Annotated in this window: 51 protein-coding genes and 1 pseudogene (1 of these 52 running past the window's edge); 11 read left to right on the forward strand and 41 right to left on the reverse strand. The window is 67.1% G+C overall.

Going from position 1 to position 57,671, the window contains the following annotated elements; all coding sequences use genetic code 11:
• The 3 genes from A5724_RS30110 to A5724_RS30120 all read right to left on the reverse strand — a co-directional run.
• Window positions 1-1,781, reverse strand: a 1,781-nt coding sequence (locus tag A5724_RS30110) for a DUF2207 domain-containing protein (RefSeq protein ID WP_067811040.1), incomplete at its 3' end; no start/stop codon positions are given.
• 37 nt (window positions 1,782-1,818) lie between these two features.
• On the reverse strand, window positions 1,819-3,765 hold the full coding sequence (locus A5724_RS30115; RefSeq protein ID WP_232005026.1) for a primosomal protein N': 1,947 nt from the start codon (window positions 3,763-3,765) through the stop codon (window positions 1,819-1,821).
• Between the two features lie 50 nt (window positions 3,766-3,815).
• Window positions 3,816-4,547, reverse strand: a complete 732-nt coding sequence (locus A5724_RS30120) for a lysoplasmalogenase (RefSeq protein WP_067811347.1) — start codon at window positions 4,545-4,547, stop codon at window positions 3,816-3,818.
• On the opposite strand from A5724_RS30120, the gene A5724_RS30125 reads away from it, so the two are divergent.
• Entirely contained in the window at window positions 4,510-5,457 is a 948-nt protein-coding gene (locus tag A5724_RS30125; RefSeq protein ID WP_067811046.1) for an alpha/beta hydrolase, read from the forward strand. The two genes, A5724_RS30120 and A5724_RS30125, sit on opposite strands and share 38 nt — an antisense overlap.
• On the opposite strand, the gene A5724_RS30130 is transcribed toward A5724_RS30125, so the two are convergent.
• Complete coding sequence (locus A5724_RS30130; protein ID WP_067811049.1) at window positions 5,452-6,420, reverse strand: GlxA family transcriptional regulator; 969 nt, start codon at window positions 6,418-6,420, stop codon at window positions 5,452-5,454. The genes A5724_RS30125 and A5724_RS30130 overlap by 6 nt on opposite strands.
• An 84-nt stretch (window positions 6,421-6,504) precedes the next feature.
• Here A5724_RS30130 and A5724_RS30135 point away from each other — a divergent pair, with 84 nt between their 5' ends.
• Together A5724_RS30135 and A5724_RS30140 are read left to right on the forward strand one after the other, a co-directional pair.
• Complete coding sequence (locus A5724_RS30135; RefSeq protein WP_067811052.1) at window positions 6,505-7,146, forward strand: HD domain-containing protein; 642 nt, start codon at window positions 6,505-6,507, stop codon at window positions 7,144-7,146.
• 38 nt (window positions 7,147-7,184) lie between these two features.
• Complete coding sequence (locus tag A5724_RS30140; protein ID WP_067811055.1) at window positions 7,185-8,669, forward strand: NAD(P)/FAD-dependent oxidoreductase; 1,485 nt, start codon at window positions 7,185-7,187, stop codon at window positions 8,667-8,669.
• Here the strand turns inward: A5724_RS30140 and metK are convergent.
• The 5 genes from metK to mihF form a co-directional block, all read right to left on the reverse strand.
• The gene (gene metK / locus A5724_RS30145; RefSeq protein ID WP_067811059.1) at window positions 8,666-9,874 is read right to left on the reverse strand and encodes a methionine adenosyltransferase; all 1,209 of its coding nucleotides are present in this window, start codon (window positions 9,872-9,874) and stop codon (window positions 8,666-8,668) included. The two genes, A5724_RS30140 and metK, sit on opposite strands and share 4 nt — an antisense overlap.
• A gap of 124 nt (window positions 9,875-9,998) precedes the next feature.
• Entirely contained in the window at window positions 9,999-11,252 is a 1,254-nt protein-coding gene (gene coaBC / locus A5724_RS30150; RefSeq protein WP_067811062.1) for a bifunctional phosphopantothenoylcysteine decarboxylase/phosphopantothenate--cysteine ligase CoaBC, read from the reverse strand.
• A gap of 13 nt (window positions 11,253-11,265) precedes the next feature.
• Window positions 11,266-11,583: a DNA-directed RNA polymerase subunit omega gene (rpoZ, locus tag A5724_RS30155; RefSeq protein WP_067811352.1), complete on the reverse strand. Its 318-nt coding sequence runs from the start codon at window positions 11,581-11,583 to the stop codon at window positions 11,266-11,268.
• A gap of 65 nt (window positions 11,584-11,648) precedes the next feature.
• Window positions 11,649-12,206 carry a guanylate kinase gene (gene gmk, locus A5724_RS30160; RefSeq protein WP_067811064.1) on the reverse strand — a complete coding sequence of 186 codons (558 nt, stop codon included), beginning with the start codon at window positions 12,204-12,206 and terminating at the stop codon, window positions 11,649-11,651.
• Window positions 12,207-12,266: 60 nt separating this feature from the next.
• The gene (mihF, locus tag A5724_RS30165) at window positions 12,267-12,590 is read right to left on the reverse strand and encodes an integration host factor, actinobacterial type (protein WP_067811067.1); all 324 of its coding nucleotides are present in this window, start codon (window positions 12,588-12,590) and stop codon (window positions 12,267-12,269) included.
• Between the two features lie 564 nt (window positions 12,591-13,154).
• On the opposite strand from mihF, the gene A5724_RS30170 reads away from it, so the two are divergent.
• The gene (locus tag A5724_RS30170) at window positions 13,155-13,400 is read left to right on the forward strand and encodes a DUF4345 family protein (RefSeq protein ID WP_082965354.1); all 246 of its coding nucleotides are present in this window, start codon (window positions 13,155-13,157) and stop codon (window positions 13,398-13,400) included.
• 21 nt (window positions 13,401-13,421) lie between these two features.
• On the opposite strand, the gene pyrF is transcribed toward A5724_RS30170, so the two are convergent.
• From pyrF to A5724_RS30210, 8 genes are all read right to left on the reverse strand, one after another.
• Window positions 13,422-14,240, reverse strand: a complete 819-nt coding sequence (pyrF, locus tag A5724_RS30175; RefSeq protein WP_067811073.1) for an orotidine-5'-phosphate decarboxylase — start codon at window positions 14,238-14,240, stop codon at window positions 13,422-13,424.
• On the reverse strand, window positions 14,237-17,575 hold the full coding sequence (gene carB / locus A5724_RS30180; RefSeq protein WP_067811076.1) for a carbamoyl-phosphate synthase large subunit: 3,339 nt from the start codon (window positions 17,573-17,575) through the stop codon (window positions 14,237-14,239). The genes pyrF and carB overlap by 4 nt, the downstream gene beginning before the upstream one ends.
• A gap of 85 nt (window positions 17,576-17,660) precedes the next feature.
• Window positions 17,661-18,785, reverse strand: a complete 1,125-nt coding sequence (carA, locus tag A5724_RS30185) for a glutamine-hydrolyzing carbamoyl-phosphate synthase small subunit (protein WP_067811080.1) — start codon at window positions 18,783-18,785, stop codon at window positions 17,661-17,663.
• A complete protein-coding gene (locus tag A5724_RS30190; protein WP_067811085.1) occupies window positions 18,782-19,282 on the reverse strand; it encodes a transporter in 501 nt (166 codons plus the stop codon). Before A5724_RS30190 ends, carA begins: the two co-directional genes overlap by 4 nt.
• Before the next feature lie 31 nt (window positions 19,283-19,313).
• Window positions 19,314-20,606: a dihydroorotase gene (locus A5724_RS30195; RefSeq protein WP_067811088.1), complete on the reverse strand. Its 1,293-nt coding sequence runs from the start codon at window positions 20,604-20,606 to the stop codon at window positions 19,314-19,316.
• Window positions 20,603-21,556, reverse strand: coding sequence for an aspartate carbamoyltransferase catalytic subunit (locus A5724_RS30200; protein WP_067811091.1), 954 nt, complete (start codon window positions 21,554-21,556; stop codon window positions 20,603-20,605). The genes A5724_RS30195 and A5724_RS30200 overlap by 4 nt, the downstream gene beginning before the upstream one ends.
• Window positions 21,553-22,137: a bifunctional pyr operon transcriptional regulator/uracil phosphoribosyltransferase PyrR gene (pyrR, locus tag A5724_RS30205; protein ID WP_067811096.1), complete on the reverse strand. Its 585-nt coding sequence runs from the start codon at window positions 22,135-22,137 to the stop codon at window positions 21,553-21,555. Before pyrR ends, A5724_RS30200 begins: the two co-directional genes overlap by 4 nt.
• Before the next feature lie 92 nt (window positions 22,138-22,229).
• On the reverse strand, window positions 22,230-26,558 hold the full coding sequence (locus A5724_RS30210; protein WP_156752518.1) for an Ig-like domain-containing protein: 4,329 nt from the start codon (window positions 26,556-26,558) through the stop codon (window positions 22,230-22,232).
• A gap of 216 nt (window positions 26,559-26,774) precedes the next feature.
• Between A5724_RS30210 and A5724_RS30215 the strand changes: the two genes are divergently transcribed.
• A complete protein-coding gene (locus A5724_RS30215; RefSeq protein ID WP_067811356.1) occupies window positions 26,775-27,980 on the forward strand; it encodes a serine hydrolase in 1,206 nt (401 codons plus the stop codon).
• Entirely contained in the window at window positions 27,981-29,183 is a 1,203-nt protein-coding gene (locus A5724_RS30220; RefSeq protein WP_067811104.1) for an FAD-dependent monooxygenase, read from the forward strand. It abuts the gene before it with no gap.
• On the opposite strand, the gene A5724_RS33440 is transcribed toward A5724_RS30220, so the two are convergent.
• The 3 genes from A5724_RS33440 to A5724_RS30230 all read right to left on the reverse strand — a co-directional run bounded on the left by A5724_RS33440 (window position 29,152) and on the right by A5724_RS30230 (window position 34,968).
• Window positions 29,152-29,379, reverse strand: a complete 228-nt coding sequence (locus A5724_RS33440) for a hypothetical protein (protein WP_082965355.1) — start codon at window positions 29,377-29,379, stop codon at window positions 29,152-29,154. The two genes, A5724_RS30220 and A5724_RS33440, sit on opposite strands and share 32 nt — an antisense overlap.
• Window positions 29,380-29,462: 83 nt before the next feature.
• The gene (locus tag A5724_RS30225; RefSeq protein WP_082965356.1) at window positions 29,463-32,048 is read right to left on the reverse strand and encodes an AAA family ATPase; all 2,586 of its coding nucleotides are present in this window, start codon (window positions 32,046-32,048) and stop codon (window positions 29,463-29,465) included.
• Between the two features lie 79 nt (window positions 32,049-32,127).
• Entirely contained in the window at window positions 32,128-34,968 is a 2,841-nt protein-coding gene (locus A5724_RS30230; RefSeq protein ID WP_067811109.1) for a LuxR family transcriptional regulator, read from the reverse strand.
• A 138-nt stretch (window positions 34,969-35,106) separates the two neighbouring features.
• Here A5724_RS30230 and A5724_RS30235 point away from each other — a divergent pair, with 138 nt between their 5' ends.
• From A5724_RS30235 to A5724_RS30245, 3 genes are read left to right on the forward strand one after another with little or no spacing between them, the layout of a single operon-like run.
• A complete protein-coding gene (locus A5724_RS30235; protein WP_067811112.1) occupies window positions 35,107-36,087 on the forward strand; it encodes an ABC transporter substrate-binding protein in 981 nt (326 codons plus the stop codon).
• The gene (locus A5724_RS30240; protein WP_082965359.1) at window positions 36,084-36,857 is read left to right on the forward strand and encodes an ABC transporter ATP-binding protein; all 774 of its coding nucleotides are present in this window, start codon (window positions 36,084-36,086) and stop codon (window positions 36,855-36,857) included. Before A5724_RS30235 ends, A5724_RS30240 begins: the two co-directional genes overlap by 4 nt.
• On the forward strand, window positions 36,850-38,379 hold the full coding sequence (locus A5724_RS30245) for an ABC transporter permease (protein ID WP_082965357.1): 1,530 nt from the start codon (window positions 36,850-36,852) through the stop codon (window positions 38,377-38,379). Before A5724_RS30240 ends, A5724_RS30245 begins: the two co-directional genes overlap by 8 nt.
• Here A5724_RS30245 and A5724_RS30250 read toward each other — a convergent pair.
• The 10 genes from A5724_RS30250 to A5724_RS30295 form a co-directional block, all read right to left on the reverse strand.
• On the reverse strand, window positions 38,301-41,060 hold the full coding sequence (locus A5724_RS30250; protein ID WP_197518843.1) for a fumarate reductase/succinate dehydrogenase flavoprotein subunit: 2,760 nt from the start codon (window positions 41,058-41,060) through the stop codon (window positions 38,301-38,303). The two genes, A5724_RS30245 and A5724_RS30250, sit on opposite strands and share 79 nt — an antisense overlap.
• Window positions 41,057-41,803 carry an ABC transporter ATP-binding protein gene (locus tag A5724_RS30255; protein WP_067811120.1) on the reverse strand — a complete coding sequence of 249 codons (747 nt, stop codon included), beginning with the start codon at window positions 41,801-41,803 and terminating at the stop codon, window positions 41,057-41,059. Before A5724_RS30255 ends, A5724_RS30250 begins: the two co-directional genes overlap by 4 nt.
• Complete coding sequence (locus A5724_RS30260) at window positions 41,800-42,687, reverse strand: ABC transporter permease (RefSeq protein WP_067811123.1); 888 nt, start codon at window positions 42,685-42,687, stop codon at window positions 41,800-41,802. The genes A5724_RS30255 and A5724_RS30260 overlap by 4 nt, the downstream gene beginning before the upstream one ends.
• Entirely contained in the window at window positions 42,684-44,114 is a 1,431-nt protein-coding gene (locus A5724_RS30265) for an ABC transporter substrate-binding protein (RefSeq protein WP_067811126.1), read from the reverse strand. Before A5724_RS30265 ends, A5724_RS30260 begins: the two co-directional genes overlap by 4 nt.
• Window positions 44,115-44,124: 10 nt before the next feature.
• Window positions 44,125-44,352, reverse strand: coding sequence for a ferredoxin family protein (locus A5724_RS30270; protein ID WP_067811131.1), 228 nt, complete (start codon window positions 44,350-44,352; stop codon window positions 44,125-44,127).
• Window positions 44,349-45,098, reverse strand: coding sequence for a GntR family transcriptional regulator (locus A5724_RS30275; RefSeq protein WP_369830685.1), 750 nt, complete (start codon window positions 45,096-45,098; stop codon window positions 44,349-44,351). Before A5724_RS30275 ends, A5724_RS30270 begins: the two co-directional genes overlap by 4 nt.
• A gap of 252 nt (window positions 45,099-45,350) precedes the next feature.
• Window positions 45,351-45,893 carry a hypothetical protein gene (locus A5724_RS30280; RefSeq protein ID WP_067811139.1) on the reverse strand — a complete coding sequence of 181 codons (543 nt, stop codon included), beginning with the start codon at window positions 45,891-45,893 and terminating at the stop codon, window positions 45,351-45,353.
• Complete coding sequence (gene nusB, locus A5724_RS30285) at window positions 45,893-46,453, reverse strand: transcription antitermination factor NusB (RefSeq protein WP_156752519.1); 561 nt, start codon at window positions 46,451-46,453, stop codon at window positions 45,893-45,895. Before nusB ends, A5724_RS30280 begins: the two co-directional genes overlap by 1 nt.
• A gap of 20 nt (window positions 46,454-46,473) precedes the next feature.
• Window positions 46,474-47,037, reverse strand: coding sequence for an elongation factor P (gene efp, locus A5724_RS30290; protein ID WP_067811143.1), 564 nt, complete (start codon window positions 47,035-47,037; stop codon window positions 46,474-46,476).
• A gap of 16 nt (window positions 47,038-47,053) precedes the next feature.
• Window positions 47,054-48,148 carry a Xaa-Pro peptidase family protein gene (locus A5724_RS30295; RefSeq protein WP_067811148.1) on the reverse strand — a complete coding sequence of 365 codons (1,095 nt, stop codon included), beginning with the start codon at window positions 48,146-48,148 and terminating at the stop codon, window positions 47,054-47,056.
• 69 nt (window positions 48,149-48,217) lie between these two features.
• Here A5724_RS30295 and A5724_RS30300 point away from each other — a divergent pair, with 69 nt between their 5' ends.
• The gene (locus A5724_RS30300; RefSeq protein WP_067811151.1) at window positions 48,218-48,775 is read left to right on the forward strand and encodes a B-4DMT family transporter; all 558 of its coding nucleotides are present in this window, start codon (window positions 48,218-48,220) and stop codon (window positions 48,773-48,775) included.
• Here A5724_RS30300 and aroQ read toward each other — a convergent pair.
• From aroQ to A5724_RS30340, 8 genes and pseudogenes are all read right to left on the reverse strand, one after another.
• Window positions 48,772-49,209 carry a type II 3-dehydroquinate dehydratase gene (aroQ, locus tag A5724_RS30305; RefSeq protein ID WP_067811154.1) on the reverse strand — a complete coding sequence of 146 codons (438 nt, stop codon included), beginning with the start codon at window positions 49,207-49,209 and terminating at the stop codon, window positions 48,772-48,774. The genes A5724_RS30300 and aroQ overlap by 4 nt on opposite strands.
• Window positions 49,206-50,282, reverse strand: a complete 1,077-nt coding sequence (aroB, locus tag A5724_RS30310; protein ID WP_067811157.1) for a 3-dehydroquinate synthase — start codon at window positions 50,280-50,282, stop codon at window positions 49,206-49,208. Before aroB ends, aroQ begins: the two co-directional genes overlap by 4 nt.
• A 136-nt stretch (window positions 50,283-50,418) precedes the next feature.
• Window positions 50,419-50,925: pseudogene (locus tag A5724_RS30315) on the reverse strand (shikimate kinase); the annotation flags it as partial.
• A complete protein-coding gene (gene aroC / locus A5724_RS30320) occupies window positions 50,925-52,133 on the reverse strand; it encodes a chorismate synthase (RefSeq protein WP_067811375.1) in 1,209 nt (402 codons plus the stop codon). The gene aroC and the pseudogene A5724_RS30315, both read right to left, overlap by 1 nt.
• Window positions 52,134-52,170: 37 nt before the next feature.
• The gene (locus A5724_RS30325) at window positions 52,171-52,773 is read right to left on the reverse strand and encodes a TetR/AcrR family transcriptional regulator (protein ID WP_067811379.1); all 603 of its coding nucleotides are present in this window, start codon (window positions 52,771-52,773) and stop codon (window positions 52,171-52,173) included.
• A gap of 14 nt (window positions 52,774-52,787) precedes the next feature.
• Window positions 52,788-53,279 carry a DUF3237 domain-containing protein gene (locus A5724_RS30330; RefSeq protein WP_067811164.1) on the reverse strand — a complete coding sequence of 164 codons (492 nt, stop codon included), beginning with the start codon at window positions 53,277-53,279 and terminating at the stop codon, window positions 52,788-52,790.
• A complete protein-coding gene (locus tag A5724_RS30335) occupies window positions 53,276-53,653 on the reverse strand; it encodes a nuclear transport factor 2 family protein (RefSeq protein WP_067811168.1) in 378 nt (125 codons plus the stop codon). Before A5724_RS30335 ends, A5724_RS30330 begins: the two co-directional genes overlap by 4 nt.
• Before the next feature lie 329 nt (window positions 53,654-53,982).
• Window positions 53,983-54,414 (reverse strand): A24 family peptidase, encoded by a 432-nt coding sequence (locus A5724_RS30340; RefSeq protein WP_067811172.1) that lies wholly within the window; start codon window positions 54,412-54,414, stop codon window positions 53,983-53,985.
• A gap of 23 nt (window positions 54,415-54,437) precedes the next feature.
• Between A5724_RS30340 and A5724_RS30345 the strand changes: the two genes are divergently transcribed.
• Window positions 54,438-55,325: a DMT family transporter gene (locus tag A5724_RS30345; RefSeq protein WP_067811175.1), complete on the forward strand. Its 888-nt coding sequence runs from the start codon at window positions 54,438-54,440 to the stop codon at window positions 55,323-55,325.
• Here the strand turns inward: A5724_RS30345 and A5724_RS30350 are convergent.
• The 3 genes in view from A5724_RS30350 to mltG are tightly spaced (at most 10 nt apart) and all read right to left on the reverse strand, a layout consistent with a single transcriptional unit that may run on beyond the window.
• Window positions 55,315-56,091, reverse strand: a complete 777-nt coding sequence (locus A5724_RS30350; RefSeq protein ID WP_067811180.1) for an LLM class flavin-dependent oxidoreductase — start codon at window positions 56,089-56,091, stop codon at window positions 55,315-55,317. The genes A5724_RS30345 and A5724_RS30350 overlap by 11 nt on opposite strands.
• A 10-nt stretch (window positions 56,092-56,101) precedes the next feature.
• Complete coding sequence (locus A5724_RS30355; RefSeq protein ID WP_067811194.1) at window positions 56,102-56,899, reverse strand: shikimate dehydrogenase; 798 nt, start codon at window positions 56,897-56,899, stop codon at window positions 56,102-56,104.
• On the reverse strand, window positions 56,877-57,671 hold the 3' portion of the coding sequence (gene mltG, locus A5724_RS30360) for an endolytic transglycosylase MltG (protein ID WP_067811199.1). The gene runs 453 nt beyond the window's last position; 795 of the gene's 1,248 nt are visible here — the last part of the coding sequence; the start codon falls outside the window, past its right edge; it ends in the stop codon at window positions 56,877-56,879. The genes A5724_RS30355 and mltG overlap by 23 nt, the downstream gene beginning before the upstream one ends.

The raw sequence follows: 57,671 nt of genomic DNA on the forward strand, positions 1-57,671 counted from the left end.
CCGCCACCACCGCCGCCGCTGCTACTGCTGCTGCTTCCGCCGCCCGTTGATGACGACGACTGCGACGCGGTGTACGCGCCGATCGACGACGACAACGCCGACTCGAAACTGTCGAAACTCGCACCGCCGGAACCACCACCCATGAAGCCGGTCGAGGTGCTCGACGACGAGTTGTACCAATCCGGTTGCGGTGCAGGCGCTCCCATCGTCGTTTCGTACTTCTTGGCCCACAGCGCCGCCACGCCCGCTGCCACGGCGAACGGCACGTACGCGGTGTACAAGTCCTTGCGGGCGCCGAAGTCGAATCGTGTCTCGGCGGAGTCGGTGGCCAGCATCCGGTGGAATCCGCCTGCCCGCGACCACAATTCGCGGCCAGCCTCTGTGCGCCGGGTGCCGACGCCGTCCGCCCAAGCCCCGAGCGACAGCAGGAAGAACCCGGCGAACGGCAGCGCCCACATGGTGGTCGGGAAGCCCCAGCGGAAAAATCCGCAGGTCATCAGCAGGAAAGCGACCGCGTTGGCGGTGCGCACCCACATCTCCTTCTGGCGCTTGACCATCAGCCCCTCGTCGAAGGCCCACTTCTTGACGCCGGCGGCCATGTCGGTTTTGGCCTTGCTGAGCCGCTGACCCGATTTGACGGTGTGCCTGGCCTCGAATTCGCCGCCCTTGTTCATCACCCGTAGCGCGGAACCGACCGCGACGCTGACCGGATCGACATCGGCCCAAGCACTGCGCTCGGCGAGACTTCGGATGTTCCACTGCTTCTCGTTGACCTGCTTCAGTTCGATCAACCCGCGCTCGGCGAGGTAGAACAGTGTCGCGGTGAGTCCGTTCCTGGGGACGGACTCGGTGCGGATGTATTCGGTCTGCACCGGTCCCAGCCCCGGCGGCGGCGCGTACTGCAGCGGGAACCCAGGCGACGGTTCGACCGTGGTGCGGTACCACAGCACCGCGCCAAGGCCGAAAAACGCTGTCAGGCCGAGCATCCAAACGACTCCGCTGACCGACTGGCCCAAGATGCGGTCCCAGGTGTACGACCACGGCAGGCTGATTCGCGGCGGTGTCGGCACGTCGACACCTGCACGCAGGGTGACCGGTGTGCGGGGTTTGAGGTAGCTCGCGGTCACCTTGACGGTGTCACCTTCGACGCTGAGGTCACACTTGCGGCCGACGCCGTAGCCCACCGAGCATTGGGCGTGGTCCACATCGCCGGGCAACGTCACGGTGACGTCGACGTTGCGGATCTCGTTGTTCCACGACGGCGCGATGACATTCCAGAAGAACACCGACGGCGACGTCGACGGTGCATCGACGCTCGTGGCGAACGTCTTGTCGGCGCCGGTCGTTCCGGGATCGAGCACACCGGGGATGCGGTAGCGGATCTCGAATACGTGGGTGCCGTAGCTGAGGTAGTTGTCGGGATCGCCGATCTTGGCGACCAGGAAGCGTTCGGCGTCCTCCCAGAGCATTTGGTACGAGGCCGGTTCGCCGTCGACCAGGATCGAGGTGATCTCCGGCGTCTGCCGGACCCGCGGACTGTTCGGATTCGCGATGTCCCAGTACCGGAAGATGCCGTGGCGGCCGCTGGGGAATTCGGCGGTGATCGTCTCCACGGCGTCGAGTTCGCCGTCACGATTGACGACGAAGTCGGCGCGGTAGTTGCTGAACACCACCGGATCGGAGACGTGGGATGCGTCGGAGCCGCCGTTGAACACCAGTGGCCAGAGGAGTCCAAAGGTGATGAGTGCCAACGGGATCAGCCACTTGAACAGCCGTCCCATGGCCACCTCCTCGTCGGCGCGAGTCGCCGCGTCGGAACTACCCTATGTGCAACGGGTCGATTTGCACACGCGTTGGCTGCTGGTCGTGTCGCGCGCTGAGCACCCCGGTTGCCCGTCGCAGCGCGGCCGCGAGTGTCAGCCCGCCGTCGCGGGGAACCCGTACCAGCATCCGGCTCACCGGGCTTTCGGCGGTGACACCTGGCGGTCTGCGCGCGCCCGCAGGCAGGTCCACAGGCCCGAGCAGTTGCGCGCCCTCGGGCAGGTCCGCAGCGTCGATGAGGGCGTGAACGGCCGCCGGGGTGCCGTCGACCGCGGCGATGTGCACGGCTGGCGGCAGGCCGACCTCGGCGCGCGCGTCGAGTTCGGCGTCGGCGTGCCCCACCGGATCCCACCGAATCAGCGACTGCACGGTCGGGATGGCCGACTCGGCCACCACCGCGACGGTGCCGCCGTCGCCGCGCGGGCGGACCAGCGCCGCCGCGGCCATCCAGCGCCGCAGCGTGTCCTCGGCGGCCCGCAGATCCTGACGCCCCAGCAGCGCCCACGCGTCCAGCAGCAGCGCCGCCCCGTAACCGCCCGCGGCCACCGGTTCGGCGCCTGGTGTCGCGACGACCACCGCAGGCCCTTCGGCGACCGTCGCCACCATCGCGTCACCGCCCGAGGTGATCACCGGCGTGCCCGCGAACGCCCTGCCGAGTTCCTCCGCGGTGCGCCTGGCGCCGATGACCACCGCGCGGACAGCGTCGGATCCGCAGCGGGCGCAACGCAACACCCGGTCCGCGCGGCCACACCAGCGGCACACCGCGCCCGCGGTGTCACGGTCGGGCAGCGACAGCGGACCGGTGCAATGCCTGCAGCGCGCCACGGTGCGGCAGCGCGCACACGCCAGTGCAGGCACATAGCCGCGCCGCGGCACCTGGACAAGCACCGGATGCCCGGCCTGCAGCGCGGCGCGGGCCGCGCGTAGCGCCAGCGACGGCACCCGGGCGGTACGCGCCGCGGGATCGCGCTCCTGCTCGTGGCCGCTGTCATCGAGCGCCACCACGCGCGGTGAACGCGCACGCACGACGGCGCGCGGCGCCACCAGATCGTGCGCCCACCGGCTGCGCACCAGCGCATGGGATTCGGCGGTGCGGGCATAGCCGCCGATCAACGCCGCGCACCGCAGTTGATGGGCGCGCAACATCGCCACCTCACGCGCGTGTGGATAGGGCGCGCGCGGTTCGGACAGGGTGTCGTCGCCGTCGTCCCACACCATCACCAGGCCCAGGTCGGCAACGGGTGCGAACACGGCGCTGCGGGTCCCGATCACCATGCGCGCCCCGCCACGCAGCACCGACAGCCACCGGCGGTAGCGCTGGGCCGGTCCGAGACCGGCAGACAGCGCGGCCACCCGCTCCTCGTCGATCAGCCGAATCACGCTGGCGGACAACGCATCCACGTCACGTTGGTCCGGCACCACGGCCAGCACGCCGCGGCCGGAACTCACCGCCACCGCCGCCGCTTCGGCAAGCCGGTCGGTCCACTTCTCCCCCGGTAACGCCTGCCACACCGCGCGCGCGGCGCGGCCGTCACCGAGAGCGCCGAGGAACTGTTCGCCGCGCCCGTATTCGGACCATGCAGCGGTGTCGACCGGTTTGACCGCCAGCGGCGCGAGTTCGGGTGCCGACTGCTTCTCGACGTTCGCGTGCCGCGGCGGCACCGCGAGGCGCAACACGTCGGCGCGGGTACCCGCGTATCGCGCCGCGACCGCGTCGACGAGCCGGCGCACCTCCGGCGTCAGCACCCGCTCAGCCGATACGACACGATCCAGCCAACCCAACTTGCCGACATGGTCTGTGTCAGAGCGTCTTTCGAGAACGAACGCGTCAACGAGTCTGCCGTGGAAGCGGACCCGGACACGCACCCCTGGCTGCGCATCATCGGACTGCTCGGCCGACACCAGGTAGTCGAATTCGCGGTCCAGATGCGGCACCGTCAACATGGGCAGCACACGGGCGATGGGCTCGTGCTCGGCCGGGTGTCGGGCGGTGGTCACTTGCGGCCGAAGAAGAAGCCGGCCGTGATGAGCACGATCGACGCGGCATATGCCCACCAGATCGGCACGGCGAGTGCCTCGGAACCCAGGACGAACTTGCCGATGCCGATCATGCCGTCGGACACCGCGAAGCACACCGCGCCCAGCGCGGTCCACGACGTCGGCAACCGGGCCAGCAGCGCCGCGCACACCATCGCGCCGAGTACGGCGATGTACACCGTGACGGGAACAGCCATCCCCTCGGCGAGCAGTCGGGGCCAGAACCACACCAGCAGCACGACGCAGGCCACCACCATGACTGCCGCGGCGACCAGCCGCGGCCCAGAGCGTGCGACCAGCGGGATCAGGGCCGCGAGGAAGCACAGGTGGGCGATCAGGAACGCGGCAAGGCCGAGCACGAATGACGGCGTCCACCACGGCATCGCCAGCAGGAAGTCCCCCGCCGCCGAGAACAGCAGCGCCGCGACCAGCCAGCGTCGCTCACGCCGGATCGGGTGGGTCAGCGCCGCGGCCGCGAGCAGGACCGCCGTCAGGGCCTTGACCGCGGGCTGAAGCAGGAACTGGCCGGTGAGTTCGGCGCCGTGCGGCAGCCGCAGGGCCGTGCCGATCAGGAAAACGCCGTAACAGGCGCCCACGATCACGGCGGCCACCCAAAGAATCCGCGTCCGCGGACGTGCGTACGGTGTCCCCGTGTCCGTTGCTGAAGAGAAGCCCGCGGTCGACGCCATCCTGCTGAAGGTACTAAAGGCCGTTCCGTTTCAGTTGACAACCGACGGCGGCGTCGAGGCCGCCAGGCAGCGGTTCCGCGACCTGCCGCGCCGCCCGGTGCATCGGGAGGTGCACACCGAGGACCGCACCATCGAGGGGCCGGCGGGGTCCATCCGGATTCGGATCTACCGGCCGCCGACAACGCAGGAGACGCTGCCAGTGATCGTCTTCCTGCACGGCGGTGGATGGTGCGTCGGCGACCTCGACACTTACGACGGGGATGCGCGCAACCACGCGGTCGGCGCCGACGCGGTGGTGGTGTCGGTGGAGTACCGGCTCGCCCCGGAACACCCCTACCCGGCCGCCGTCGAAGATGCTTGGGCCGCAACGCAATGGGTGGCGGCGAACGCGGATCAACTGGACGCCGATCCCGACCGGATGGCGGTGGCGGGCGATTCGGCGGGCGGTAACCTCGCCGCGGTGGTCGCGCTTCTCGCGCGCGACGCGGGCGGCCCGCCGATTCGTTTTCAGCTGCTGTGGTACCCGGCCACCACGTGGGACACCTCGCTGCCGTCGTTGACCGAGAATGCGGACGCTCCGCTGCTCGACCGGGCGTCGGTCGGCTCGTTCGGGCGTTGGTACGTAGGCGATCTGGACCTCTCCGAGATGCCGGCGACGCTGGCTCCCGGCCGGGCCGATGACCTGGCGGGACTGCCGCCCGCCTACATCGCGGTCGCAGGGCATGACCCGCTGCGCGACGACGGCGCCCGCTACGCCGAACTGCTCACCGCGGCCGGGGTGCCGGTGGAACTGCACAACGCCGAGACCTTGATCCACGGATATCTCGGCTATGCGGGCGTCGTGCCCGCCGCCACGGCTGCCGCAGAGCGCGGACTGGCGGCGTTACGCAAGGCGTTACACGCGTCATGACGCGATCGCGCCGGTGGATTTGAACCTGTCACGGTAGGCCTTCGGTGAGATGCCGAGCTGGCTGACGAACACCCGACGCAGCGTCTCGGCGCTGCCGAAGCCCGACAGCCGGGCAGAATCGGTGACCGAACGACCGGCGTCGAGCGCCGAACGCGCAGCATCGATCCGGATCATCTCCACGTAACGGGCCGGCGTGGTGCCGAGTTCGCTCTGAAACAACCGGGTCAGCTGGCGGGTGCTCAAAGATGCTTGCGCGGCAAGGGTTTTCACGGTGTGATTGGCGCCGGGGTCGGCGGCGATCGCCTCAGTGACCGCCCGCAACTGCGACCGCTCCGGCGGCCGGGATTCGACGAGCACGGAGAACTGCGACTGCCCGCCGGCCCGTTTCAGGTACACCACCAACGATCGGGCCACCTCGCGGACGAGGTCGGCGCCGTGGTCGTCTTCGACCAGTGCCAGCGCCAGGTCGATGCCCGCCGACACCCCAGCGGAGGTGTAGATGTCGCCGTCGCGCACGAAGATCGCGTCCGGTTCCACAGTGATTTTCGGGTACGCCCGCGACAGCAGGCCGGTCTGCCGCCAGTGGGTGGTCGCGCGCCGCCCCTCGAGCAGGCCCGCCTGCGCCAGGATGAACGACCCCGTGCAGATGGACGCCATCCGCCTGGTGCGCGGGCACAACGCCTTCACCGCGGCCACGAGTTGCGGGTCGATGGGTCGGCCGACCAGATCGTCGCCGCCCGAAACCACTACGGTGTCGGCCTTTTCGACCGCGGCAATCGACGTCGACACGGCCAACCGGGTGCCGACGGAGGTAACCGCGTCACTGCCGTCGACAGAGGCCATCACCACCTCATAGGAGGCGCCGAACAGGTTCGCCTCCGCGAACACCTCCGCGGGCCCTGCCACGTCGAGCAGTTTCATGCCGTCGAACACCACGAACACGACGAGTCGATCAGTTGGCATGCCCCCACCCTATGTCGCTTTCTGTGGGAAAAATGGCTCAGCGGACACTGCCGGGGTGGGGCGGCGCGGACCAACACTGATGCCATGACAACACAGACAATCGCGGGCATCGCGATACCAGACACCCAACTCGTACGAGACACCACCGAATACATCCGGGACACCGAGAACGACCTGCTGTACAACCACTCGCGGCGGGTGTTCCTGTTCGGCGCGCTGCAAGGCAGGCGCCGTGGCCTCGACCCCGACCTCGAGCTGCTCTATGTCGGCGCGATGTTCCACGACATCGGCCTGACGGAGGGCTACCGCGACTCCATGGGGCGGTTCGAGGTCGACGGCGCCAACGCCGCGGAGAAGTTCCTGCGCGACCACGGGTATGACGACGCGACGGTGCGCAAGGTGTGGCTGTCCATCGCGCTGCACACGACGCCAGGCATCCCGGAGTTCCTCGACCCGGAGATCGCGCTGGTCACCGCGGGCGTCGAAACCGACGTTCTGGGCATCGGCCGCGACGATCTGTCGCAGGAAGAACGCGACGCCGTGACGGCCGCGCACCCCCGACCGGATTTCAAACGCCGCATCCTGGAGGCCTTCAACCAGGGCATGAAGCACCGGCCGGGCTCGACGTTCGGCACCGTCAACGACGACGTGCTGGCGCATTTCGACCCGAGTTTCGTCCGCGACGACTTCGTCAACATCATCCTGACGAACGGCTGGCCGGAGTAAGACCGGGAAAGCGCGCGCCACGGGTTTACATTCGATGTATGCCCTCTTCGCCCCAGTACGACACCGTCATCGTCGGTGCCGGGTTCTCCGGCATCGGCACCGCCATCAAGCTGGATAGAGCCGGCCTCGGCGACTACCTGATCGTCGAGGCAGGTGACGGGCCTGGCGGCACCTGGTACTGGAACACGTATCCCGGTATCGGCGTTGACATTCCGTCGTTCGCGTATCAGTTCTCGTTCGAGAAGAGCGCGGACTGGACGCGGACGTACGCGCCGGGGCGGGAATTGAAGGCCTATGCCGAGCACTGCGTCGACAAGTACGGCCTGCGTCCGAAGATCCGGTTCAACACCAAGGTGACCGGTGCCGCGTTCGACGACGACGCCAGCGTGTGGCGCGTCGAACTCGACACCGGCGAGACGGTCACGGCGCGCTTCATGGTCAACGCGTGCGGGGTGCTCATCACACCGAATCTTCCCGACATCGACGGCGTCGACTCGTTCGCCGGTGTCACGATGCACACCGCGCGCTGGGACCATGAGCAGGATTTGACCGGTAAGCGCGTCGCGATCATCGGCACCGGGGCCTCGGCGGTACAGGTCATTCCCGAGATCGCGCCAATTGTCGAGCGGCTCTATGTCTTTCAGCGCACACCGATTTGGTGCTTCCCCAAAGCCGACGTACCGCTGTCGCCGACGATCCGGCGGCTGATGCGACTGCCGGGTGGCCACGCGGTGCAGCGGCTGCTCAGCCAGGCCTACGTCGAACTGACCTTTACGTTGCCTGCCCAGTACTTCACCCTCAACCCGATGGCGAAGAACATGACGCAGGCCGGCAAGTCGTATCTGCGCAAACAGGTCAAGGACCCGGAGGTGCGCGACAAGCTCACCCCCCGCTACGCCGTCGGTTGCAAGCGGCCCGGGTTCCACAACACCTATCTGTCGACCTACAACCGCGACAACGTCGAGTTGGTCACCGAGCCGATCGACAAGATCACCGGTTCGGGCGTGGCGACCACGGACGGCGAGACCCGCGACGTGGACGTGCTGATCCTCGCGACCGGGTTCAAGACGATGGACACCGACGAGATGCCCACGTATCCGGTCACCGGTTCAGGCGGGCTGTCGTGGAGCCGCCACTGGGCCGAGCACCGCCTGCAGGCCTACGAGGGCGTCAGCGTGCCCGGCTTCCCGAACTTCTTCACGGTCTTCGGACCGTACGGCTATGTCGGTAACTCCTACTTCGCGCTGATCGAGACGCAGACACACCACATCGTCCGCTGCCTGAAGCAGGCTCGACGCAGGCGCGCCACCCGCGTCGAGGTGAAGCAGGAGGCCAACGACCGCTACTTCGCCGAGATGATGCGCAAGCGGCACCGGCAGATCTTCTGGCAGGACAGCTGCCAGAACGCCAACAGCTACTACTTCGACAAGAACGGCGACGTGCCGCTGCGGCCGGCCAGCACGATCGAGACGTACGTCCGCAGCCGCCGCTTCCCGCTCGACGACTACGCGTTCACGTCCTAGACGGAAGCTTTGAGCTCCTCGACCTTGTTGAGCTGCTCCCACGGCAGGTCGACGTCGGTGCGGCCGAAGTGGCCGTAGGCGGCGGTCTGCGCGTAGATCGGACGCAGTAGGTCCAGGTCGCGGACGATCGCGCCGGGACGCAGGTCGAACACCGACGTGATGGCCTTCTCGATGCGGGCCGGGTCGACGGTCTCGCTGCCGAAGGTCTCGACGAACAAGCCAACCGGCGCGGCCTTGCCGATCGCGTAAGCGACCTGCACCTCGACCCGCTCGGCCAGGCCCGCTGCGACGACGTTCTTTGCCACCCAGCGCATCGCGTAGGCGGCGGAACGGTCCACCTTTGACGGATCCTTGCCGGAGAACGCACCGCCGCCGTGGCGGGCCCAGCCGCCGTAGGTGTCGACGATGATCTTGCGGCCGGTCAGGCCCGCGTCGCCCATGGGACCGCCGAGCACGAACTTGCCGGTCGGGTTGACCAGCAGCCGGAAGTCGGAGGTGTCCATGGTGTCGTGGTTCAGGTCGGCTAGCACGGTGTTGACGACCTTCTCCCGGATGTCCGGGGTCAGGGTGGCGTCCAGGTCGATGCCCGCGGCGTGCTGCGTCGACAGCACAACGGTGTCCAGGCGCACCGGCGTGGTGCCGTCGTACTGCACGGTGACCTGGGTCTTGCCGTCGGGGCGCAGGTAATCCAGCACGCCGCTCTTACGCACTTCGGTCAGCCGCCGCGACAGCCGGTGTGCCAGCGCGATGGGCAGCGGCATCAACTCGGGGGTGTCCTTGATCGCGTAGCCGAACATCAGGCCTTGATCGCCGGCGCCCTGGGCGTCCAGCGGGTCACCCGCGCCCTCGACGCGGGTCTCGTGGGCGGTGTCGACACCCTGCGCGATATCCGGCGACTGCTTGCCGATGCCAATGTTCACACCGCACGTCTCGCCGTCGAAACCCTTCTCCGACGAGTCGTAGCCGATCTCGAGGATGCGCGCGCGCACGGTATTGGTGATGTCGGCGAACGCCTCTTTCGCCTGGGTGGTCACCTCGCCGACGACATGGACCTGGCCGGTGGTGACAAGGGTCTCCACGGCGACGCGGGACTTCGGGTCGTCCGCGAGCAACGCGTCCAGCACCGAGTCGCTGATGGCGTCACAGATCTTGTCGGGGTGGCCCTCGGTTACCGACTCACTGGTAAACAGCCGAGCATCGCTCACGGTTCGAACCCTTTCCGAAACTTAGTCAATCGAATTATATGCCTGCCTCGGTGCAGCCAAGCGTGCGCCTCCTGCTCGCGCAACCCTTGGCCGCAGCCTGATGCTGCGCCGGCTTGTCCCGCCGCTACCCGCCGTTGTTGTGTAGGAAGGCCACGATCGCGTCCACAATACGGCTGGCCATCAGAGTTTTCGAACCGTGCTCCAGTGCCGATTCGGTTCCGTCCGCCGCGAGCAGCCAGCCGTCGTTGTTGTCGACTTCGAACGCCCGATTCTCACCGACGGCATTTACCACGAGCAAATCGCAGCCCTTGCGTTTCAATTTCGAGCGGGCGTGGAAGAGCACATCGCCGTTCGCGTCGCCCGTTTCAGCAGCGAACCCCACGATGGCCCGCATGTTGGGTAGCTGGCCGTCCGCGCGAGCCCGCACGGCACCGGCGAGCACGTCATCGGTGCGGGTCAGTTCAATGACCGGCGCCGGCGTATTGGGATCGGCGGACTTCTTGATCTTGCTGGTCTGCACGTTGGTGGGCCGGAAGTCGGCCACCGCAGCGGCCATCACCAGCACATGCGCATCGGGCGCGTGCTTGGAGACGGCGTCCTTGAGCTGCGCGGCGGAGCCGATGTGGACGACCTCGACACCGGCCGGGTCGATCAGCCCCGCGGTGTTGCCTGCGATCAGCGTGACCTCCGCGCCGCGCTGCGCCATCACCCGCGCCATCGCGTAGCCCTGCTTACCCGAGCTGCGGTTGCCGATGAAACGCACCGGGTCAATCGTCTCGCGGGTGCCTCCGGCACTGACGAGCACCTTGACGCCGGCCAGGTCGTAGGGCAGCGCATCGCCGCGTTCGAGCAACAGCCCCGCGAGCGTGGTGATCTCCTCGGCCTCCGGGAGTCGGCCCGCACCGCTGTCGGCTCCGGTGAGCCGACCCGAGGCGGGCTCGAGAACGATTGCGCCCCTTCGCCGTAACGTCGCGACGTTGTCGACAGTGGCGGAGTGAAACCACATTTCGGTGTGCATGGCGGGCGCGAACATCACCGGACATCGCGCGGTCAGCAGCGTCGCCGTCAGCAGATCGTCGGCGCGGCCCGCTACCGCGCGAGCCAGCAGGTCAGCAGTGGCAGGCGCCACCACCACGAGGTCGGCCTCCTGGCCGTACCGGACATGCGGCACCTCGTGGACGTCGTCCCAGACGCCGGTGTGCACCGGGTTACCGGACAGGGCCTCGAACGTCGCGGCGCCGATGAAGCGCAGCGCAGACTCGGTCGGCACGACGCGGACGGAATGGCCCGCTTCGGTGAGTTGACGGACGATTGTCACCGCCTTGTAAGCGGCGATGCCACCGGCGACGCCGACGATGATCCGCTTGCGGTCGCTCACCGCAGAGCCTTAGCTACTCGCCCTCGGTGTGCTCGAGCAGGTCCTCGTGGATCTCGCGCATCGCGATCGACAGCGGCTTTTCCTGAAGGCCCGGCTCGACCAGCGGACCGACGTACTCGAGGATGCCGTCGCCGAGTTGGTTGTAGTAGTCGTTGATCTGGCGAGCACGCTTCGCGGCGTAGATGACCAGCGCATACTTGCTCGACGCCCGGGACAGCAGTTCGTCGATAGGCGGGTTGGTGATGCCCAACGGCGTGTCGTACGCGCTGGCGGCGGACGGGTCGAGGTCGTCCACAGCGGCCAGCGGCGTGTCGGCGTGCGGGGTGCTCACGTAGAAAATCTCCTGGGGGTTTAGGTGGCTCTCGGGCAGGATGGCGACCGGCAGCGGGCGCCTCATCAAGTCCGGCCCACCAGCAAGGATACCAATTCGTCGCAGGCGGATTCCAATTCGCTGTTCACCACGACTTCGTCGAAGTCACCCTGCGCGGCCAACTCGGCCCTTGCGGTGGCGAGCCTGCGCGCCATCACCTCGGCGGATTCCGTGCCCCGCCCCGACAGCCTGCTCTCCAACTCCTCCCAGCTGGGCGGGGCCAGGAAAACCGTGATGACCTCGGGCATCGCCTTCTTCACGGCGCGAGCGCCGGCGAGGTCGACTTCGATCAGCACCGGCCGTCCGGCCTTGGTCGCCTCGCGGATGGGCGCGGCGGGCGTCCCGGATCTGTGCAGGCCGCCGTGGATCTCCGCCCATTCCAGCAGCGCGCCGTCGGCGATCAGCTGCTGGAACTGTTCCGCAGTGACGAACGTGTAGTCGACGCCGTCGACCTCACCCGGCCGGGGCGCCCTGGTGGTCACGGACACGGAGAAATGCAGGTCAGGAATCCGTTTCCGCAGGCAGCGGACAACAGTGGACTTCCCGACGGCAGACGGGCCGGACAGCACCACAACGCGGCTCATCGCAGAACTCTGCTCTTCGCGCGAGCGCTCATCGCTGTCCGACCCCCCGGCCGGAGTTCACTAGTCGCTGGTGAAGTCGAACTTCTCCAGCAGCGCCTTGCGCTGACGGTCGCCCAGGCCGCGCAGACGGCGGGTCGGGGCGATCTCGAGTTCGGTCATGATTTCCTGCGCCTTGACCTTGCCGACCTTGGGCAACGCCTCCAGGAGCGCAGAAACCTTCATCTTGCCCAAGACCTCGTCGGTCTCGGCGTCCTTGAGCACCTGCTTGAGGTTGGTGCCGCCGCGCTTGAGCCGATCCTTGAGCTCGGCACGTGCTCGACGTGCGGCGGCAGCCTTCTCCAACGCTGCCGCGCGCTGTTCGTCGGTCAACTGGGGAAGGGCCACGGGTTCCTCCGTCTCGTCACCATCATCTGTTTTGTCTCGGCTGACCTAGAAACTCCTAGAACCAGCCAGCGTGCACGACCGTACCCACGCAATCTGACGAAAGCGAACCCCACCCCCTGCTTATCGGGTTAAAAGCCCAGCGTGTAGAGCGCCCGTGCGTTTTGCGGGCCTCGGCGATTCGCCAGGGCCGCGGCTCGACGTTTTCCGCACGATCGGCGGAAAAGCCTGCATATCAAGGGTTTTCGCGAATTGTGTCTTCCGTCACAGATCGGGCCGCGATGTGAGGGAGCGCGCGACGCGGGGTCGGGCCACCGTGAAAAATAAAATTTTCCCTGGTCATGGCGCGTCGGGCGTGTCGCAGCCGGTCGGTTGACAGGTAACCGACTGCGAACTTTCGCCACGCAAATAGCATCGTTGTGACTCCTGCGCCGGATGTGACAGGAGTTATCCGAAATGGGCCCGCGCCGGCCCTTGGGGCCCGCCGACAGCAGGACTACAGTGCGTAGTAGACGATCTCAGGCAGGCTACTCGTCGAGAGGCGTGCAGCGGGCATAGCAAGCATTCCTGGCGCTGTTCGGCATCGTCGTGGTCGGCATTTCGCTCGCCCACTTCGCGGTGGGCCCCCGCGCGATCATCGCCAGTGTTGCGGTGCATCCGACGGTGGCCGGTGAGGACCGGTTCTTCGCCGGCTTGTTTTCGTGCTTCGGTTTCGCGTTGCTGTGGTGCGCGCGCAACCGTGCGCCGATCAACCTGCTGGCAGCGGCGCTCTTCAGCGGCGGCGACATAGAACGGATGCGGGGCTCGCGCTGAAACCCGTTGCCGCAGAGCGTGTTAAGCCAGATATGCGACCGCGTCGCGGTAGCGTTCGGCGGCGGCCCGCAGCGCAGCGACCTCCGGCCCGGCGCGCAGCACGTCGCGTGACACGGCGGGGAGCAACTGGCCGTGTTTCGTCCCACCGAAGCCGCCGAGCGCTTCGGGCCGTCCCCCTTGCGCACCGACGCCGGGCACCAGGACGGGTCCGCCAAGTGCGCTGAGGTCGGGCGGTTCAGCCAGCGTGGCGCCGACGACGACGCCGACGGAACCGGGTGCCGGCGACGCCGCGCGGTTGACCGCGGCCGCGGCGTCGACGATCGACTGCGCGACGGTGCTGTCGTCGGTCTTGGCCTGCTGGATGCCCGCGCCCTCGGGATTGGACGTCGCGGCCAGCACGAACACCCCGCGACCATGCGCCGCGGCGGTGTCGAGCAGCGGTTGCAGTGAGCCGAAACCGAGGTAGGGCGATGCGGTGACCGCGTCGGCGGCCAGCGGCGAGTCACCGGCCCACGCGTCGGCGTAGGCCGCCATCGTCGACCCGATGTCGCCGCGTTTGGCGTCGGCCAGCACCAGCACGCCCGACGCCCGCAGCGCGCCGATGGTGTGCTCCAGCACGGCGAACCCCTTGGCGCCGAACGCCTCGAAAAACGCGACCTGCGGTTTGACGACCGCGAAGTCCGCGAACGCCGCAACGCAGATGTCGCAGAACCGGGCCAGGCCCTCGCTGTCGACCGGCAACCCCCATGCGCGCAGCAGTTCTCTGTGCGGATCGATACCGGGACACAGCGGTCCGCGCCGCGACACCGCGTCGGCCAGCCGCGCCCCGAAACCGGTCATGACCCCAACGCGCTGTGCAACTCCTGCAGCGACATCACGCCGATGTCACCGCGGATCCCCGCCTCGATACCCTGCACGGCCGCGGACGCGCCCTGCACCGTGGTCACACACGGAATGTTCATCGCCACCGCCGCCGAGCGGATCTCGTAACCGTCGATACGCGGTCCGGAGTTGCCGTACGGCGTATTGATCACCATGTCGACTTCCCCGGCCCTGATCAGGTCGACCGCGGAGCTTGCGGGCCTGCCCTCGCCTGGCTCCTGGAAATGCTTGCGCACCTCGTCGCAGGGAATACCGTTGCGGCGCAACATCTCAGCGGTGCCTTCGGTGGCCAGCACGCGGAACCCGAGATCGGCCAACCGCTTCACCGGGAACACCAGCGAGCGTTTGTCGCGGTTGGCCACCGACACGAACACGGTGCCGTTGGCGGGCAGCGAACCGTAGGCGGCGGTCTGGCTCTTGGCGAACGCGCTGCCGAAGTCGTGGTCGATGCCCATCACCTCGCCCGTCGACTTCATCTCCGGGCCAAGCAGCGAGTCGACCTGCGCGCCGTCGGTCTTGCGGAACCTGTTGAACGGCAGCACCGCTTCCTTCACCGCGACCGGAGCGTTGCGGGCCGTGGTGGCGCCGTCGCCGGTCTTGGCCAGGATGCCCTCGTCGCGCAATTGCGCGATGCTGGCGCCGAGCATCACGCGCGCGCAGGCCTTGGCCAGCGGCACCGCGGTGGCCTTGGACACGAACGGCACGGTCCTACTGGCGCGCGGATTCGCCTCCAGCACATACAGCACGTCATCCTTCAGCGCGTACTGAACGTTGAGCAGACCGACCACGCCGATGCCGTGCGCGATCGCCTCGGTGGCGCGCCGCACCTGCTCGATGTCGCTGCGGCCCAGGGTGACCGGCGGAAGCGCACACGCCGAATCGCCGGAGTGGATGCCGGCTTCCTCGATGTGCTCCATGATGCCGCCGATGTACACCTCGGTGCCGTCGCAGAGCGCGTCGACGTCGATCTCAATGGCGTCTTCGAGGAACCGGTCGACGAGCACCGGATGCTCGGGCGACAACTGGGTGGCGCGGGTGATGTAGCGCTGCAGGGTCTCCTCGTCGTAGACGATCTCCATGCCCCGCCCGCCCAGCACGTAGGACGGCCGCACCAGCACCGGGTAGCCGATGTCAGCCGCGATGCGTCGCGCCTGTTCGAAGCTGATCGCCGTGCCGAACCGCGGCGCGGGCAATCCCGCGTTGGTCAGCACTTCGCCGAACGCGCCACGGTCCTCGGCCAGGTCGATGGCCTTGGGACTGGTGCCGACGATCGGCACACCCGCCTGCTCAAGGCGTTCGGCCAGCCCGAGCGGGGTCTGCCCGCCGAGTTGCACGATCACGCCGACGACGCCCGGACCTCCCTGACCGGAAGCGGATTCGGCGTAGTAGACCTCCAGCACATCCTCGAACGTGAGCGGTTCGAAGTACAGCCGGTCGGCGGTGTCGTAGTCGGTGGACACCGTCTCGGGATTGCAGTTGACCATCACGGTTTCGAAACCGGCCTGGCTCAACGTCGTCGCGGCGTGCACGCAGCTGTAGTCGAACTCGATGCCCTGGCCGATCCGGTTCGGGCCGGAGCCGAGGATGAGCACCTTCGGCTTCTCGGCCTGCGGGGCGACCTCGGTTTCGGCGGCGGGGTCGAGTTCGTAGCTGCTGTAGTGATAGGGCGTCTTGGCCTCGAATTCGGCCGCACAGGTGTCGACGGTCTTGAAGACGGGGTGGATGCCGAGCCGCTGACGCAGCGCCCGCACACCGACCTCGCCCGCCAATTCCGGTCGCAGCGCGGCAATCTGGCGGTCGGACAGTCCGTAGTGCTTGGCGCGCCGCACCAGTGCCTCGTCGAGCACCGGCGCGTCCGACAACTCGGCGCGCAGGGCGACCAGCCCGGCGATCTGTTCGACGAACCAGGGGTCGACGCCGGACGCCGACGCCACCTGCTCCACCGTCGCGCCCAGGCGCAGCGCCTGCTCGATGTCGTACAGCCGGCCATCGGTGGGCGTCTTCAGGCGCTTCAGCAGGTCGTCGACGGACAGGTCGGGGTCCGGTGCGGTCCAGAACCCGGCGCGACTGGTCTCCAGCGAGCGCATCACCTTGCCGAGCGCCTCGATGAAGTTGCGGCCCAACGACATCGCCTCACCGACCGACTTCATGGTGGTGGTCAACGTCGGGTCGGCGCCGGGGAACTTCTCGAAGGCGAACCGCGGCGCCTTGACCACGACGTAGTCGAGCGTCGGCTCGAAGCAGGCCGGGGTCTCCTTGGTGATGTCGTTGAGGATCTCGTCGAGGGTGTATCCGATGGCGAGCTTGGCGGCGATCTTGGCGATCGGGAAACCGGTGGCCTTGGACGCCAGGGCGCTGGACCGCGACACCCGCGGGTTCATCTCGATGACGATCAGTCGACCGTCGGAAGGGTTGACCGCGAACTGGATGTTGCAGCCGCCGGTGTCGACGCCGACCTCGCGCAGGATCGCGATGCCTAGGTCGCGCATCGTCTGGTACTCGCGGTCGGTCAGCGTCATCGCGGGGGCCACCGTCACCGAGTCGCCGGTGTGCACGCCCATCGGGTCGACGTTCTCGATCGAGCACACGACGACCACGTTGTCGTGGTGGTCGCGCATCAGTTCGAGTTCGAATTCCTTCCAGCCGTAGATCGATTCCTCGATCAGCACGTTGGCGCTCGGCGAGGCGGCCAGGCCGTCACCGGCCATCCGCTCGACGTCGTCGGCGGAGTACGCCATGCCGGACCCCAGGCCACCCATGGTGAACGACGGGCGCACCACCACGGGCAGTCCCAGTTCCTCGACGGTTTCGCGAACCTCGTCCATTGTGAAACAGACGCGGGAGCGCGCGGATTCGCCGCCGACCTTGGCGACGATGTCCTTGAACCGCTGCCGGTCCTCACCGCGCTGGATGGCCTCGAAGTCGGCACCGATCATCTCGACGTTGTACTTCTCCAGCACCCCGTTCTCGTACAGCGCGACGGCGGTGTTCAGCGCGGTCTGCCCGCCGAGGGTGGCCAGCACGGCGTCGATCTTGTTGCCGCGCTCGGCTTGTTGCTTGATGACATTCTCGACGAACGCCGCAGTGATCGGCTCCACGTAGGTGTGGTCGGCGTACTCCGGGTCGGTCATGATGGTCGCCGGGTTGGAGTTGACCAGGCTCACCTGCATGCCCTCGGCACGCAGCACGCGGCACGCCTGGGTGCCGGAGTAGTCGAACTCGCAGGCCTGCCCGATCACAATCGGGCCGGAGCCGATCACCAGCACGTGGTTGAGGTCAGCCCGTCTCGGCACTAGTGGTCCCCTTCCCCGCGACCGACCGTGTTTGCGCACGACACGCCGCGGATTTCTGTACAACAGCGGTCGCTCGCCGCGAAGATCACTTCTCCCCCGACATCAGGTCGACGAACTGGTCGAACAGGTAGTTCGCATCATGCGGGCCCGCGGCCGCCTCGGGGTGGTACTGCACCGAAAAGGCGCGTCCGTCAACGAGTTTGATGCCTTCGACGACGCCGTCGTTGGCGCAGGTGTGGCTGACCTCGGCGAGTCCGAACGGGGTATCGAACCGCTCCCCCGCTTCACCTTCGAGCGCGAAGCCGTGGTTCTGTGCCGTCACCGCGACCCGGCCGGTGGCATGGTCGATCACCGGCACGTTGATGCCGCGGTGCCCGAACACCATCTTGTAGGTCGACCGGCCCAGTGCCCTGCCCAGGATCTGGTTGCCGAAGCAGATGCCGAACAGCGGGATGCCTGCGCCGAGTACCTCGCGCGTGACGCCCACGATGTGGTCGGCGGTCGCCGGGTCGCCGGGGCCGTTGGACAGGAACACGCCATCGGGCTCGAGGTCGGCGATCTGCTCGAATTCGACCGTCGACGACAGCACATGGCTGCGGATGCCCCGGATGGCGAAGTTGCGCGGCGTGTTGGTCTTGATGCCCAGATCGATCGCGGCGACGGTGAACCGGTGTGCCCCTTGGGGTTCCACCGTGTACATCGAGTCGGTGCTGACCTCGCCGGCGAGGTTGGCGCCGAGCATCGACGGCTGGCTGCGGACTCTGGCGAGCAACTCGTCCGGGTCGGCCAGCGCGTCACCGGAAAATACCCCCGCCTTCATCGACCCGAGGCTGCGCAGGTGCCGCACCACCGCGCGGGTGTCGATGCTCGCGATGCCTACGACGCCCTGCCGGACCAGTTCCTCGTCGAGCGTGCCGGTGGCCCGCCAGTTCGACGCGCGCGGCGACGGGTCGCGCACCGCGTAGCCCGCCACCCAGATCTTGTCGCCGCGGCTTTCGGCGTCCTCGTGGTTCCATCCGGTGTTGCCGATCTGCGGCGCCGTGGCGACGACGATCTGCCCGTGATAGCTCGGGTCGGTCAACGTCTCCTGGTAGCCGGACATGCCGGTGGAGAACACCGCCTCGCCCAGCGTCTGCCCGACCGCGCCGAACGGCACGCCGGTGAAGATCCGGCCGTCCTCGAGGACGAGCACCGCCTTGCTCGACGTCATGCCGCGCCCTCCAGCCACTTCGAGTAGTCGTCGCGATTGTCGGCGCGGAATCCGGTGTCGATCTGGGCGCCCGACGGCAGCCGCCACCGGATGGCCAGGATGCCCTCGTGCGTGATCACCTTGCCCGCCAGTGCCTTCTCCGAGCGGATCGTCTCGATCGCGTCGTCGGGTATCCAGATCGGTACGGCTCCGGTGCGCTGCAACATGATTCCTTCGGGATAGCGGGTCAGCACTGCCTTGGCGCGATACCCGAGGTCGCCGACCGCGATGCGGTCCAGCCAACTGGGCGCCAGCGTGCTGCCGACGTAGAGCCCCTTGGTCGGGGGGATCAACGCCGGACCGACGGTATCCGGTAGCTGCGGCAAGGTTCCAATCAATTGTGCCTGCCGCTGGGCGCGGCGCAGCCACCCGCGCATCATTTGCCGGATCGCGAATGCGATCAGCACCGCCAACACGGCAGCGACGATCAGCATCGTGACGAGTGTGCCGGTGTTCATGCGCGATCCGCCTGCGCTACTCGCTCGCCGTTCATGCCGGGCTCTTCCCATCCCGCGCGGTCACCTTGCCGCGCAGCAGCGTCAACGTGACGGCCGCCGGCAACTCCATCGATTCGTACGGGGTGTTGTCCGACCGGCTGGCCAGCGCGACGCCCTCGACGGTCCAGGTGGCGTCGGGGTCGACGACGGTCAGATTGGCGGGTTCACCGATCTCAAGGGGCCGGCCCTGATCGGGCAATCCGACGATGTGCGCAGGGTTTTCGCTCATCACCCGGGCGACGTCGCGCCACGTCAACAACCCGGTTCGCACCATCGTCTCGGCGACGACGGACAGCGCGGTCTGCAGCCCGAGCATGCCGGGACGCGCGTGCGCGAACTCACACATCTTCTCGTGTTCGGCGTGCGGGGCGTGGTCGGTGGCGACGCAGTCGATCACTCCGTCGGCCAACGCCTGACGCAGCGCCGCGGCATCCGACGCCTCGCGCAGCGGCGGATTGACGCGGTTGCGGCCGTCGTAGCTGGCCAGCCGGCTGTCGTCCAACAGCAGGTGATGCGGAGTGACCTCCGCCGTGATCGAAATCCCTTGTGATTTCGCCCACTTGAGCAGCTCGACGGTGCCAGCGGTGGACGCGTGGCAGATGTGCACCCTGGCGCCGGCGTCGCGGGCCAGCAGGGCGTCGCGCGCGACGATCGACTCTTCGGCGGCGCGCGGCCATCCGGCCAGCCCGAGTCGGGCGGCGATGGGACCCTCGTGCGCGACGGCCCCGACCGTCAGCCGGGGTTCCTCGGCGTGCTGGGCGATCAGCACACCCAGACCCGTGGCGTACTCGAGGGCGCGGCGCATGATCAGCGGGTCGTGCACACAGACGCCGTCGTCGGAGAACATCCGCACCTGACCCACGCCCGCGGCCATCAAGCCCATCTCGGTGAGCTGTTTACCCTCCAGGCCCATCGTGACCGCCCCGACCGGGTGCACGTCGACGAGGCCGACCTGCTGACCGCGATGCCAGACATGGTCGGTGACGACAGGGCTGTCGGCCACCGGGTTGGTGTTGGCCATCGCGAACACCGCGGTGTAACCGCCCAAAGCTGCTGCAGCCGAACCGGTTTCGATGTCCTCGGCGTACTCCCGGCCCGGTTCCCGCAGGTGGGTGTGCAGGTCGACGAACCCGGGCAGCAGCACCTGGTCGGTGGCGTCGAAGACGTCGGCGTCATCGGGTGCGGCCAGGTCGGGCCCGATCTCGGCGATCTGGCCGTCAGCGGTCAGCACGTCGACGCCGTCACCCTCGCCGTAGAGTCGCACCCCGCGAATCAACACGCTCATACGCCGACCGCCTCCTCTGCGCCGACCAGCAAGTGGAACAGCACCGCCATCCGGATGTGCACGCCGTTGGAAACCTGTTGCAGCACAGCCGATTGCGTGGAATCAGCCACGGAGAACGCGATCTCCATGCCGCGCACCATCGGCCCGGGATGCAGCACCACCGCGTTGCCGGGCAGCATCGCCTGACGCTTCTCCGAGAGCCCGTAGAGCACCGAATACTCGCGGGCGGATGGGAAGAAGCCGCCGTTCATCCGCTCGGCCTGCACGCGCAGCATCAGCACCGCGTCGGCGATTGGCAGTTCCGCGTCGAGGTCGTGCGAGACGGTGACCGGCCAATCCGCCACCCCGACCGGCAGCAGCGTCGGGGGCGCGACGAGCACCACCTCGGCGCCGAGCGTGGCCAGCAGCAACACGTTCGACCGGGCGACCCTGCTGTGCAGCACGTCGCCGACGATCACCACCCGCTTGCCCTCGATGGTGCCGAGTCGCTGCCGGATGGTCAGCGCATCGAGCAGCGCCTGGGTCGGATGTTCGTGGGTGCCGTCGCCCGCGTTGATCACCACCGGACCGGTCGCGTCGATGCCGGAAGAGGCGGTCCACTCGGCGAGTTGCTGGGCCGCCCCGGAGGCGGGGTGGCGGATGATCAGTGCGTCGGCGCCTGCTGCGCGCAGCGTCAGCGCGGTGTCGCGCAGCGATTCGCCTTTGGCCACCGAGGATCCCGAAGAGCTGACGTTGATCACGTCGGCGCTCATCCACTTGCCCGCGACCTCGAACGAGACCCGGGTGCGGGTCGAGTTCTCGTAGAACATCGTGATGATGGTGCGGCCGCGCAGCGTCGGCAGCTTTTTGACCTCGCGGCCCAGCAGCGCCTGACTGAAGCGGTCGGCGTCGTCGAGGATCGCCAGCGCGTCGTCGCGGGACAGGTCGCCCGCCGAAAGGAGATGCTTCATCTTGCGGGCCCTCCGTGGGGTGCGATCCAGATGCCGTCGACCTGATCGTCTTCGGTGAGGCGGACCTTGACGTTCTCGCTGCGCGAGGTGGGCACGTTCTTACCCACGTAGTCGGCGCGCAGGGGCAACTCCCGGTGCCCGCGGTCGACGAGGACCGCAAGCTGCACGGCGCGCGGCCTGCCGATGTCGCGCAACGCGTCGAGCGCCGAGCGAACCGACCGTCCGGTGTAGAGCACGTCGTCGACCAGGATCACCAGTGCCCCGTCGATGCCACCCGCGGGGATCGAGGTGTCTTCGAGCGGACGCGGTGGCTTGAAGTCGAGGTCGTCGCGGTAGAGCGTGATGTCCAGCGCCCCGTGCGGAACGGTGACGCCTGCGAATTCCTTGATCTTGGCCGCCAGTCGCGTTGCCAGCGTGACGCCCCTGGTCGGGATGCCGAGCAGGATGACGCGCGGCGCGTCGCTACCGTCGAGCGCGGTCTTCTCGATTATCTGGTGGGCGATGCGGGAGATGGTGCGGCCGACGTCCGCTGCGGACATCAGCTCCCGGTCGGTGCCTGACGAGGCTGCGTTAGCGCCCAAGTGACCCTGACCTCCTTCTCCGCCTCTCTGGACGGATCGTTAAAGGACGTCGAACTTCGGGCAGAGCTTAGCACCCGTGGTGGCGCGGGCAGCTACACGGCGGGGTCACCGATCGTGACGGCGTACAACTTTCCGTCGGCGTAGTCGGTCAGGTAGACCGACCCGTTTGGGCCGACCGTGATGTAGCGCGCGGACGCGGGCACGAAGCCGACCCAGTAGTCGGGAAGGATCACGATCGGGTCGCGGCCGGCCGTGGACTGGTCGGTGCCGAAACGTCCAACAGACATGTTGGTCGTCCTGTCGATGACGGTGACGGTCATGTTGTCCGAATTCGCTACGTACAGGTTGCTCCCGTCGACCACCAGATCCTGTGCGCCGACGGGCACCAGGATTCGTCCGATCTGCCTGTTGTAGGTGGCGCTGGCCGGATCCGTGTCGATCACCGCCACTGCGCTGTAGCCGCCGGTGATCATCCAGTTCGACCCCGTCGAGTCGGTGAAGAAGGATCCGTAAGGCTGACCGCCGACGCCGCGTTGGGCGATCGTCACGCCGTACGTGACGTACGCGCGCTTGCCGTCGGGGCTCAGCGCAATGTTGCCGACGCTGTTCGTGTACTCCTGGTAGGAGCCGTCGCCGGTGAACACAGGGCCGACAGTCACATTGGTCGCCGACATTGTCGTCGTGTTGATCACAGTCAGACTGCCGCCCTGGGTCCCGTACAGGCGCGTGCCGTCTGGGCTGACCTCCAAATCGGTGAAGGCCCCGAGTGGATCCGTGCGCAGAAGCCTGTTGGCGTCGTTGGTGGTGTCGAACACGCTGATGGTGCCGTCGGTGGCATTGATGTAGAGACGATTTGAGCTTGCGGCGACCTTGGCGACCCGGTTCGGGTAGGTGAAGGTGTAGTCGTAGTAGCCGTCGTAGTAGCTGCCGTCCTGTACGGGGACGGTGATCGTGCTGATGACCGTATTGGTGTTCGGGTCGATCACCGACACCGTGTTGGACAGCGAGTTGGTCACGTAGACGCGCTGACGTTGAGTCGTGTCCACCGCTGTGATGCTGATCGGGCCAGACCCCACGTCTATTGTCTTCACGACTTGGCTTGTCGCCGTATTGATTACGGAAACGGTGCTGCTGTCGTAATTGACGACATACGCATTGTTGTTCTTCAGTACGACAACACCACTCGGGCCTGTTCCGACGTCGACCGTGTTGTTCGTCGTCGGCGATGTCGGCGGCAAGGCAGCAGCGACCTGCACATTGACCGTGGTGTAGACGGTCGCAGTTCCGTCGGTGATGTTGACGCTGAACGTGTCGTAGTCCAACCCTGGTGTCTGAGCTGCCTGTGTCCGCGCCGCCTGACTCGGGGTGTACGCGAAGTATCCGCTGCGTTGGTCGAACGTGACGGTGCCGCCTTGCGTCGGCGAAGATGCAACGGTGTAAATCAGCGTATCGCCGTCGGGGTCTTGGACATTCACGTACCCGGTAACAACTCCAGTGACGGCGTCGACGGTGCGCGGAATGGTGCTACCCGGCACCCACGGTGCCCGGTTGGTCGTCTTCACGGATTGCATTATCGGTACCGTGAACGTGACGGAGTCGGAGGACTGCCCGTCGCTGGCGACGACAGTGATGGTTGTCGAGTCCGGACCCTGGGATGCTGCCGCTGCAGTCCGAGCTGCAGCCGTCGGCGTGAAGGTGTACCTCGAACCCGAGAATGAGACGGTACCGCTGGTCGGCTGTACAGCAACGCTGTACGTCATGGGATCGCCATCGGGGTCAGTGAAATTCAATGATCCAGATACCGCACCGGACGTGTTGACGATGGTGTCCGCCGACGGGGCCCCGTGCACCGGCGCGTGGTTGGGCGAGTTGGGCGGCAGGACCGGAACCGAGAATGTCACGGGTGTGGACAGCTGACCGTCGCTCGCCACCACGGTGATATTGACCGCATCGGGGCCCTGTGAGATCGCGGCCGCATCGCGGGCAGCCTGATTGGGCGTGAAGGTATACCTCGAACCGACGAGTGTGACGGTGCCGCTGGACGGTTGCGTGGGGACACTGTACGTCATCGGATTTTGATCGGGGTCAGTGAAATTCAGCAATCCCGAGATTGCACCGGTGGTGCCGTTCTGAGTATCGATCGACGGAGTGCCGGCCCGCGGCGCCCGGTTCGGCGTCGGCAAAACGGTAACGGTGACGGAGGCCGTGGTCACCGAGGCACCGAACGGATCGGTGGCGCGGATGGTGAAGGTGTCGGTGGCCGGCGTTTGGGCAGCCGCGTCGCGTGCGGCCTGGGTAGGCGTGTAGGTGTACGTTCCCGCAGCCGGGTCGAATGTGAGCGAGCCCTTCGTCGGTGCCGCGACCGCACTGTAGCTCAGCGGGTCACCGTCCCAGTCTTTGATGTTCATCAAGCCGGAGACTGCACCGTTGCTTTGATTCGCAGCACCCACAGTCGGATTCGCCACAGCCACGGGTGCCGTGTTGCCGCGGTTGAACTGCACCACCCGAACCGCCCGATCGGCCCAGTCGGTCACCACCAGCGCGCCATCGGCACGCACCACCGGCACGTGGTAGTTGATCTCCGACGCAGAATCGATCTGCACCGTACCGACCACCGCACGGGTCTTGGTGTTGATCACACTGATCGTGTCATTGCCATTGGCCACATACAACACCGACCCATCACGGCTGAGCGCCAACCCGTCCGGCTTGGAACCAACCGTAATCGCCGACCCATCAACCGTATTGGTCACAGTGTTGATCGCCGACACACTGCTGGAACCGTAATTGGTCACATACGCCCGCGTCCCATCGGCACTGATCGTGATGTTCTGCGGATTCGTACCGACCCTGATCGAATCAATGGTCGACGTCGTCGACGGATTGACATCGATCTGCTTGTTGGTAGTCGCATCGATCACCGCCACCGAGGAACTGCTGTACCGCGTCACATACACCCGCGGCTGACCATTGACCGTCGCGAACGCGACACCCCGCGGATTGCCACCCACCGAAACGTTGGTGACCAACACCGGCGACGCACCGCTGACATCAACCACCGACACACTGCCCGACCCGTAATTGGCCACATATAACCGCGTTCCGGTGCTGTTGAGCACCATCGACTCCGGACTGGTGCCCACCCGCACCGAACCCACAACCGTGTTATCCGACGTCCGGATCACCGACACCGTCCCGCTGGTCCGGTTCGACACAAACACCCGTGTTCCATCGGCACTGGCCACCACTCCGCTCGGCGCGGTGCCGACTACGATCGGACTTCCCACCACCGCACCGGTCTTCGTGTTGACCACCGTCACCGTATTGGCGCCTTTATTGGCCACGTAAGCCAAATCCCCCACCAACGCCACCCCATACGGGGTAGCTCCGGTCACATTCGACGACGACGCCTGATTGACCCACACCGCAGGCAGTTTCGGCACGGTGACGCTCACCGGCGTCTGACCGCCCTGCCCGTCATCGACAGTGACTGTGAACGAATCGAAATCTGGCGTCGACGTCGACGCCGCAGCCAACCGCGACGCCACCGTCGGCGTGTACTTGACCTGACCGCCGCCCAACAGCTCAACCGACCCTCCCGCCGGCTGTCCAGTCACGGCATAAATCAACGAATTACCGTCTACGTCAGAGGCATTCAACGCCACAACCACCACACCCGTGGCCTGATCCGGCGAACCCACCACCGGAGCCACCGCCGGCGCGGAGTTCACCACGGCGCCAGCCATCATCAAACTCGTCTGTGCAGGATCCGCAACCGTCTTCGTCATCGCCTGGTCTTCGACCAGTCCGTCTTGCGTCTTGCGGCGCATCGCCGCCAGTCCGGCCAGCAACAGCGGCGATTCTCCTGGAGTTTCCGGAGCGTCACCGTCCGCGGATGGCGCCACTCCGACAGCCGACAACAGGTCCGTCTCCAACGGCTTCACGTCCGGCTTTGGCGCCGACTTCACCTCCGGCGCGACCGGCACCGACGCGGTCGTCAGCGTCGGCGATGACACTTCGGGCGCGACGTCGACAACCCGCGTCCCCTTTGGTTCCGGATCACTGGCCGGCTCGGACTTCGGCTGCACCTGCGAGCCGATGTCACCCACCGGCTGCTCCCTATTCGTATCGTCGCCGCTCGACGGCGGGCGCACCGTCTTCTTCTTCAGCTTCTTCGGCGTCACATCCGCGGCCGACCTGTCAGAGCCCGACTTCTTGTCCTTCACCACGGACGTCGTGGCGGATCTCTTACCGCCGCCTGCGCTGTCGGTGTCCTTCGGCGCGTCGACGGATGAGGGCGACGGCTGGGACGAGTCGGACGAGCCCTGCGACGGAGGCTGCGGATCTGACGGCGCTGACGTTGACGAGTCCTTCGAGGAATCCGTCGTGTCCGCCCACGCCACACCCGGGGTGGTCGCCACGGCAACACCGACCCCCAACGCGACCGCCAAGCCACCAACCCGACCGATATACCTGGCGTAACCCATCACGACCACCCCCAAGTCTGGACGCGAAACAACAGCTAGAGCCCTAGGAACATGGTCGGCTGCGGATCGCAGGCGGGATTAGGTAGTCGCATACTCGATTTTGCGGCCACGATGAAGGCGCTACTTCACCGGCTGGGTACGCTGGCGCCGATGAAGCTCGACGACAATCAGGCCTCTATCCGCGAGTCGATCGACGCCGGCCTTCTGGCGGGTGCGGTCACGCTGGTCTGGCGCGCCGGAGAGGTGCTGCAGGTCAACGAGCTAGGACATCGCGATGTCCACGCCAACCTGCCGATGCAGCGCGACACCATCTTCCGTATCGCGTCCATGACCAAGCCCGTGACCGTCGCCGCCACCATGACCCTGGTGGACGAAGGCAAACTCGCGCTGGCCGATCCCGTCGCCAAGTGGCTGCCCGAACTGTCCAACATGCGGGTGCTCGGCGCCCCTGGCGGCCCGCTCGACAAGACACAACCGGCGCGCAGGCCGATCACCGTCGACGATCTGATGACCCACCGCAGCGGACTCGCCTACTTCTTTTCTGTGGCAGGCCCATTGGCGAAGGCCTACTCGCGCATCTCGCCACGACAGGGCCCCGACCGCTGGCTAACCGAGGTCGCGGCGTTGCCGCTGCAACATCAACCCGGCGACCGGATGACATACAGCATCGCCACCGATGTGCTGGGCATCCTTCTCGAGCGCATCGAAGGCAAGACGCTGCAGGACGTGCTGACCGAACGGGTGCTCGGCCCGCTCGAGATGGCGGACACCGGATTCTTTGTGCCGGCGGCCAATCGGAGTCGCGTGGCCACGATGTACAAGCTCGAGGATGACGACACGCTGAGCCATGACGCAATGGGGCCGCCGCCGATATCGCCACCGCCGTTCTGCATGGGCGGCGCCAACCTCTTCTCCACTGCCGACGACTATCTACGCTTCGCCCGAATGTTGTTGGCCGGTGGCGAACTCGACGGTGTGCGGGTGCTCTCGGAAACGTCAGCACGGTTGATGCGAACCGATCGGCTGACCGACGAACAGAAGCAGCATCCCTTCCTCGGCATGCCGTTCTGGATCGGCCGGGGCTTCGGGCTCAACCTCTCGGTCGTCACGGACCCCGCGAAGTCCCGTCAGCTGTTCGGCCCCGGCGGGCTCGGCACATTCGGCTGGCCGGGCGCCTATGGCACGTGGTGGCAGGCCGATCCGAGCCAAGACCTGATCTTGCTCTACCTCATCCAGAATCTGCCGAACTTCGGTGCGGACGCGGCCGCCGCCGTGGCGGGCAACACCGCGTTGTTGAAACTTCAGTCGACACAACCGAAATTCGTCCGCCGCACCTATCAAGCCCTCGACGTTTAGATGCCGTCAGTTCTGATCAGCGGAGCCGGTATCGCGGGGCCGGCACTCGCGTTCTGGCTCACCACGCGCGGCTACCAGGTGACGATCGTCGAGTTGGCTGACGGTATTTGCCCCGGGGGGCAGACCGTCGACCTGCGCGGCGCAGGCGGTGATGTGGTCGACCGCATGGGACTGATCGACCAGATGCGTCAGCGTTCGCTCGACCAGCGCGGGGTGGCGTGGATCAAAGCCGACGGCACCCGACGTGCGGAGATGCCGGTCACCGCGTTCAACGGCAACGGGCTGGTCTCCAAGCTCGAGATCCTGCGCGGTGACCTGGTTGACGTGTTGTATCAGGCCACCAAGGAGCACACCGAGTACCGCTTCAACACCCGCATCGAGACTCTGGAACAGACCGAGGAAACAGCCACAGCCGTATTGAGCGACGGCACAAGCTTGTCCGCTGATCTGATAGTCGGATGCGACGGACCGCATTCGGCGGTACGGCGCTTGGTGTTCGGGCCCGAGGAACAGTTCGTCAAGCCGCTGGGCGGCTACAACGCATGGTTCACCGCGCCCGACACCGTCGGACTGGACGGCTGGTATCTGATGTACCAGGCACCTGGGCTCAACGCATCGATGCGACCATCCCGCGATCCGGCGCGGTGCAAGGCGGGGCTGGCTTTCCGCTCGCACCCGGTGACCTACGACCGACGTGATGCCGACGCGCAACGCGCTTTACTGGCAGAGCATTTCACCGACGCCGGCTGGCAGTGTGACGCGTTGCTGTCGGCCGCGGCGACGGCCGATGACTTCTATTTCGACGCATTCGCGCAAGTACACATGCCGACCATCTCGCAAGGGCGCGTGACCCTCGTGGGTGACGCCGGGTACTGCGCCTCGCCGCTGAGCGGGATGGGCACCAGCCTCGCGCTTGTCGGCGCCTACGTGCTCGCGGGCGAACTCGGGCCTGCCGAAACCCTCGATGCGGCCCGGCTCGGTTCGGCGCTGCGCGGCTACGAAAAAGTGATACGGCCCTATGTCGACCGGTGTCAGAAACTGCCCAATGGTATCGACGGCTACCTACCGAAATCAGCCACCGACATCGCTGTCACCGCCCAGGTCATGAAGTGGATGCAACGCTGGCCGTTCCGGCCGCTCGCCGAGAAGAAATGGTTCACCACCGCAGAAGCTATCGATCTGCCGGACTACGACAAGTATTGACCGGCATCACCTGCTCTGCGGCAAGCAGCTTGGCCTCTGCGATCCGGTAGACGCCGTCCAGCGCCGCCTCCTCGACCCCCACATATTCACTGACCACTTCGGGCGCGACGCCGGCCTCCCTCAGCCGCAACGCCAGGGAGTACGTCAACGGGAGCTTCCGCAGTGCACTCTCGTGAGGGGTCAGTTCATCGGCCACATGACCAGCGTGCGCCCGGTTCGGGGAAACCAAGTGAGTAGACGCCTACTCGATTTTCTTTCGGGGCCACGTTGGCTGACACGCTAAGCCGACGTGGCCAACTGGCCTATCGCGCGCGCCAATTCATTGCGATCACGAGCACCGACACGGCCTGCGGCCCGATACATGTGGCCCTCAACTGTGCGCACCGACAGTTGCAGTCGCTCGGCGATTTCACGGTTGGTCAGGCCGCTGCCTGCCAGCATCACCACTTCACGCATCCGGCCGGTGAACACGGCAGGAGCCGCGGCGTCGGTGAGCGCAGGCGTGTGCACGTCGCCGCACCGTCCCGCCAGTTCGCGTGCCCGATTCGTGGCCCCCAAGGCCGATCCTCGCCTGCCCGCCTGTCGCAGCGCGACGGAAGCCTGCGCGGCCGCGTCGGCGGCGGCAAGCACGTCACCGAAATTTTCGTAGTCGGCGGAGACCGCCATCAGTTCGTCGCCGTCGCGCCCGGCCCGCGCGGCCGCGGGCCGGGCCGCGACTCCCACCCGTCGGCCGCCGACCATCTGCACCAACTCATCGAGGCGCGTCAACGTCGATGCATCACCGAACCGGGTCGCAGTCTGCAAGCACAGCACCTCGCGTGCCGGCTGGCCGCGCGACGCACAGGTCACCGCAGCGCTGCGGGCCTCCGAGATCGCCCCGGTCACCGCGCCCGTCGCCGCCGAAATCCACGCGGCGGCAAGCATTTCCATCGGCTCCAGCCATACCGTCTGAGGTCGGCGGAGTGATGCGAGCTTGCGCAGACACCGTCTCGCGGCATCGACATTCCCACCCACCGCCAGCGCGATCGCCAGATCGACGTGATAACGACACAGCCAACCGCCCATGAACGCCGGCCGGTGCGCCGACAGTGCGTCACGCAACTGCCGTACGGCGAGGTCGACGTGCCCGCGGCCGAGATTCGCCGATCCGGTCATCAGCGCCACCCAGCGATATACGTCGGGTGGTTGATCGTCGTCGCCCACACCGTCGATCGGGTCCGCTGCATCTGGCATTCCCAGCAGTTGCAGCGCGCCGCTGTGCGCCTCGGCCAGAGCGAACCGCAACAGCCCGGTCGCCGCTGAAGATGCGCCAAGGCCGCGACTCGACCGGGCAATCGCAGCCAGTTCCCGATCGCGTCCCGATTCGCCTGCGGCGATCACCTTCACGATCGTGGCGAGCATCGCGGAGAAGTCGTCGGTACTGGTGTCCTGCGCCACGGCGTCGGCGCCGGTGGTCGCCGCGGCGAGGTCTCCGGCGCACACATCCAAGAAGGCTCGCATCGCGGCGAACCCTCCAACGGTCGATCCAGACGTCGCTTGCTGCAACACCGCGCGCGCGTCGTCGGAACGCCCTTGGAAGTAGAAGTTCCTCGCTAGCCCCAGCGCGATGTATTGGCGGGCGTCGCACGGCGGTTGCTCCGAGGTCAAAAGTGTTTCCGCGGAGGACAATTCGCCCGCGATCGTCTGTGCCTCGGCGTGGGCAAGTGATGCGCGCCAGCCGCCACCTGCGGCCGCGGCGGCTTGCGCGAACCTGACTGCCAACCCGGGATCACCGCTCCACAGCGCCGCCTCCCCCGCACGCAGCATGTCCTCGGTCGTCGCCGTGATGTCCGATTCCAACTGCAGGGTCCCGCGCCGCAGAATGTGTCTGGCGTCACCGTCCGCCTTCAGCCGTGATGCGACGGTCCCCCGCAGCCGCCGCATCCGGATGTGTCCGGCTCGGAACCGGCGCACCTCGCCATAGAGCGGATGGGCAAGCCGGACAGAGGGTTTGTCGCCACCACCGACCTTGATGAGGCCGCGCGTCTCGGCTTCTTCGACCGGTTCGTGTCCGACGATGTCCACGAGCACCGACAGCGACAGCGGCTCGGCGACCGACAGCACATCGATGGTGTCGGCGACCACGCCCGTGAGATCACCGATCTGGTGCTCGATCAACTCACACACTGACGACGGAACGACTTCGCCCGGCAGCCACGTCCATATGCCGTCCGAGCGACGCAGCCTGCCTGTACACATCTCCTGGTCGACGATGCGCCGCAAAAAGCTCACATTGCCGCGCGTCAGGGTCCACAGCCGGCGCTCGCTGACAGGGTCCACCGATCCCTCGAGTGCGATTTGCAGCAAAGCCAGGCACTCCGCGTGGCCGAGCGGCTGCAAGTCGAGTCGGTGCACCGGCCGGTCACGCCACAGCGTCGAGACGGCATCAGGAACCACCGCACCGGTGCAGACGGTGAATACCACGCGAGCCAACCGCCGATCGACGAGTTGCTGCAGCATGAACGCCGACGTGTCGTCGAGCAGATGGGCGTCGTCCACCACCACGATGCATGGCCGTGAGCCGACGCCGTCGGTCAGCTCCCTGATCACCGTGTTCGCCGCGGGCATCGGCTCGGCCACATCCCCGGGCAACCAGTTGACGAATGCGCCTAGCGGAATGCCCCGTGCGGCGGACGACGCCGCAACCGACCGCACGACCGCGCCGGCGCAGCGCACCACAGCCTCCTGTGCGAGCCTGCTCTTACCGACGCCGAGGCTGCCGAACACCACCACGCCCGCGCATTCGCTGGATTCGGCCAGCGCCTCGGCGATCACGTCCAACTCTTCGGCTCGACCAACGAGCGGCCAGCCCCCCAGCTCCACCACGGTCTTCAGTCTGGTTGGGCCGCCGTTTGCTGACTACCGTATGCACCCGAAGCATCGACCGAAGTCTTTTCCCACGGCACTAGGAGGCCAGCGCCGACGCCAGCTCATGGCGGGATCGGATTTCGAGCTTGCTGTACGCATTCGACAGATGCATCTCCACGGTTCGCAGCGTGACGAACAGCGACTGCGCGATCTCCTTATTGCTCGCACCCACCGCCGCGAGCTCGGCCACTCGGCGCTCACTGGCGGTCAATGCATCGGCCCCAACGCCCGCCCGCCGTCGCGGACGTCCGCCCGCTGCGCGCAGTTCTTCCTCGGCGCGGTCGGCGAGCGGCGTGGCCCCGCATCGATGCGCAAGCTCCATACCGCCGCGAAGAACAGGCCGGGCCGACTCGCTTCGCCCGTCGCGTCGCAGCGCCGCGCCGAGGTCCACCAGCGCTTGCGCACGCCACAGCAGCGCCGGTGAATCAGCCAGGGCCTCGGCTGCCTCGCGAAGCAAGTCCAGCCCGCGCTGACCGCCTTCGAGCAGGCCGGCGACCCGAAGCGCGCCGCCGAGCCTGCGCCGCGATTGCGCGACGGTGGCCGACTTCATCGCTTGGTCGACGGCTTCGCGGGCCGCGTCGTGGTCACCGAGGTTGCACAGCACGGGCACAAGTGCCACGCACGCGTCAGTCGTCCACGGCCACAATCCGCGACTGAGCCGCATCCATCGCAACGCTTCCTCGAGATCGCTGCGTGCTCGGACATCGTCGCCCGCTGCCGCGCGCAACCGCCCGCGAGTGAGCAACGGCAGCACGGAGAACAGATTTCCCACGAGCTCGCCGTCCATTCCGAAGTCTGCGAGCAGCGCTTCGGCCTCCTCGACACGGCCCTGATCCGCCAGCGACTCGACCGCAACGCCGAGGCCCGGTGTCTTGGTGTAATCCTTGGTCGCCAGGATGTCGCATGCGGTGCGGGCATCGGCCTCGGCGCCACGCAAGTCGCCGCGCCTGCCGCGGGTCAAGCCGCGCAGCCACAACGCCCGCGAGAACCATTGCAACGAGCCGTTGCGCTCGGCGTGCCGCGCGGCACGGGACAGGATGTGCTCAGCGACCTCGTAGCGCTCGGCTTCGATCAGGCAGATCGTGACGTTCGTCCGCCACAACGGGTGCCCGCCCTGGCTGACCAATGCCGGGTGGGCCGCCGCCTGCTCGGCGAGATCGCCTGCGACCGCAACGGGGCCGCCTTCGAGCGCCCGGCGCGCGACGAATGACCTCAACAGACATTCCGCCGCGGTGAGGGCGGGCAGATCGGCGACGCGTGCCGCCTCGTCTTCGAGCTTGACGGGCAGGTCCGGATTGAGCATCAACGCGCCCAGCCGTGCCGCGTCGAGTTGTAGCGCCAATTCGCGATCGTGGGGCCGGACTTCCTCTGCGGCCCACTCGTAGAGCGGAAGCTGCTCACGTTGCTTGGGCGGGTTCGGATGCGTCGTCCACGCCAACGCGATGATTGCCCGCGCCCGAACGAGCGGGTCCGTCGCGGTCTCCCCGGCTTCTCGGAGGTGCCCCGGCGCGGCCAAGTCACCCAATTCGTGTTCGGCGTTGCCGAGTTCGAACAACACCGACGGCCGGTCGTCGGGGTTGGGTGGCTCAGCGAGCGCCCGGCGCAGCTGCTCCACAGCGGTGTCGGGCGCACCGCCGGTGAGTGCCGAGCGTGCAGACTCCCGCAACATCGCGACGACGGTGGGGTCGCCGCTGGGCGCAGTGGCGATCAGATGAATGGCGATGGCACCGGGATCGGCCCTTTGGTCGGCAAGCAGTTTGGCGGCGCGCCCGTGTAGCTCACCCTGCTCGGCCGCGGACAGGTCGTTGTAAATCGCGGTCCGCACAATCGGGTGCACGAAACGCAGCGGTTCTCCGGCGGCGAGCACCGCCAGGTCGACCAGCCCGGCGGTTAGGGCGCTGGCTTTGCGGACATCCAGCCCGGCCAATTCGGCGCACATCGTGAGCCGGGCCTGCTCGCCGAGGACGGCCGCCGCGCGGGTCAGCGACGGGGCCTGCGGATCGAGCCTGCTGACACGCAGCAGTACTGCGGCAGCAATCCGCTCCGGGCCGAGCCGGTCAACCGCTTGAGGATCAATTGCGTTGGCGGGTAGCGCATCTCGACGGAATTCGCCGAGCAGCTCGGAGAGCAGGAAGGGGTTCCCTCCCGTCGCTTCGCCGCATGCGCGGCACAACTCGTCGCTGGCGTCCTCGCCGAGACCGTTCCTCACCAGGCGGGCAACCGCGGGCTCGCCAAGCGGCCTGGGCCGCAGCACTGGCGGGCGAGCCTCCAACACCAGAGACGCCAGCACTCCGCGGGGCCGATCGGCCTCGGTGCGCAGCGCGACGGCGACGACGACCGGCAGCCCGGCGAGCCGGTGGGCGAGATGGAGCAGAAACCGCAGCGACGGATCGTCGGTCCACTGCACATCGTCGATGGCGAGTAGTAGCGGAGCGCGCTCGGCCAAGTTGACGACGAGCCAGTAGAGGCCGTGCAGGGTGGCGAAGGCGACGTCACCGGTCTCCTCGGCGGCGGAGACATCCTTGAACACCGGCTCGGCCAAGCGTGCCGCGCCGGCCAGGAGTCTTTCGTGTTCTGCGTCGTCGGCACCGATCACCGCGCCCTCGAGCAACTGCCGGACGATGCCGAAACCGAACCCCCGCTCCAACTCGCCGCCCCTGGCTGTCAATACGGTCATGCCAGCCGCTCGCGCGCGGCTGCGCAGCGCGTCGAGCAGCACCGTCTTACCGATGCCCGCCGGGCCCTCGATGAGCAATACGCCACCGGTTCCTGCGGCCGCTTCGGCCAGCGCAGCGTCAAGGGCTGCGAGATCGTCCTCGCGCTCGAACAGCAGTGGCTGTTCGTTCGAAGAAAAGACTTCGGCTGACTCTTGTGGCATCAACTCTGGCGCGGTCCCCCCGTTCCGTTAGACCATCAACTCCATATCCTGCCTCGATGGCTGCGATTTCCGGGTAGGGACGGCGCGGATTGGCATAACGTTCGAGCTCATGGACCATGGGGGAAGGCGCCAGGGCTGATGCGACAGCGGAGCAGACTGGCCAATGTGCTTGCCTGTCTGACGCTTGTCGCGGGCGGTTGCGCGACGGAGAGCGCCTCGCGCACCGAGGACGACCTCACGACGCTGCGAGTGGCCATGTTCCCCAGCGGCAGCACTCTTCCCGCGCATACGGCGCTGACCACAGGGATATTCCAACGTAACGGACTACGAGTCGAGTTCACCGAGGGCATGGACCTTCCGGTGTTCATGGCGGCGTTGGCCAAGGGCCAGTACGACGTCGTGATGAGTGTCCCGACGCTGGTCATGATCGGTGTCGAGAAAGGCATTGACGTGCAGATCATTTCGAGTCTGCAACGGTCATCGCAACAGCGGCCCAACGCGGTGTGGATCAGTAAGGACCCCCAGATCGATTCACTGGGCGAATTGAAAGGCAAGACCATTGCGGTGCCATCGCTGACCGGAATCATCATCGACGCGGTGGTCTATCTGTTGGGTCGCAGCGGTATCGCGCGCGACGAGGTGAAGTTCGTTCAAACACCGTTTCCGACGATGGGCGACCAGCTTGCGGCTGGTCGCGTGGATGCTGCGGTGGCGTCGATTCCCTTCAACGACGCCATTGCCGCTCGCGGGTTTCGGTTGCACGACGACGTCATCGTGGACGCCGTACGCGAGGCCAGCGCGGGAGCCGTCGAGTCGGCGATGACGTCGGTGTGGGTGGCGTCGCGCGCGTTCGGACGAGATCACGCCGAGACAGTGACGGCCTGGCGCAAATCACTGAACAGTGCCATCGAACAGCTGGAAGGCGACCCCGCCCAGGCCCGCCGGATGATGCAGGACTGGTTGAAGATCCCCGCCAAAATACTCGACACGGCCCCGTTGCCGGATTGGGATGTCGCGATCACGCCGCAGGAACTGCCGCCCTACGTCGCCATCTCGAAAGCCGTCGGTTCGACACGCGGTGACCCCGACGTGAACACGCTGGTGTGGCAGGGGTCGTGAACCGGCTGCTCTACAAGGTCGACTCGGTGGGCGTTCGCCTTCCTGCCGTCGACGGGCCACGGCAGGTGCTCGCCGACGTATCGTTCGACGTGAACGCAGGTGAGATCGTCGGCATCATCGGACGTTCCGGAGTCGGTAAAACGACGCTGCTGCGGGTTCTCGGCGGCTTGCTCGAGACCACAGGTGGCACAGTCATATTCGACGGCGACGAGGTGCAGCGACCGCCGGATGGGGCGGTCACGCTATTCCAGGACTACGGTAACGCGCTGTTGCCGTGGCGCACAGTTGCACGAAACATTGGCCTGGGGCTGGAAGGCCGGGTGAGCCGCGAGGAGCGCCTGCGACGCGTCGCGGACGCGTTGAGCATGGTCGGCCTGTCCGACCGGGGCTCCGACTATCCGTGGCGCCTCTCGGGAGGCATGGCGCAGCGGGTGCAAATCGCGCGGGCGCTCGCCTTGGAACCGAAGGTGCTGCTGATGGATGAGCCGTTCGGCGCGCTTGACGCGATCACCAAGGCCTCGTTGCAAGACGTTCTGCTGAGCATCCAGCGCGAGACCGAGGCAACCGTGGTGTTCATCACGCACGACCTCGACGAGGCGATCTACCTCAGCGACAGAGTGCTGGTGATGAGCGGCAGCCCGGGCACCATCACGGTCGCCGTCGATACCGAACTCCCGCGCCCGCGTGACCAATTGGCGACCCGGGAGCTGCCCCGCTACTTGCAAGTGCGCCACGTCCTTGGACAGGCGCTGCGAGCAGGCAATGGTTAGCCGTTGGGCGGCTGTCGTCGTGCCGGTGGCCGCGTTGGCCGGCTGGCAGGCGTTGGAGTCGATGGGTGCCATCCAGTACGAGTACCTGCCGTCGCCCCGGGCAGTAGCAACCGCCCTTCTGGATCTGGTGCGCAGCGGCGAACTGGCCGCCGATGTCGCGCACACGCTCGGGGTGGCGATGCTGGCGGCCGCGGTCAGCATGGCGGCCGGCGCGGCGCTGGCACTGGCCATTGGATTGGTGCCCGCCGTGCGCCGTTACTCGATGGCCTCCGTTGACTTCCTGCGCACCATACCCGCCGTGGCTCTGGTGCCTATCGCGGTGCTCACCTTCGGTCCAGTCCGGACTGCCGAGGTGACGCTGGCGATGTACGCCGCACTGTGGCCAATCCTGTTGCACACCGCGGGCGGGGTCGCGGCGGTGCATCCGCGGCAGTACGACGTGGCTCGAATGCTGCATCTGACACAGACCGCGATATTGCGCAAAATTGTTGTGCCGAGCGCAGTTCCGGCATGGCTAGTGGGCGCGCGGATGGCGGTCGTCATCGCACTTCTGGTCGCGATCGTGGCCGAGATGATGATGTCGTCACGAGGGCTGGGGGCCGGTCTCATCGAGTCGATGCACGCGCTGACCCCCGCCCGCATGTGGGCCTACGCATTGGTCTGCGGAATGCTCGGATTGCTGCTCAATACGGCTGTGCGGTGCGCGGTCCGCATCGCATTGCCCGGTGCGCCGGCACAATCATCTGGTGACCGACCGACGCCGACACCGCCCATCACCGCGATCCAAGGACTGCTACCGATCGCTGCGCTGCTGCTCGTATGGCAGTTGAGCACCTCCGCCAATTCGCTGTCGTTCCCACCTCCTGGCGAGTGGTTCAAGGCCATCGCGCGGATGCATGGCGGCGGCGTGCTGTCTTCCGCGGTTCTGCATTCATTGGGTACCTACACGCTTGGTCTGGCATGCGCTGTCGTGACCGGCGGTATCGTCGGCGCCGCGATCGGCGCATCGCAACTCGTCGACCGCGCACTCACTCCCACAATCGATTTCGTTGCCGCGGTGCCGGGAGCGGCACTGGTTCCGGTCGCGGTGCTACTCCTTGGCCCGGGTCAGCTCGGCGCTGTGGTTGCCGTCGCGCTGATCGTGTCGTGGCCGGTCCTGCTCAATACCGCGGCGGCCATGCGGTCGATACCTGCGGTCCGACTGGAGATGTCGCGGACGATTGGGCTCTCCCGATGCCAGCGGTGGACCAAGGTCATCGTGCCGTCGCTGATTCCCGGCTCGATGCTGGGCGTCCGGGTAGCGGCGTCACTTGCGGTGATCATCACGTTGCTGGTCGACATCTTCGGCGCCGGAACGGGCGTCGGACGCCTGCTGGTCGAGAGCCAGCAGCGCTTCGATGCCGCGGCGGCGTGGGGACTGCTGCTCCTTGTGGGGTTGTTCGGCTACTTGGTGAGCTTGTCGCTGTCCTGGTTGGAGGGCAGAATCGCGACCGCTTCAGTCCCCGACGCCTTGCGGGCATAGGCCCGCACGTCGGCATCGCTGTCGTCGAGCGCCAATTGCAATGCCTCGCGCGCTGCCGGGTCATCCCCGGCCCACCGACTCAGGGTGAGCACCGCGGCCTTGCGCACGTCGAGGTGCTGGTCGGTCAGCAAGCCTGCCAGCATCGGCACCGCAACGGCTGGCGCCGCACCGGCCAGCGCCCTTGCTGCGCCCTCGCGCACCTGCCAGGCCGGCTCCTTCAGTGCGCGGCGCACCTCCACGAGATCGTCGTCGCGGCAACCGACCGCGCCGAGCGCGGTGAGTGCCGCAGTGCGGACCAACGGGTCTCGGTCGACGACCAGCAGGCGGACCGTATCGACGCCCGCACGCAGCGTGCCAAGCCCGTTGGCAGCCGCGATCCTGACTTCGCGGTTGTCGTCACATGCCGCGGCGGCCACACCGTCGGCGTCATCGACCGAGACCAATGCCCGGACAGCCTCGATGCGGACTCGGTGGTCCACGTCTGCCAAAGCGGCGCGGTAGTGCTCCCGCTCGCCGCAACGGCGGGCACTGAGCAGATACACCGCGACAGCACGAACCATCGGATCAGAGGAATCGAGTTGTGCCGCAACCGCTTCCGGCGATGGCAACACCTCGACCAGCTCGCGCACACTGTCGGCGGTGATGCGGCGCACCTCGGCGTCACCGTCATCGAGTGCGGTGATCAGCGCGTCGGCGTAGCCGTCCGGCAGATTCTCGACCAGCGTTGCGACGGCGGTCCGTCGTACACCGGGATCAGGGTCAGCCAGGTAGTCGTCCAAATCTGCGAGTGAAGGTGACTCGAGCGCAAGCACTTCCACGATCCGCGGCGACGGCGGCTGGCTCGGGCCGGCGGGCCGTAGCCGGGACGCGGTTGTGGCAGGCGCCCGTCCGCCGGCCAGTCCAGGCTGGTCGACGTGCTGCACCGGATCGTCGGACGGCAGGTGTTCGAGTCCGGGCACCGGCACGAAATACGGGGCGACGGGCCGCTTCAGAAATTCCATCGAGCCGTCGGCAGCCTTGCGCAGGTTCAGGTGGTAGCGCCACTGCTCGTCGTCGCGGTCCGGGATGTCGGCCCGGTCGTGGTAGAGCCCCCACCGTGATTCGGTTCTGGTCAGCGACGAGCGGGCGGCCATCTCGGCACAGTCCCGGATGAACGACACCTCGACGGCGCGCATCAACTCGTGCGGTGTGGTGGCACCCATCTCTGCGATCTCATCGTGCATCCGCTCGAAGGTCTGCACGGCGATCGACAACTTCGTCGCCGTCTTGGGCGGTGCCACATAGTCGTTGACGAATCGGCGAAGCTTGTACTCCACCTGTGGTTGCGGCGGGCCGTCGGGCTGACAAAGCGGGCGGTAGACCAGTTCGTGCGCCTCCTTGAGTTGATCCTGCGGAAGTTCCTTTGGCGCCTGCACGCTTGCCAGTGTCGATGCGGCGTGTTCTCCCGCCAGGTCGCCGTAGACGAACGCCCCGATCATGTAGTTGTGCGGGACGCAGGCCAGGTCACCCGCCGCGTACAGGCCCGGCACAGTGGTGCGGGCGTGTTCGTCGACCCATACCCCCGAGGCGGAATGGCCGCTGCACAAACCGATCTCGGAGACGTGCATCTCGACGTCGTGGGTGCGGTAATTATGCCCGCGGTTCGCGTGGAAGGTGCCTCTGGTGGGCCGTTCCGTGGTGTGCAGGATGTTCTCCAACGCCGTCAGCGTCTCGTCCGGCAGGTGCGACACCTTCAAATAGATCGGGCCGCGCGCGGATTCGATCTCCCGTTTCACTTCGGACATCATCTGACCCGACCAGTAGTCCGAGTCGACGAACCGCTCCCCCAGCGCGTTGACCTGGTATCCGCCGAACGGGTTAGCCACGTACGCGCACGCCGGTCCGTTGTAGTCCTTGATCAGCGGATTGACTTGGAAGCATTCGATGCCGGACAGTTCGGCTCCGGCGTGATAGGCCATCGAGTAGCCGTCACCGGCATTGGTGGGGTTCTCGTACGTACCGTACAGGTAGCCCGATGCGGGCAGGCCGAGGCGTCCGCAGGCGCCGGTCGCGAGAATGACCGCCTTGGCGGCGACGGCGACGAATTCACCTGTGCGGGAGTTGAGTGCGGCGGCACCGACGGCCCTGCGTTGCCTTGTCCCGTCGCTGCGCTCGCCCAGATCCTCGGTGAGCACGCGCACCGGCATCAGCCGGTTCTCGATCGTGATCTTCTCGCGCATCGACCGTTGCCGGAGCACGCGGTACAACGCCTTCTTGACGTCTTTGCCTTCGGGCATCGGCAACACATAGGAGCCTGAGCGGTGCACTCGGCGCACCGCGTACTCGCCATGTTCGTCCTTCTCGAACTTGACGCCGTAGCGCTCCAGGCGCTGCACCATCGCGAAGCCGCGCGTCGCGGTCTGATAGATGGTGTGTTGGTTGACGATTCCGTCGTTCGCCCGGGTGATCTCGGCGACGTAGTCCTCCGGCCGGGCCTTGCCAGGGATGACGGCGTTGTTCACCCCGTCCATGCCCATTGCCAGCGCCCCCGAGTGACGCACATGCGCCTTCTCCAGCAGCAGGACTCGAGCGCCGTGCTCGGCGGCGGTCAACGCCGCCATGGTGCCCGCTGTTCCGCCGCCGATGACCAGCACATCGCAATCGAGCCGAGCCGTGTCGGCCAGTTCAGGTATCTGCATCATGAGTGATCAAGAGCCGTGATGATGTCCGCACGGAGGCCTTGTCGACCGACCCGGTCGGTGCGCGGCTCCGGCACGTCGATGACGGCGCGCACCGGTCGGCCGACACGGCCCAGCACGGCGACCCGGTCGCCAAGGATGAGCGCCTCGTCGACGTCGTGGGTGACGAACACGATCGTCGTCGGATGGGCACGCCAGGTGTCGATGAGCAACCGCTGCATGGCGGCCCGGGTCTGGGTGTCCAGCGCGGCGAACGGTTCGTCCATCATCACCGCCCTCGGAGCACCGGCAAGCCCGCGTGCCAGCTGTACGCGTTGGCGCATACCGCCCGACAGGCTCTTGGGAAGATAGTCGCCGAAACCGGTCAGTCCGACTTCCTCGATCCAACGCTGCGCCTGCTTGCGCCGCGCAGCGCGTGGCTCGCCGCGCAGCTGCAGCGCGAGTTCGATGTTGGAACACACTGTGCGCCAGGGCAAGAGTGCGCTGTCCTGGAAAACCATGCCACGGTCGCGCGAGGTGGTGGTGACCTCTTGCCCGTCCGCCAGCACCCGGCCTGCGTCCGGACGCAGCAGACCGGCAAGCGCTCGCAGCACTGTCGACTTGCCGCATCCCGACGGTCCGGTCAGTACCAGGATCTCGCCCGGCTGCACCGTCAGGCTGAGCCCGTCGACGACCGGCGCGCCGGTATAGGACAACCGGACGTCGTCGAGTTCGAGCCGCAGGCCCTGGGCCACAGCCGTCGTCATCGCACGTTCTCCTCAGCGCGGGGCAGCCAGCGGGTAGCACGCATGCCGATCAGTTCGACGGCGGCGGCCGTTCCGAAGCCGAGCACGCCGATGGTGATGATGCCGACGAACACGTCAGGATAGTTGAGCACCGTGTAGGCCTGCCAGGTCCGGTAGCCGACACCGAGGCGGCCCGAGATCATCTCGGCCGACACCACGCAGATCCAGGCCACCCCCATGCCGACCGACAGACCGCCGAACAGGCCGGGCAGGATGCCGGGTAACACCACGCGCCGCAGCACATCCCACGAATTGCCGCCGAAGGTGCGGACCGAGTCCTCCCATATGGTCGGCAGCGCGCGCACGGCGTGGCGGGTGCTGACCATGATCGGGAAGTAGGCGGCCAGGAACGTGATGAACACGATTCCCGCCTCGTCGGTCGGAAACAGCAGGATCGCGACGGGAACCATCGCGATCGCCGGGATGGGTCTGGCCAATTCGGTCAGCGGCCCGAAGACGTCGGCGAACGCCGCCGACCGACCCAGCAAGATCCCGGTGACCACACCGACCACCGCGGCGAGCCCGAAGCCGGTCAGGATGCGGATCAGCGACTGCCCTAGATCGAGCCAATACTCCTGGGTGCCAAGCCGATTGAGGAACGCTGACGCGATCTCGGTGACCGTCGGCAACGTGTCGAACCGCAACCACAGTCGGACGTGGTTCGCAGTGAGCACCTGCCACAGCCCGATGGCGGCGATGACTGAGGTCAACCGGATCAAGCGGCGGCGCCACTGCGAAGCGTGCCTCGGGCGCGGCACGACCGGACGCGCTATCGGTGTTTCGAATACGCCCGGGACGACAGCGTCAGCGGGCCCAATTACGCTCCTCGCGTCCGCGGAAGTCATACGGCGCCCACCAATGCCTGGCGGTAGTCCACCCCTGCGCTGTTGGGATGCGCCGCGATGTAGCGCTGCGCGCCTGCCGGCGTGCCGAATGGCAGATAGTTCTGGCCGTCTCGCACCCAGGCCGCCTTGTCGGCGAACCACCGCGTGCCCAGTTCGGTGTCGGGCACGTAGGCCGCACGGACCTTCGACCCCTTCGCGGTCGCGTCCCGTACGGCCTTCAACAGACAGGTCGGATTCGACGCCGCCTGTGTGGTGGTCGCGCCGTCCAGCCATAGTTCACTGGCCTTGCCTGGATCATTGACCGGGGCCTGGCAGACCGGGTCGGTGCCGCCGAGCACCGACGGGTTCGCGGTGTCGGCGACGGACTTGCCGTAGTCCTGGTTGCGCTCGGCGAAAGCCGCCTTCAGCGGCGCGTCCCGCACGAAGCCGGCCACATCGAGGTCGGCGAAGTCTCCGATCGACTTCAGGTACGGCACATCGCCTTTGAGCGCCTCAATGAGCGACGGTTTGAGTGTGGTGTCGAACGATGTGCCGCCTGGGCCGTTGTACAGATAGACGACCTCCTGGGGCAGTCCGCTGCCGTCGCCGACGATCTTCGCCGCTTCCAGCGGTTTGGTGTTGAGGAAGTCGGTGGCGTCCAGTTGAGCCTGCAGGAAGGCGTCGAGCACCTCCGGATGTTCAGCCGCATAGGCCCGCCGCACGACGACCCCGTGCAGGGTGGGATAGTTCAGCTCGGCGCCGTCGTACAACAGCGTGGCCTTTCCCTGGAATACCAACAGCCCCGGCCACGCAACGAACTGCGAAAGCGCTTGCACCTGACCGGATTCCAGTGCCGACGCGCCGACTTGCGGTTGCTGGTTGAGCACCTCGACGGCGGTCTTCGGATCGACTCCCGCCTCGGCCAGCGCCTGTACGAGCATGCCGTGTCCCGCAGACCCGACGCTGGCGGAGACCCTCTGGCCATTCAAGTCGGTGAGTTTCTGGGCGGGCGAATTGGGCGCCACCACAACCATGTTCAGCGCGCCCTTCGGGTTGTATCCGGTCACCGACACCATCTCGGTGCGGGCGCGTTCGTTAGCCTGAGTCTTGGAACCGTTGATCAGCATCGGGTAGTCACCCATCGAACCGATGTCGATCTTCTCGGCGACCATCTGCGCGGTGATCGGCGCACCGGTGTCGTAGTCCTGCCACGTCACGTTGTACCTGGTGCCGGTGCGGGTGGTGATGTCGTTGAGCCTGCGTTCGAGGTATCCCTGCGCGCGCAACAGCGTGCCTGCGGTGACGGTGTTGATGGTCTTCGACTGGTAGCCGATCACGACGTTGACCACGTTGCCCGATGACTGGCTCGTCGAGTCCAGCGAGCATCCGGTCGCCGCGACGGTGAGACCGGCGGCCATGGCGGCGAGTCGGAGCGAAAGCTTCTTCATGTGCGGGTCCTCAGCGGATCAAGTAGGGCATGTTGACGGTGACGGCGCCGGTGGGACAGCGGGCCGCGCAGGGCCCGCAGTACCAACACTCGTCGACATGCATGTAGGCCTTACCGTTGTCCGGGTTGATCGCCAGCGAGTCGAGCGGACAGATGTCGACGCACAGCGTGCAGCCCTCGATGCACAGGGACTCGTCGATGGTCACGGGTACGTCGGCGCGTTGGTTCACCAATGTCATGGTTCACTCCTGATCAGGCTGCCGCGCATGGTGATTCGGTCACCGCGCATCCGGATGTATTCGAGGTCGACGGGTCTGCCGTCGTCGAGGCTGGTGAGCCGCTCCAGCATCAGCAGCGGCGCTCCGTCGGGCACCTGCAACGTCGCCGCGGAATGCGGATCGGCCGAGACCGCCTCCAGCGCAAGTGTTGCAGCGCCGAGTCGTTGTCCGCTGACCTGTTCGATGAGTGCGAACACATCATTGGTCTCCAGCGGGTGCTCGAGCACCTCTTGCGCGATGTCGGGTGCAAGATAGGTCAGGTCGAGGCTCAGCGGCAGCTCGCCGAGGTGGCGCAGCCGCTCGATGAAGACGACCTGCGCGCCCGGCTCGAGCCGCAGCCGGCGGGCGACCGCCGGTGGCGCGGCCATGTGCAAAACCGCACGCACCTCGTTGCGCACTTCGCCGTAGTCTTTGAACGTCTCCTTCAGCCCGACCAGCGCATCGAGGCCGTGGTCGTACTTGCGGACCGCGACGTGAGTGCCGACCTTTCGGCTTCGGTCGATCAGCCCCTCGTTCTTGAGTACGGTGAGGGCTTCGCGAACGGTGTTCCGCGAGACGAAGAATTCGGCGGACAACTCGGCTTCGGCGGGCAGCCCGTCGTCGTAGGCACCGGTGTGGATCTGTTGCCGCAGCACATCAGCGACCTGGCGCGCACGGTCGGCGCGGGGCCGCTTCAGCGGCGTCGGCTCAGCTGACACGTCAAGCACGCTAAGAGGGCGGGCGGGGCCTGCGCAGCACGCACATCTCGACGTCGGCGCGGATCAACTGATTGCGCCACTGCCGACTGGCGGTCACCAGGCAAAAGAATGCGCCTGCAGCCCTATTGCGCCACTCGCTTCCGGCAGCCGAGTTTCAATCGCGCTGAGCGGAACCCCGTGCCGCCGAGACTGGAGTGGCCGTGCGGTCCAGTTGGGCGTTCCCGCTACAAGCGCAGCTTCGCGCAAAGTTGAGACCCGCTGTTACTGGATGCACCGCGACAGCACTCGACCGAACTGCAGGAGGCGTTGCATCTGGGCCAGGCCACCGTTGTCGACGGACTTGTAGTAGCGAAACGATTCGCAGTAGATGTCGGTTTCGGTGACCGACTTCTGCCGCGACCGGGTCACCAGTTGGGTGTACATCCGCAGCCGCACCTCCGACAGCCTGCGAGAGTCGTCGCCGAGCACCTCGTACTCGGCCGTCAAGACGTGGTCGGTGATCGTCGACAGCAGAATCGTCCGCACCGACGCATTGAGCACTCGGCGTTCCCGGTTGTCGGTGCCCGCCAACTCGTCGTCGGCGCGCCACATGATCAGCCGCCCGCCATCGGTGAGCACGACCTCCTGCCACACGGCTTCACCCCACGACTCCTCGGTGGAGCCGCGCGACATGATGAACGACTTGATCGCCGAAAGGTCGATGACCGAACGGATCTGGTCCAGCGCCAGTTCGGGATCACGCAGGTATACGCGGGCCGCCTCTTCGACGCTGGAATACGGTGCCCAGTCCTGCGGTACGCCCATCAACTACCCTCGCTGGTCCCCCGTATCGCTGCCGCCGCCGCCCGAATCTGCGGCGTCACCAGCATCACCTGGCCGAGCACGCCATTGACGAAACCCGGTGAGTCGTCGGTCGACAACTGTTTGGCCAGCTCGACCGCCTCGTCGACGGCGACCGGTTCGGGCACATCCTCGGCATGCAGCAGCTCCCACACCGCCACCCGCAGGATCGCCCTGTCGACGGCGGGCAGCCTGTCGAGCGTCCAGCCCTGCAGATGCGACGAGATAAGGTCGTCGACGTGCGCTGCGTTCTCGGTCACGCCATGTGCCACCGTCACCGTGTACGGGTTGAGCGGAGAGACGTCAGGTTCTTTGTCCGCCAACGCATTTCGCGCCTCGGCCACCTCCGCCGGGGTCAGCCCTCGCGCCTCGGCCTCGAACAGCAGGTCGACGGCACGCTTGCGGGCCTGATGGCGGCCACGGTCGGCGGGCCGAGCAGTTCGGCCACGGTCGGCGGGCCGACCAGTTTGGCCACGGTCGGCGGGCCGACCAATTCGGCCGGAGTCGCCTTTGCGATCAGGCATTCACCCGGCTCCCAATGCCGTCAGGCATTAACGCGGCCCAGGTAGCTGCCGTCGCGGGAGTCGATCTTCAGCTTGTCGCCGGTGTTGATGAACAGCGGCACCTGAATTTCGGCACCCGTCTCGACGGTCGCGGGCTTGGTGCCTGCGCTGGACCGGTCGCCCTGCAGACCCGGTTCGGTGTGGGTGACCTCGAGTTCGACGGTCACCGGAAGTTCGAGGTACAGCGGTGCACCGTCGTGGAACGCAATCTGCACCGGCATGCTCTCCAGCAGGTACTTGGCGGCGTCGCCGACCAACGACTCGGGCAGGTGGTGCTGTTCGTAGTCTTCGGAGTCCATGAACACGAAGTCGGACCCGTCGCGATACAGATAGGTGTGGTCACGCCGGTCGACGGTGGCGGTCTCCACCTTCACGCCGGCGTTGTAGGTCTTGTCGACGACCTTGCCGGACAGCACGTTCTTCAGCTTGGTCCGGACGAACGCTGGGCCCTTGCCGGGTTTGACGTGCTGAAACTCGACGATCTGCCACAGTTGTCCGTCGATCTGCAGGACCAGACCGTTCTTGAAGTCAGCGGTCGTTGCCACTTTCGGTTGTCTCCTCTTAAAGGATCGCCAGTTCTTTGGGGAACCGGGTGAGTAAGTCGGGGGCCTTATGCGGGTCGCTGCCCACGACCAGCGTGTCCTCGATGCGGACGCCGCCGTGGTCGGGCAGATAGACACCTGGTTCCACGGTGACCGCGGAGCCAGCAAGCAGTGTACCGGCGGCCGACGCGCTGATCCCCGGCGCTTCGTGGATCTGCAGTCCGACGCCGTGGCCGAGGCCATGGTTGAAGTTGTCGGCGTACCCGGCGTCGTCGATCACCTGCCGCGAAGCGCCGTCCACATCCTTGAGCGTGGCACCGGGCACCAACGCGTCACGGCCCGCCTGCTGCGCCGTGGCGACCAGTTCGTAGAGGTCACGCTGCCACTGCGCGGCGGGCGCCAACACGAAGGTGCGGGTCATATCCGAGTGGTAACCGCAGACCAGTGCGCCGAAGTCGATTTTGACGAAGTCCCCGGCGGCCAGCACCGCATCCGTCGGCCGGTGGTGCGGAATCGCCGAATTGACACCGGCCGCCACGATGGTCTCGAACGACACCCCGTCCGCACCGTGGTCGAGCATCAGAGATTCGAGTTCGCGGCCCACCTCTTTCTCTGTCCGGCCAGCGCACAGCCCGCCGCGTTCGACCAGGTCGGTCAGGGCGGCGTCGGCCGCCTCGCAGGCCAGCCGTAGCAGGGCGATCTCACCCGCGTCCTTGACCTCGCGCAGCGCCTCGACGGTGCCCGCCGCCCGCACCAACTCGACGTGGTCGCCCGCCGCCTTGCGCAGCATCGCGAACCCGTCGACCGTCACCACGTGGCTCTCGAAGCCCACCCGCCGGGCGCCGTCCGCGGCGGCGCGCGCGGCCAGATGCGGCCCGCAGGCCCGTTCGATCACGACCTCCGCGTCGGGGGACTGCTGCGCGGCCTGCGTGCGGTAGCGGCCATCGGTGGCAAGCACAGGCGCTTCGCTGTCGACTCGGATCAGCAGCGCGGCGTTCGAGCCCGTGAAGCCGGACAGGTAACGGACGTTGACCAGGTCCGACACCAGCATCGCATCGAGTTCGGCGTCGGCAAGCCGTTGCCGCAGACGGTCCCGGCGCTGTGAAATAGTCACAGTTAGAGAACCTACTCGCTAAGGTGTGGCCCCATGAGCTCCGAGATCGGAGCGAGGAGGAGTTGAGGCATGAGCAAGTGGTTACTGCGCGGACTGGTGTTTGCGGCCCTGATGGTGATCGTGCGATTGCTGCAAGGGGCGATGATCAACGCGTGGGAGACCAAGGCGGGATTGATCAGCATCGTCCTGGTCGTGCTCTTCGCCATCGCCGTGTTCATCTGGGGCATCTCTGACGGCCGGGCCGACGCTCGGGCCAATCCCGATCCTGACCGCCGCGGCGATCTGGCGATGACGTGGCTGCTGGCCGGTCTGTTCGCGGGCGTGGTGAGCGGTGCGGTGGCGTGGTTCATCTCGCTGTTCTACAAGAGCCTCTACGTCGAGGCGCTGCTCAACGAAATCACCACGTTCGCGGCGTTCACCGCGCTGGTGGTCTTCCTGTTCGCGATCGCCGGCGTCGCCCTCGGCCGCCGGCTGGTGGACCGCAAGGCCCCCGAACTCTCACGCCACCACGGCACCTCGGCCACCGACGAGGACCGCGCCGACACCGACGTCTTCGCGGCGGTGCGCAGTGACGGCGGTACGGACGAGACCACGACCACCGAGGCGCGTCGCAAGGAACAGCCCTAGTCGAGGCTGGCCAGATACCGCAGGGCCAGTACGTAGCCCTGCACCCCGAGGCCCACGATGACGCCGGTGGCCACCGCGCTCAGATACGAATGGTGCCGGAATTCCTCGCGGGTATGCACATTGGAGATGTGCACCTCTATCAGCGGCGCCTTCAGTTCCGCGCACGCATCGCGCAACGCCACCGAAGTGTGCGTCAGCGCCCCCGCGTTCAGCACCACCGGGTCGCCCGCATCGACTGCGGCATGCACCCACGTCAGCAGGTCGGCTTCGCTATCGCTCTGCCGCACAACGGCTTTCATTCCCAAGCCCTCGGCCTCACGCTCGATCAGCGCCACCAGCTCGTTGTGGGTGGTGCTGCCGTACACTTCCGGCTCTCTGCGACCGAGCCGGCCCAGGTTGGGCCCGTTGAGCACCAGCACGGTCTGAAACTTCATGACGCCACCTCTGCATAGGCGGCCGCCACCAACGACGGATCCGGTCCCTCGAGGCGTCCCGGTTTGGCGAGGCCGTCGAGGACCACGAACCGCAGCACGCCCGCCCGCGTCTTCTTGTCGCCTGCCATGTATTCGAGCAATTGCGGCAGCGCGTCGGCGTCGTAGCTGACGGGCAGGCCCAGGGAGGCGAGGATCGACCGGTGCCGATTGGCAGTGTCGTCGTCGAGACGCCCTGCCAGCCTGCCCAATTCGGCGGCGAACACCAGACCCACGGAAACCGCGGCGCCATGCCGCCACTGATAGCGCTCTCGCCGCTCGATCGCGTGCGCGAGCGTGTGGCCGTAGTTGAGGATCTCGCGCAGCTGCGATTCCTTTTCGTCGGCCGCGACGACCTCGGCCTTGACGGCCACCGCGCGCCGGATCAGTTCCGGCAGCACCGTGCCGGACGGGTCGAGCGCAGCCTGCGGGTCGGCCTCGATCAGATCGAGGATCACCGGATCGGCGATGAAACCGGCCTTCACGATCTCGGCCATCCCCGCGACGATCTCGTTGCGCGGCAATGTCTCCAACGTGGCCAGGTCGACGAGTACCGCGGAAGGCTGATGGAACGCGCCGACCAGGTTCTTGCCCGCATCGGTGTTGATGCCAGTCTTACCGCCGACCGCGGCGTCGACCATGCCGAGCAGCGTGGTCGGCACATGCACGATGTCCACGCCGCGCAGCCAGGTGGCCGCGGCGAAGCCGGCGACGTCGGTGGCCGCTCCCCCGCCGAGACTGACCAGCGCGTCCTTGCGGCCGATCCCGATGCGGCCCAACACTTCCCAGATGAACCCGACCACCGGCAGTTCCTTGCCGCCTTCGGCGTCCGGGATCTCGATGCGGTGCGCGTCGATACCGCTGTCGGACAGCGTCTTTCGAATCGCTTCCGCGGTCTGCGTCAACACCGGCTGGTGCAGGACGGCCACCTTGTGCCTGCCCGCGAGGACTCGCTCGAGTTCACCGAGTAGGCCGGTTCCGATGATGACGGGATACGGCGGTTCGACGTGGACGTCGACGGTCACCGGCTCAGTCACGGTGTCCCTTCATGTTTCGGGCGGCGACGGCCGCGGGCGTTGGCGGGGTGTCATTGCTTGGCTCGGCGGTCAGCGACGACGGTCCACGCCGCCACGGCGGCCGTCGGCGGCGACGACGCTGTTGGCGTGGCGCGCCAGGATTCTCGAGGCGCTCCACGATGTGACGCACCACCGCGCCCGGGTTGCGGCGATTGGTGTTGACCCGGATGGTGGCGACCCGCCGGTACAGCGGAACCCGTTGTGTCATCAGGGCTTTGAACTTCTCGCTGCGATCGGGACCTGCGAGCAACGGCCGCACGGTGCTGCCGCCGGTGCGGCGCACCCCCTCCGCGGCGCTGATCTCCAGATAGATCACCGTGTGTCCGGCCAGGGCTTCCCGCACCCCGGCTGTGGTGACGGCGCCGCCCCCCAACGACAGCACACCGTCGTGGGTCTGCAGCGCGGACCGGATGACCTCTTCTTCGATGCGCCGGAACTCTTTCTCGCCGTCGGTGGCGAAGATGTCGGCGATAGTGCGGCCGGTAGTCTCCTCGATCGCCGCGTCGGTGTCCAGCAGTGGCAGGTCCAGCGCCTTGGCCAGCCGACGCCCGATCGTGGACTTGCCCGAACCGGGCAGTCCGACCAGCACGGCCTTGGGCGCCATCAGCTCGACGCCTGTGCCGGTTCGGTGGCCGGCTCCCTTTCCGACACCGCACGCAGGTAGGTCTCGATGTTGGCGCTGGTCTCGGTCAGCGAGTCGCCGCCGAACTTCTCCAGCGCGGCGCGCGCCAGCACCAACGCGACCATGGTCTCGACGACCACACCGGCGGCGGGCACCGCGCAGACGTCGGACCGCTGATGAATCGCGACGGCCTCCTCGCCGGTGGCCATGTCGACGGTGGCCAGTGCCCGCGGCACCGTGGAGATCGGCTTCATCGCGGCGCGCACCCGCAGCGGCTGGCCGTTGGTCATGCCGCCCTCCAAGCCGCCGGCCCGGTTCGTCGACCTCATCACGCCGTCGGGTCCCGGGTAGATCTCGTCGTGCGCGACGCTGCCGCGCCTGCGAGCGGTTTCGAAGCCGTCGCCGATCTCGACGCCCTTGATCGCCTGGATGCCCATCACGGCGCCGGCCAACTGGCTGTCCAGCCGGTTGTCACCGCTGGTGAACGACCCGAGGCCGACGGGCAGCCCGTGGGCGACCACCTCGACCACGCCGCCGAGCGTGTCGCCGTCCTTCTTGGCCGCTTCGATCTCGGCGATCATCAGCTTCTCGGCCTCTTTGCCGAACGCCCGGACCGGGCTCGCGTCGATGGCGGCCAGGTCCGACGCCATCGGCGGCGGCCCGTCGTACGGCTTGGACGCGCCGATCGAGATGACGTGCGACACCACCTCGACACCGAGCGCTTCACGCAGGAATGCGCGCGCGATGGTTCCTGCGGCCACGCGGGCAGCGGTTTCACGGGCGCTGGCGCGTTCGAGCACGGGGCGGGCGTCGTCGAAGCCGTACTTGAGCATGCCCGCGTAGTCGGCGTGGCCGGGTCGCGGCCTGGTCAGCGGCGCATTGCGCGCGACGTCGAGTTCGCTCGGGTCGACGGGGTCGGCGGCCATCACGGTTTCCCATTTGGGCCACTCGGTGTTGCCGATCTCGATCGCCACCGGACCGCCAAGGGTGACCCCGTGGCGCACGCCCGCAAGCATGGTGACCTGGTCTTGTTCGAACTTCATCCGGGCGCCGCGGCCGTAGCCGAGGCGGCGGCGGGCCAGCTGACCGGCTATGTCGTCGCTCGTGACGTGGACGCCGGCGACCATGCCCTCGACCACGGCGACCAACGCGCGACCATGGGATTCACCAGCTGTAGTCCATCGCAACACGCGACCCATTTTCGCACGTCGGGCCGCGAGCCCCGAATCAGCCGATCGCCAGGCCCGCCAAGACACGGCCGATCTCGACGACGGCGTCGCGATGGGCGGACTTCTGGTCGTCGGCACGGGCGACGATCATCGCGGTTTCGCACAGCGCCCCATATAAGAAGTGGGCCAGTGGGCCGGGCTTGCGCGGCGCGACCCGGCCTGCCTCGGCGGCGCGCGAGATGCCCAGTTCCATCATGTCCAGCAGCGGCGACTCCAGTCGGCGGATCTGCTCCCAGCCGATCGCAGCGGAGGCGTCGAGCAGCATGATGCGCTGCAGCCCCGGGTCCAGACATTCGTCGAGGAAGGCGCGGCATGCGGCCGCGAACGCGTCCCACGGATCCTTCTTGCGCCCGTAGGCGACCGCGAGCGGTGTCGCGACGCGCTCGACCTCGCGGCTGAAGACGGCCTCGAACAGTTGCCGCTTGCCTTCGAAGTGGTGGTAGACCGCACCCTTGGTCACACCGGCCCTGGCCGCCACCGCGTCGAGAGAGGTGGCGTCGAAGCCGTCACGCGCGAACAGCGCGCGGGCCGCGTCGACGAGCGCGGTGGTGGTCGCCTCGGTCCGCTCGGCCTGCGTTCGTCTCACCGCCTTCGTCGCCACGGCCTGACCATAGTTCACAGCACGTGGTAGACCCGATAGTCGATGTGGTTCGGCGACAAGATGTTGTAGCCGACCGCAACCAGTTCCGAAAGCCACGCGTACCGGTGGTCGCTGGTTTCAAACGTCGGCGTGGTGCGGACGTAGGTGTCGGCGAACGGCAGCACTTCGCCGTCGGCAAGCCGTTGCACACCGTCGGTGGGAATCTTGATCACGCCGCGGGATTCGTAGTGAATCAGCGCGCCGTCATGTGTGCGCAGTGTGGCGCGGACGTCCACCCGCCCGGTGCCGTCCGCGCCGACGATCAACCAGTCGCCGCCGCCGGGCAGCAGCTCACCGCGCAGCGTGGGCCCTTGGATCGCGCCGCCGCTCGTGATGAACGTCATCCGGGTCCCGACGGGCGTCGGAATCAGTTGCGCGGGTTGCAGATCGACGTGCATGTCGAACAGATGCGCCACGGGCAGCGCGGTTACGAGCGGCAGCTGGTCGACCGGCGTCGCGGTGGTCATGCGGTCACCGCGGCCTGCAGCTGCATCGCGTCGACGAACGTGTCCTTACGCGCCACCAATCCGTCGGGTGAGACGTTGACGACGTCGAGGCAGTCGAAGCGGATGTCGCCGGAGATCAGCGCCCAGTCGAGGATCCAGTGGTCCTCGCCGTACAGCACGCGATATGTCTCCCAAGTGAAATCGGGGAACTGCTCGAAGATCTCCGCGAAGGCGGCACGCGCAGCGTCGCGGCCTCGGACGGGTTCGGCACCCAGGTGGGTCCAGAACTGGGTGTCTTCGGTGTGCAGGGCGACGATCGCGTCGGGATCGCGCGCCGCCCACGCGGCGAAGTAGCGCTGCGCGATGGCTTTCAGATCATGCTTGGTAGTTTGCATACCCGCAGTATGTATTAACCTACCGCAGGTATGCAAGTGGACCAGTGGGCCATACATTCACGACACCACAAAGGGACAGCAGACGGCCTGTGCCAGTGGGCGTTTCCCAACCAGAGGTTGATCCCGGGCCCAACGCACCCAACGTCCGTCCCAGCAGGGGGATTACGCCGAATTGGACTATTCGGATACGCGTACCACTGCCCCGCTGCACGAGCCCGTGTCGGCGGCTGGTCCTACCGGGCTGCCGAGCTTCGGCCAAGCCCGCGCCAGCGCCGATCAGCCGCTTCCCGAGGCAGGCGAATCGGCGCGGCCGTCATCGCAGGCGTAGTTCAGAAGACGGCCAAGGCCGCGGCTGACATCGCGGCGAGGGACATCGAAGGGCCGTGTGGCACCGATCCTCCCGATCGGCACAGCAGCGCTACCGCGGCCAACACCGCGGTCAGCATTGGAGCGCCGAGCGCCGCCACCAGCCAGACATCCCTGCCGAAGAAGCCTGTCAGCGCCCCGATGCCGATCGCCAGCTTGACATCACCGGCGCCCATCGCGGTGGGCATCATGACATGCACGACGGCGTAGACCGTGAACAGGGCGACCGCGCCGAGTGCCGCGGCGACACCCCGTCCGTGCAGCGCCGCCGCCGCGAGGATGACCACCGCCCCCGGCAGCGTCAGCCAGTTCGGAAGCCGCCTCTGCCGCACGTCGTACACGCTGAGCGCGATCAGCCACGCCACCGCGCCGACACCGGCCAGCCCCGCCCCCATGCATCGAGGCTAACGTCGGTTCCGTGCACCGGCGGTCACCAATTGGTTCAGCACTGCTGGTCGTGGTGGCAGCGGTCAGCCAGGAGGTCGGCGCGGCGTTCGCGGTGGGTCTGTTCGCGGCGCTGGGCCCCGTCGGGGCGGCGTTCGCACGACTCGTCGTCGCCGGGCTGATCCTTTGCCTGGCAGTCCGCCCCCGACTGCGGGGCCTCGCCGGCCGCGCGTGGATGTCCGCATCGGCTCTGGCCGCGGCATTGGTGGTGATGAACGTGTCTTTCTACGTCTCACTCACCCGGATCCCCCTCGGTGTTGCGGTCACCGTCGAAGCCCTTGGTCCACTTGCTCTTTCGGTGATGGTCAGCCGTCGAAAGTCGGCATGGTTGTGGGCGATGCTGGCCCTGCTCGGCGTCGCGCTGCTCAGCCTCACCGGGGTCAGGATTGGTCGCCTCGACACCGTAGGACTTGCCTTCGCCGCCGCCGCAGGGGCGAGCTGGGCCGGCTACATCCTGGCCACCGCCCGTGCGGGTGCCGACTTCCCCAAACTCGACGGACTGGCGGTCGCGACTGCGATCGGCGCGCTCATCATGGCGCCATTTGCGGTGGTCGTGATCGATCTGGACGCTGCGCTGCGATTGCAGGTGCTGGGGCTGGCGGCGGTCGTCGGGGTGATGTCCTCGGTCATCCCCTACTCGCTGGAGCTGATCTCCCTGCGCCGCCTCCCAGCGGAGACATTCGCGATCTTGACTTGCCTGTCACCGGTCGTGGCGGCGGTCGCCGGCTGGCTGGTCCTGGGACAGCATCTGGCTGTCACCGGCTATGCGGCGATCGTGCTCGTCACTGTTGCCAGCATCGGAGCGGTGCACTCGGCACGAGACCGGTTGGCGCGCAGCGATACCCGGCTGATCACCGGCTAGCTGCCACAGCGCCTGCAGCGTCGAGCAATTCAGCCATCGCCGTCTGCGGCCCGACCGGTTGATAGACGAGGGTGTCGACTCCCGCGTCGAGATACGGCCTCGCCGACTCTGCAGCCTGCTCCGCGCCACATGCCACGAAAAGCACCGTGCTGAAAGGCGTCCCACGGCCTGCCCGACCGGTCGCGACGTGGCCGAGCGCGTCCAGCACGGTAGCCGGGGTGTACCGGGAGTCGAGAACAACTCCTGCAGCTATCTCGCCAGCCAACGCCAGCGTCTTCGGACCCGTTCCGCCGATCAGCACCGGAATCGGTTGTCGCGGAGGCCAATCAAGCTGCACGTTGGTGAGTCGGACGTATCTCCCTTCGACGGTGACCGACCGTCCCGCCAGCAGATCGCTCAGCGCCGCGACGTACTCACGCATCAGCGTCAACGGTGACGCGACGGCGGCGCCTGCCTGTCGCATCCAGTCCTGCACTCCGTGCCCTATCCCAATTCGAAGCCTGCCTGGGAACATCGCCTCGAGGGTGGCGATCTCCATGGCCGTGGTCACCACGTTGCGCAGCGGGGCGGGCAACACGCCGAGTCCGACGGTGAGCGTTTCAGACGATGCCAGTGCCGCCGCCGCTGCGGCGATTCCGCCTTGGAGGAAGCAGTCCTCCCACAGCCACAATTCCGCGACACCGGCACGCTCGGTGGCCGCGGCCGTTTCTAGTAGCGTGTCGGGACGAAAGTCCGGGCGAAAGACGACGCCGATGCGAGCAGTCACGCAACCGACACTACTGTTCGGTGAGCGCCGCCCTCATCGCTTCGACCGGCGCTGGCAGACCGGTGAACTGCTCGACCTGAGCAAACGCCTGGTGCAGTAGCATCTGCAACCCCCCGACGATCCGGCCGCCCGCGGTTTCGACCGCCGTCGCCAACGGAGTCGGCCACGGGTCGTAGATCGCGTCGAGCAGCACCGGCGTCGCGACGGTCTCCGCGTACGCTGCCGCCACGTCGGCCGGGATGGTGCTGACGACGACGTCGGCCACCACCGTCGTCCCGAGTGCTGCCCAGCGGATGTCGACGCCCACCTTCGACCCGAGGGCCAGCAGCGGCGCCGCCTTCGCCTCGCTGCGCGACACCACCGAAATACGTTGCACGCCAAGCTCGGCGAGGCCGACGACGACGGCGGGCGCGGTGCCGCCCGAACCCAGCACCGCGGCGTCGCCACTCACCGGCCCCAGTGCGCCCTTCACGCCATCGACGTCGGTGTTGTCGGCCCGCCATCCCGCATCCGTCCGCACCAGCGTGTTGGCCGAGCCGACGAGTTCGGCGCGCGCAGTGCGTTCGTCGGCGAACCGCAGTGCTGCGAATTTACCGGGCATCGTGACCGAGAGGCCAACCCATTCCGGACCGAAATCGGCCACCAGCGACGGCAATTGGTCGGCCGTGCATTCGATGCGGTCGTAGGTCCAGTCCGTCAGCCCCAATGCGCGGTAGGCGGCCAGGTGCAGTTGCGGTGACCGCGAATGCGCGATCGGCGATCCGAGGACCGCGGCCTTGCGGGCCCTATCTGGCGGAGTCGAGGACACCGTTGCGTCTGGCCAGTTCGATGTTCGCGAGGTGCTGGTCGTAGTCGCGGGTGAACAACGTCGTGCCCTGCATGTCGACGGTCACGAAGTACAGCCAGTCCCCCGGCGCCGGTTGTTCGGCGGCGGACAGTGCGGGTTGCCCCGGCGAGCAGATCGGCGTGGCCGGAAGGCCAGACCGTACATAGGTATTCCACGACGTGTGCTGCGCACGGTCCCCGTCGGTGGTGGCCACTTCGATGCGATCCAACGGGTAGTTCACCGTCGAGTCGAATTCGAGCGTGCGGTTCTCCTGCAAACGGTTGTAGATGACCCGCGCCACTTTCGCGAAGTCGTCGGGCTTGGATTCGCGCTGCACCAACGACCCGACCGTGAGGATCTGATACGGCGACATGTTCATGGTCTTCGCGGTGTCGAGCAGGCCGCTGTGCGCGTACTGTGTCGCGCTGGCTCCAATCAGCATGGACAGGATGTCCTGCGCGGGCGCCGACGGATCGATGTTCCAGGTGCCAGGGGCGATCAGCCCCTCGAGCCGCCGGTGATCGTTGCCCATCCCGGTGACCGCACTCATCGCCCAGTCGGGGACGGAAAGCTCCAACGGCGGCACGCTTCCCGCCGCCTTCTTCAGATCGTCCGTCGCGACGCAGTGCCGGTCGCCGTCGAGATTCACACAGGTGGCCCGCGAGATCAGGGCGAAGATGCCGTCGGTGACGGCGTTCGTCTTGACATCTTGGACGTCGTCGAGCTGGCGCCCTTCGGGTATCACGAGCTTGCC

Source organism: Mycobacterium sp. ACS1612 (assembly GCF_001667505.1).
Taxonomy (GTDB): Bacteria; Actinomycetota; Actinomycetes; order Mycobacteriales; family Mycobacteriaceae; genus Mycobacterium.

What these genes read in the sequence shown, in the direction of transcription:
- aroQ (WP_067811154.1), bottom strand. Translation starts at nt 49,209, where the DNA reads ATGAAGTTTCAGACCGTGCTGGTGCTCAACGGGCCCAACCTGGGCCGG.
- A5724_RS30120 (WP_067811347.1), bottom strand. Translation starts at nt 4,547, where the DNA reads ATGGCGTCGACCGCGGGCTTCTCTTCAGCAACGGACACGGGGACACCG.
- A5724_RS30230 (WP_067811109.1), bottom strand. Translation starts at nt 34,968, where the DNA reads ATGCCACAAGAGTCAGCCGAAGTCTTTTCTTCGAACGAACAGCCACTG.
- A5724_RS30140 (WP_067811055.1), top strand. Translation starts at nt 7,185, where the DNA reads ATGCCCTCTTCGCCCCAGTACGACACCGTCATCGTCGGTGCCGGGTTC.
- A5724_RS30280 (WP_067811139.1), bottom strand. Translation starts at nt 45,893, where the DNA reads ATGGGCGTACCGCAGGACTGGGCACCGTATTCCAGCGTCGAAGAGGCG.
- A5724_RS30115 (WP_232005026.1), bottom strand. Translation starts at nt 3,765, where the DNA reads ATGTTGACGGTGCCGCATCTGGACCGCGAATTCGACTACCTGGTGTCG.
- pyrF (WP_067811073.1), bottom strand. Translation starts at nt 14,240, where the DNA reads ATGACCGGTTTCGGGGCGCGGCTGGCCGACGCGGTGTCGCGGCGCGGA.
- A5724_RS30130 (WP_067811049.1), bottom strand. Translation starts at nt 6,420, where the DNA reads ATGCCAACTGATCGACTCGTCGTGTTCGTGGTGTTCGACGGCATGAAA.
- A5724_RS30335 (WP_067811168.1), bottom strand. Translation starts at nt 53,653, where the DNA reads ATGCAAACTACCAAGCATGATCTGAAAGCCATCGCGCAGCGCTACTTC.
- A5724_RS30255 (WP_067811120.1), bottom strand. Translation starts at nt 41,803, where the DNA reads ATGACGACGGCTGTGGCCCAGGGCCTGCGGCTCGAACTCGACGACGTC.
- A5724_RS30220 (WP_067811104.1), top strand. Translation starts at nt 27,981, where the DNA reads ATGCCGTCAGTTCTGATCAGCGGAGCCGGTATCGCGGGGCCGGCACTC.
- A5724_RS30270 (WP_067811131.1), bottom strand. Translation starts at nt 44,352, where the DNA reads ATGACATTGGTGAACCAACGCGCCGACGTACCCGTGACCATCGACGAG.
- A5724_RS30330 (WP_067811164.1), bottom strand. Translation starts at nt 53,279, where the DNA reads ATGACCACCGCGACGCCGGTCGACCAGCTGCCGCTCGTAACCGCGCTG.
- A5724_RS30245 (WP_082965357.1), top strand. Translation starts at nt 36,850, where the DNA reads ATGGTTAGCCGTTGGGCGGCTGTCGTCGTGCCGGTGGCCGCGTTGGCC.
- A5724_RS30195 (WP_067811088.1), bottom strand. Translation starts at nt 20,606, where the DNA reads ATGAGCGTGTTGATTCGCGGGGTGCGACTCTACGGCGAGGGTGACGGC.
- A5724_RS30340 (WP_067811172.1), bottom strand. Translation starts at nt 54,414, where the DNA reads ATGGGGGCGGGGCTGGCCGGTGTCGGCGCGGTGGCGTGGCTGATCGCG.
- A5724_RS30235 (WP_067811112.1), top strand. Translation starts at nt 35,107, where the DNA reads ATGCGACAGCGGAGCAGACTGGCCAATGTGCTTGCCTGTCTGACGCTT.
- A5724_RS30215 (WP_067811356.1), top strand. Translation starts at nt 26,775, where the DNA reads ATGAAGCTCGACGACAATCAGGCCTCTATCCGCGAGTCGATCGACGCC.
- A5724_RS30250 (WP_197518843.1), bottom strand. Translation starts at nt 41,060, where the DNA reads ATGATGCAGATACCTGAACTGGCCGACACGGCTCGGCTCGATTGCGAT.
- A5724_RS30135 (WP_067811052.1), top strand. Translation starts at nt 6,505, where the DNA reads ATGACAACACAGACAATCGCGGGCATCGCGATACCAGACACCCAACTC.
- carA (WP_067811080.1), bottom strand. Translation starts at nt 18,785, where the DNA reads ATGACGTCGAGCAAGGCGGTGCTCGTCCTCGAGGACGGCCGGATCTTC.
- nusB (WP_156752519.1), bottom strand. Translation starts at nt 46,453, where the DNA reads ATGCCTGATCGCAAAGGCGACTCCGGCCGAATTGGTCGGCCCGCCGAC.
- A5724_RS30300 (WP_067811151.1), top strand. Translation starts at nt 48,218, where the DNA reads ATGAGCAAGTGGTTACTGCGCGGACTGGTGTTTGCGGCCCTGATGGTG.
- A5724_RS30200 (WP_067811091.1), bottom strand. Translation starts at nt 21,556, where the DNA reads ATGAAGCATCTCCTTTCGGCGGGCGACCTGTCCCGCGACGACGCGCTG.
- A5724_RS30260 (WP_067811123.1), bottom strand. Translation starts at nt 42,687, where the DNA reads ATGACTTCCGCGGACGCGAGGAGCGTAATTGGGCCCGCTGACGCTGTC.
- gmk (WP_067811064.1), bottom strand. Translation starts at nt 12,206, where the DNA reads ATGAGCCGCGTTGTGGTGCTGTCCGGCCCGTCTGCCGTCGGGAAGTCC.
- A5724_RS30265 (WP_067811126.1), bottom strand. Translation starts at nt 44,114, where the DNA reads ATGAAGAAGCTTTCGCTCCGACTCGCCGCCATGGCCGCCGGTCTCACC.
- A5724_RS30190 (WP_067811085.1), bottom strand. Translation starts at nt 19,282, where the DNA reads ATGAACACCGGCACACTCGTCACGATGCTGATCGTCGCTGCCGTGTTG.